44 protein-coding genes, 5 tRNA genes and 1 pseudogene are annotated in these 57,671 nt (G+C 39.9%); 37 read left to right on the top strand and 13 right to left on the bottom strand.

Translation table 11 applies throughout. From position 1 onward, the window contains the following. Nucleotides 1-132: 132 nt before the first annotated feature. From ltrA to U1E44_RS12030, 3 genes are all read left to right on the top strand, one after another. A complete protein-coding gene (ltrA, locus tag U1E44_RS12040; protein ID WP_322931338.1) occupies nt 133-1,383 on the top strand; it encodes a group II intron reverse transcriptase/maturase in 1,251 nt (416 codons plus the stop codon). A 173-nt stretch (nt 1,384-1,556) separates the two neighbouring features. Then, a complete protein-coding gene (locus tag U1E44_RS12035) occupies nt 1,557-1,775 on the top strand; it encodes a hypothetical protein (RefSeq protein ID WP_322931337.1) in 219 nt (72 codons plus the stop codon). Nucleotides 1,776-1,778: 3 nt separating this feature from the next. Further along, nucleotides 1,779-2,084: a type II toxin-antitoxin system RelE/ParE family toxin gene (locus tag U1E44_RS12030; RefSeq protein ID WP_322931336.1), complete on the top strand. Its 306-nt coding sequence runs from the start codon at nt 1,779-1,781 to the stop codon at nt 2,082-2,084. A 270-nt stretch (nt 2,085-2,354) separates the two neighbouring features. Here the strand turns inward: U1E44_RS12030 and U1E44_RS12025 are convergent, their stop codons facing one another. Next, complete coding sequence (locus tag U1E44_RS12025) at nt 2,355-4,982, bottom strand: DEAD/DEAH box helicase (protein ID WP_322931335.1); 2,628 nt, start codon at nt 4,980-4,982, stop codon at nt 2,355-2,357. A gap of 373 nt (nt 4,983-5,355) precedes the next feature. On the opposite strand from U1E44_RS12025, the gene U1E44_RS12020 reads away from it, so the two are divergent. The 3 genes from U1E44_RS12020 (at nt 5,356) to U1E44_RS12010 (ending at nt 7,711) form a co-directional block, all read left to right on the top strand. Next, a complete protein-coding gene (locus U1E44_RS12020) occupies nt 5,356-6,210 on the top strand; it encodes an alpha/beta hydrolase (protein ID WP_322931334.1) in 855 nt (284 codons plus the stop codon). 821 nt (nt 6,211-7,031) lie between these two features. Continuing rightward, on the top strand, nt 7,032-7,328 hold the full coding sequence (locus tag U1E44_RS12015) for a type II toxin-antitoxin system HigB family toxin (protein WP_322931333.1): 297 nt from the start codon (nt 7,032-7,034) through the stop codon (nt 7,326-7,328). 14 nt (nt 7,329-7,342) lie between these two features. Continuing rightward, nucleotides 7,343-7,711 carry a helix-turn-helix domain-containing protein gene (locus tag U1E44_RS12010; RefSeq protein WP_322931332.1) on the top strand — a complete coding sequence of 123 codons (369 nt, stop codon included), beginning with the start codon at nt 7,343-7,345 and terminating at the stop codon, nt 7,709-7,711. A gap of 251 nt (nt 7,712-7,962) precedes the next feature. On the opposite strand, the gene U1E44_RS12005 is transcribed toward U1E44_RS12010, so the two are convergent. The 11 genes from U1E44_RS12005 to U1E44_RS11955 form a co-directional block, all read right to left on the bottom strand. Continuing rightward, nucleotides 7,963-9,459, bottom strand: coding sequence for a M20/M25/M40 family metallo-hydrolase (locus tag U1E44_RS12005; RefSeq protein ID WP_322931331.1), 1,497 nt, complete (start codon nt 9,457-9,459; stop codon nt 7,963-7,965). Nucleotides 9,460-9,575: 116 nt separating this feature from the next. After that, entirely contained in the window at nt 9,576-10,337 is a 762-nt protein-coding gene (trpA, locus tag U1E44_RS12000) for a tryptophan synthase subunit alpha (RefSeq protein WP_323673895.1), read from the bottom strand. A gap of 114 nt (nt 10,338-10,451) precedes the next feature. After that, nucleotides 10,452-11,633: a tryptophan synthase subunit beta gene (gene trpB / locus U1E44_RS11995; protein ID WP_322931329.1), complete on the bottom strand. Its 1,182-nt coding sequence runs from the start codon at nt 11,631-11,633 to the stop codon at nt 10,452-10,454. 148 nt (nt 11,634-11,781) lie between these two features. Further along, nucleotides 11,782-12,396, bottom strand: coding sequence for a phosphoribosylanthranilate isomerase (locus U1E44_RS11990; RefSeq protein WP_322931328.1), 615 nt, complete (start codon nt 12,394-12,396; stop codon nt 11,782-11,784). Beyond that, the gene (trpC, locus tag U1E44_RS11985; protein ID WP_322931327.1) at nt 12,393-13,178 is read right to left on the bottom strand and encodes an indole-3-glycerol phosphate synthase TrpC; all 786 of its coding nucleotides are present in this window, start codon (nt 13,176-13,178) and stop codon (nt 12,393-12,395) included. Before trpC ends, U1E44_RS11990 begins: the two co-directional genes overlap by 4 nt. 83 nt (nt 13,179-13,261) lie before the next feature. After that, the gene (trpD, locus tag U1E44_RS11980) at nt 13,262-14,254 is read right to left on the bottom strand and encodes an anthranilate phosphoribosyltransferase (protein WP_322931326.1); all 993 of its coding nucleotides are present in this window, start codon (nt 14,252-14,254) and stop codon (nt 13,262-13,264) included. 102 nt (nt 14,255-14,356) lie between these two features. Then, nucleotides 14,357-15,013, bottom strand: a complete 657-nt coding sequence (locus tag U1E44_RS11975; RefSeq protein WP_322931325.1) for an anthranilate synthase component II — start codon at nt 15,011-15,013, stop codon at nt 14,357-14,359. A gap of 36 nt (nt 15,014-15,049) precedes the next feature. Beyond that, a complete protein-coding gene (locus U1E44_RS11970; protein ID WP_322931324.1) occupies nt 15,050-16,447 on the bottom strand; it encodes an anthranilate synthase component I family protein in 1,398 nt (465 codons plus the stop codon). Nucleotides 16,448-16,695: 248 nt separating this feature from the next. Then, nucleotides 16,696-17,274: a YceI family protein gene (locus tag U1E44_RS11965; protein WP_322931323.1), complete on the bottom strand. Its 579-nt coding sequence runs from the start codon at nt 17,272-17,274 to the stop codon at nt 16,696-16,698. A gap of 42 nt (nt 17,275-17,316) precedes the next feature. Continuing rightward, nucleotides 17,317-17,949 carry an NAD(P)H-dependent oxidoreductase gene (locus tag U1E44_RS11960; RefSeq protein WP_322931322.1) on the bottom strand — a complete coding sequence of 211 codons (633 nt, stop codon included), beginning with the start codon at nt 17,947-17,949 and terminating at the stop codon, nt 17,317-17,319. A 6-nt stretch (nt 17,950-17,955) separates the two neighbouring features. After that, nucleotides 17,956-18,402 (bottom strand): MarR family winged helix-turn-helix transcriptional regulator, encoded by a 447-nt coding sequence (locus U1E44_RS11955; protein WP_322931321.1) that lies wholly within the window; start codon nt 18,400-18,402, stop codon nt 17,956-17,958. A gap of 398 nt (nt 18,403-18,800) precedes the next feature. On the opposite strand from U1E44_RS11955, the gene U1E44_RS11950 reads away from it, so the two are divergent. The 25 genes from U1E44_RS11950 (at nt 18,801) to U1E44_RS11835 (ending at nt 41,734) form a co-directional block, all read left to right on the top strand. Further along, nucleotides 18,801-19,112, top strand: coding sequence for a rhodanese-like domain-containing protein (locus tag U1E44_RS11950; protein ID WP_322931320.1), 312 nt, complete (start codon nt 18,801-18,803; stop codon nt 19,110-19,112). A 45-nt stretch (nt 19,113-19,157) separates the two neighbouring features. Continuing rightward, complete coding sequence (locus tag U1E44_RS11945) at nt 19,158-20,447, top strand: DUF2851 family protein (RefSeq protein WP_322931319.1); 1,290 nt, start codon at nt 19,158-19,160, stop codon at nt 20,445-20,447. A 3-nt stretch (nt 20,448-20,450) separates the two neighbouring features. Next, a complete protein-coding gene (locus U1E44_RS16800; protein ID WP_323673892.1) occupies nt 20,451-20,678 on the top strand; it encodes a PspC domain-containing protein in 228 nt (75 codons plus the stop codon). A 3-nt stretch (nt 20,679-20,681) separates the two neighbouring features. Next, a complete protein-coding gene (locus U1E44_RS11940; protein WP_322931318.1) occupies nt 20,682-21,698 on the top strand; it encodes a potassium channel family protein in 1,017 nt (338 codons plus the stop codon). Between the two features lie 81 nt (nt 21,699-21,779). Beyond that, the gene (locus U1E44_RS11935) at nt 21,780-23,849 is read left to right on the top strand and encodes an amino acid carrier protein (protein WP_322931317.1); all 2,070 of its coding nucleotides are present in this window, start codon (nt 21,780-21,782) and stop codon (nt 23,847-23,849) included. Nucleotides 23,850-24,023: 174 nt separating this feature from the next. Then, nucleotides 24,024-24,914 (top strand): ComEA family DNA-binding protein, encoded by an 891-nt coding sequence (locus U1E44_RS11930; RefSeq protein ID WP_322931316.1) that lies wholly within the window; start codon nt 24,024-24,026, stop codon nt 24,912-24,914. 38 nt (nt 24,915-24,952) lie between these two features. Beyond that, nucleotides 24,953-26,092 carry an acyl-CoA dehydrogenase family protein gene (locus U1E44_RS11925; protein WP_323673894.1) on the top strand — a complete coding sequence of 380 codons (1,140 nt, stop codon included), beginning with the start codon at nt 24,953-24,955 and terminating at the stop codon, nt 26,090-26,092. A 68-nt stretch (nt 26,093-26,160) separates the two neighbouring features. Further along, nucleotides 26,161-26,355, top strand: a complete 195-nt coding sequence (gene rpsU, locus U1E44_RS11920; protein ID WP_322931314.1) for a 30S ribosomal protein S21 — start codon at nt 26,161-26,163, stop codon at nt 26,353-26,355. Nucleotides 26,356-26,451: 96 nt separating this feature from the next. After that, the gene (locus U1E44_RS11915) at nt 26,452-27,342 is read left to right on the top strand and encodes a tyrosine-type recombinase/integrase (RefSeq protein WP_323673891.1); all 891 of its coding nucleotides are present in this window, start codon (nt 26,452-26,454) and stop codon (nt 27,340-27,342) included. 42 nt (nt 27,343-27,384) lie between these two features. Then, nucleotides 27,385-27,687, top strand: coding sequence for a ribosome hibernation-promoting factor, HPF/YfiA family (hpf, locus tag U1E44_RS11910; RefSeq protein ID WP_322931312.1), 303 nt, complete (start codon nt 27,385-27,387; stop codon nt 27,685-27,687). Between the two features lie 98 nt (nt 27,688-27,785). After that, nucleotides 27,786-27,859: transfer RNA gene (locus tag U1E44_RS11905), tRNA-Thr, on the top strand. A gap of 259 nt (nt 27,860-28,118) precedes the next feature. After that, nucleotides 28,119-28,200 (top strand) — tRNA-Tyr (locus U1E44_RS11900). A 134-nt stretch (nt 28,201-28,334) separates the two neighbouring features. Beyond that, nucleotides 28,335-28,407, top strand: a tRNA-Gly gene (locus U1E44_RS11895). Nucleotides 28,408-28,581: 174 nt separating this feature from the next. Beyond that, nucleotides 28,582-28,653: transfer RNA gene (locus U1E44_RS11890), tRNA-Thr, on the top strand. Between the two features lie 55 nt (nt 28,654-28,708). Next, on the top strand, nt 28,709-29,896 hold the full coding sequence (gene tuf, locus U1E44_RS11885; protein ID WP_322931311.1) for an elongation factor Tu: 1,188 nt from the start codon (nt 28,709-28,711) through the stop codon (nt 29,894-29,896). 130 nt (nt 29,897-30,026) lie between these two features. Then, a tRNA-Trp gene (locus U1E44_RS11880) sits at nt 30,027-30,099 on the top strand. A gap of 65 nt (nt 30,100-30,164) precedes the next feature. Then, the gene (secE, locus tag U1E44_RS11875) at nt 30,165-30,353 is read left to right on the top strand and encodes a preprotein translocase subunit SecE (protein ID WP_322931310.1); all 189 of its coding nucleotides are present in this window, start codon (nt 30,165-30,167) and stop codon (nt 30,351-30,353) included. Nucleotides 30,354-30,363: 10 nt separating this feature from the next. Then, nucleotides 30,364-30,915, top strand: a complete 552-nt coding sequence (nusG, locus tag U1E44_RS11870; RefSeq protein WP_322931309.1) for a transcription termination/antitermination protein NusG — start codon at nt 30,364-30,366, stop codon at nt 30,913-30,915. A 68-nt stretch (nt 30,916-30,983) separates the two neighbouring features. Continuing rightward, nucleotides 30,984-31,421 carry a 50S ribosomal protein L11 gene (rplK, locus tag U1E44_RS11865; RefSeq protein WP_322931308.1) on the top strand — a complete coding sequence of 146 codons (438 nt, stop codon included), beginning with the start codon at nt 30,984-30,986 and terminating at the stop codon, nt 31,419-31,421. Nucleotides 31,422-31,440: 19 nt separating this feature from the next. Then, nucleotides 31,441-32,130: a 50S ribosomal protein L1 gene (gene rplA / locus U1E44_RS11860; RefSeq protein ID WP_322931307.1), complete on the top strand. Its 690-nt coding sequence runs from the start codon at nt 31,441-31,443 to the stop codon at nt 32,128-32,130. A 21-nt stretch (nt 32,131-32,151) separates the two neighbouring features. Beyond that, nucleotides 32,152-32,667 (top strand): 50S ribosomal protein L10, encoded by a 516-nt coding sequence (gene rplJ / locus U1E44_RS11855; protein WP_322931306.1) that lies wholly within the window; start codon nt 32,152-32,154, stop codon nt 32,665-32,667. A 60-nt stretch (nt 32,668-32,727) separates the two neighbouring features. Further along, nucleotides 32,728-33,108, top strand: coding sequence for a 50S ribosomal protein L7/L12 (gene rplL, locus U1E44_RS11850; RefSeq protein WP_322931305.1), 381 nt, complete (start codon nt 32,728-32,730; stop codon nt 33,106-33,108). A gap of 133 nt (nt 33,109-33,241) precedes the next feature. Beyond that, nucleotides 33,242-37,051 (top strand): DNA-directed RNA polymerase subunit beta, encoded by a 3,810-nt coding sequence (rpoB, locus tag U1E44_RS11845; protein WP_322931304.1) that lies wholly within the window; start codon nt 33,242-33,244, stop codon nt 37,049-37,051. A gap of 63 nt (nt 37,052-37,114) precedes the next feature. After that, nucleotides 37,115-41,413, top strand: coding sequence for a DNA-directed RNA polymerase subunit beta' (gene rpoC, locus U1E44_RS11840; protein ID WP_322931303.1), 4,299 nt, complete (start codon nt 37,115-37,117; stop codon nt 41,411-41,413). 9 nt (nt 41,414-41,422) lie between these two features. After that, nucleotides 41,423-41,734, top strand: coding sequence for a DUF3467 domain-containing protein (locus U1E44_RS11835; protein WP_322931302.1), 312 nt, complete (start codon nt 41,423-41,425; stop codon nt 41,732-41,734). A 60-nt stretch (nt 41,735-41,794) separates the two neighbouring features. On the opposite strand, the gene U1E44_RS11830 is transcribed toward U1E44_RS11835, so the two are convergent. Beyond that, on the bottom strand, nt 41,795-43,387 hold the full coding sequence (locus U1E44_RS11830) for a peptide chain release factor 3 (RefSeq protein WP_322931301.1): 1,593 nt from the start codon (nt 43,385-43,387) through the stop codon (nt 41,795-41,797). A gap of 582 nt (nt 43,388-43,969) precedes the next feature. Here U1E44_RS11830 and U1E44_RS11825 point away from each other — a divergent pair. The 6 genes and pseudogenes from U1E44_RS11825 to U1E44_RS11800 all read left to right on the top strand — a co-directional run. Then, nucleotides 43,970-46,576, top strand: a complete 2,607-nt coding sequence (locus U1E44_RS11825; RefSeq protein WP_322931300.1) for a T9SS type B sorting domain-containing protein — start codon at nt 43,970-43,972, stop codon at nt 46,574-46,576. Nucleotides 46,577-46,597: 21 nt separating this feature from the next. Beyond that, nucleotides 46,598-47,548 (top strand): PorP/SprF family type IX secretion system membrane protein, encoded by a 951-nt coding sequence (locus U1E44_RS11820; RefSeq protein ID WP_322931299.1) that lies wholly within the window; start codon nt 46,598-46,600, stop codon nt 47,546-47,548. A gap of 11 nt (nt 47,549-47,559) precedes the next feature. Continuing rightward, the gene (locus U1E44_RS11815) at nt 47,560-49,494 is read left to right on the top strand and encodes an OmpA family protein (protein WP_322931298.1); all 1,935 of its coding nucleotides are present in this window, start codon (nt 47,560-47,562) and stop codon (nt 49,492-49,494) included. Nucleotides 49,495-49,725: 231 nt separating this feature from the next. After that, on the top strand, nt 49,726-52,758 hold the full coding sequence (locus U1E44_RS11810) for a PA14 domain-containing protein (protein WP_322931297.1): 3,033 nt from the start codon (nt 49,726-49,728) through the stop codon (nt 52,756-52,758). Nucleotides 52,759-52,980: 222 nt separating this feature from the next. Next, nucleotides 52,981-56,730, top strand: coding sequence for a beta strand repeat-containing protein (locus U1E44_RS11805; protein ID WP_322931296.1), 3,750 nt, complete (start codon nt 52,981-52,983; stop codon nt 56,728-56,730). 402 nt (nt 56,731-57,132) lie between these two features. Continuing rightward, nucleotides 57,133-57,671, top strand: a pseudogene (locus U1E44_RS11800) (collagen-like protein); the annotation flags it as partial.

The following is a 57,671-nucleotide window of genomic DNA, read 5'->3' as shown; positions in this document are numbered from 1 at the left end:
AAACTAGAGGCAGAATAGCGATGCTTGGCTCAGGGACGGATCAGTCCGTAGTAGCGGTGAAGTTTCTGTAATGGAAATGGAGCGAAGGGACTGACTTATTCAGTTTTATCAATTTTTACAACTCGCAAGAGGATGATTGAACTTGAGAAAACAAAATCATTACCGATTACCAAAGAAATGGTATGGGAAGCTTACCTACAGGTAAGGCGTAAAGGAAAGAGTGCAGGAGTAGATGATCTTAGTATGTCACGGTACGACATACAAAGACATCGACACCTATACAAAGTCTGGAACCGCTTAGCCTCGGGCAGTTACTTCCCACCACCAGTCCTTCAAGTTGAAATCCCAAAGAAAAACGGTTCCATCCGTCAATTGGGGATTCCTACCATTAGCGACAGGGTAGCTCAGACGGTTATAAAGAATCAAATAGAAGAAAGGCTGGAAAAGATTTTTCACCCACAATCCTATGGTTATCGACCAAAACGTAGTGCGCATCAAGCACTCGAACAGGTGCGTATAAACTGTTGGAAATATGATTGGGTGATTGACTTGGACATCAAGAACTTCTTTGATGACATCAACCATGACAAGTTGCTTAAAGCGCTGGGCAAACACGTGGAAGAAGAGTGGATTTTGAGATACATAGAAAGATGGCTTAAAGCTCCACTGCAAACCCGAAAAGGTGAAATTATAGCAAGGACAAACGGCACACCGCAAGGTGGGGTGATCAGTCCACTATTGGCTAATTTGTTTCTGCATTACACCTTGGATGTTTGGCTTGGAAGATGTAGCCCTTCCATTGAATTTGTACGTTATGCGGATGATATTATCATTCATTGCAGGACACAAAGTCAAGCAGAGGAAAGCTTGCAGCAAATCAAAGAAAGGGTGGAGGATTGTGGATTGACATTACATCCCGATAAAACGAAGATTGTGTATTGTAAGGATTTTAGAAGGCAACAAAAGTATGGAAAAGTTCAATTTGACTTTTTGGGATATACTTTTCAGCCACGCACTTCAAAATCGAAGAAGACAGGGAGACTGTTTCTGGGATTTGATTGTGCAATCAGTATCCAGTCAAGATCACGAGTATTTGAACAGATCAGGAAAATGGAAATTCCAAGAATGCGCTGCGACAGTATTGTCGGCATTGCAAATCACTTGAACCCAAAACTCCGAGGGTGGATACGTTACTTTGGAAAATACCGAGGCTATAGTTTGTCCAAAGTGTTTTATATATTGCGTATAAAACTGGTGAGATGGGCAAGATATCGCTATAAACGGTATAGGAATAATCTGACGCAAGCCTATAAATGGTTAGACAGAGTTCGGGAACAATATCCGAGCCTATTTTGCCATTGGCACGTAGGATATTCGAATTAAAGGTATTAATTGAATAAGAAGAGCCGTATGATGGGAGACTATCATGTACGGTTCTGTGAGAGGCTCGGGGTGAAACTCCCCTTGTCTACTCGACACAAACACGTTGTGCTTCATACCCAAACTGACGGAAAAATGAAAGATTTTTTTCGTAAATTTGCTTAAAAGATTACAAAATGGACATTCAAACAACAAAACTGGAATTATTGAAAATCATATTGGAAAATGAAAACTCTGAATTTATCCAGCGTGTATCTGATTTTGTAAAAAAAGAGAAAAAGGACTTTTGGAACGAATTAAGTTTGTCTGAACAAAAGGAAATAAAAAAAGGGATTGACGACCTTAATAACGGTAAAAAAGTTTCCTACGAATCTTTTTTAAAGAAAATTTCATAGTGGATGAAAGTATTCTTATCCGAACTTGCCGAAACAAAACTTCTAAAACTTTCTGAATATCTGTTAGAAAACTGGAATTTAAAAACAAGAGATAAATTTATCTCAAAACTGACAGAAAAGATTGAGCAAATATCAATTCAGCCAGATAGTTGCCCAAAATCATCTGAATTTGAAAACCTTTATAAATGTGTTGTAACAAAACAGACCACATTTTTTTATCGAATAAAGGCGGAAAAGAAAGAAATAGAAATCATCACAATATTCGACACAAGACAACATCCTGATAAATTGAAAAATGATATAGATTAAAAAAGTACGAAAGCCCAACAATGGCTATAAGTAATTGCTTGTTCTCGCCTACTTTGGAAATTCCGCAGGAATTTCCAACTTGGTATGTACTTGTACAGTTAATCGCCAAACCCCGCTGTTACCGGAAAACAAATATGTGTTATTTTCGGCAATTAAGGATGTAGTAAAATGGAATTTAATAAACCAATATTTTTAAAATGATTGTACCATCAGGGCTTTTATTCTATTCGCATTACTAACGTTCTTTCGCCACATTTTCAGGTCAAGACATTATATGGGTAATTTAAACCGCATCACCACTTCACCGGTTTCCTTGTTCACCTCCATTTTATTTTCTGAGGTAAACAGCTCCTTTCCGGTACTCATTTTAAACATGCCCGAAAGAAATTCCAGCCCTTTGTTCATAATATTCTCCATATCCTCCAATCGTTGTAGCTGCTCTTTACGTTCACTGTTTTCAAAAACTAATTGTGTCTGATTTCCAGAGGGTGTAATGGCAATTTCTTCTACCTCACTACGGTTCTCAAAAGTGGAATCTAACGGCGTAAAATCGCTCATCATTTCTTCCAATTGCTGCAAAAATTGAGCTCGTCCTTTGTCTGAGAAATCTACGACATCTTCATTGTTTTCCGGGCTAAGGACACTTTCAAAAAGATTTTGCTTAATGATGAGGCCTGAGGCTATTTTCATTTCGATAGACTCACGGGTTATAAGATTGATCACGGTTAGGTTTTTGTTTTGTTGCCCTAGTCGATCTATTCTTCCTATGCGTTGATTTTTTTTAGCAGGATTCCATGGTAGCTCAAAATTAATGACTGTATCTGCCATTTGAAGGTTTAATCCCGCACCACCGGCTTCGGTAGAAAGAAAAACCCGGCAATTTATATCATTTTCGAAGGCTTCAATTATTTTTCTTCTATTTTTTACGGGTACATCGCCACTTAATTCTACATATCCTAAGCCGTTTTCGCCTAGCATTTTTCCTATAATGTGCAACATTCGTTTCCACTCCGAGAAAATAATGATTTTACGGCTATTGTTCTTTAGGTCGAATTTTTCGAGGAGTATTTCTTTTAATTCTAATACCTTAGGAGAATGATTGCTTTTTTTGTCCACCAAATAGGAAGAATCACAAGCCATACGCATGGTTTGTAAATGTTTGGTGATCATTTGAAAATCAAAAGGAGTTTTAAATTTTTTCCCCAATATTTGGGCAATTGCTTTCGCACTGCTGGCATGGTAATCTTGCTGTATGGGATGCATTTCAACCGGCACGTCTATTTGGGTTACCCTATTAATTTGCGTTAATACTTCTTGTTTTTCCCTACGGAGTAACAACGACTTTAGCCTGTTTTTGAGTTCTTGTAAATTATAGTAGCCCGTGATTTTATTTTTGAATTCATGATCAAAATAACAATGTTGATACGAAAACTCCCACAAGGGTGCCAACAGTCTTGGATTAATAAATTCGACGATAGAGTATAGATCAATAAGTTTATTTTCGATGGGCGTGCCGGTAATTACTAAGGCGTGTTTTTTATGGAGTGATTTGATGGCATTGGCGGTAATGGTTTCGAAATTTTTGATACGTTGGGCTTCGTCGAGTATAATAAAATCGAATTGGGTTGCATTAATGGCCCTACTGTCTCGCAATACCGTTTCATAGTTAATGATTTGAAAATAAGCATCATTGCTTGCATACATTTTTTCTCTTTCTTTCGGAGGCCCATCCACAACTACGGCTTTCTCCTCAGAAAATTTCTCGATTTCTTTCTTCCATTGCGCCTTTAAAGAGGCTGGGCAAACCACAAGTGTTTTTGTAAATCCGAACAATTGCTTTTTTAATAAAGCCGTACCTATGGCCTGAATGGTCTTTCCCAATCCCATTTCATCGGCAATAATAGCTCCTTTTTTATAGGAAGCAAAAGTGATTCCTTCTTTTTGATAGGGGTAAAGCGTTGCTTTTAGTACCGAAAAATCCGGACTGGTTTTCTCGGTTAGCGCCGCAATAAGTCTATCCGTATAATTTTCTTCTAGTTCATCTAGAACCTCGGGCCGAATAAAAATCTGTTTGTGTTTTTCAGCGTGTTGTACGAAGCTTAGAAATTGGTTGATTTTTTCTTTTCTAAGTGTCTTATTTTCATCAAAATAAGCGGCTATTAAAGAACCGATTTCCTCGGGTAGGGGATGCGGATAAAACCAAGAAACAGAATAGTTATTGAGCGGATTAAGGAAAATTTCTACAAAGGGATATTGGGTAGAGAGTGCTTTGGTGTTGGCCGACTTAAATTTTTCAAAAGCGAACATCAGGTGTTTGCAAGTGCCTAACTTGTTGGTTTGGTAATCGGGGCAGGAACAATACCCTTTTTGAGATGCGATATCTCGAAATGTAAGTTTATACTGTTTTGCCTTTTCGTTAGTTAATAAATGTTCTCCAAATACAGTATTGGAAAAAGTAATGCGATAATTTGATTTTCTGGCTTTTTCGGAACGTTCTTCCAAAACCCGTTCAATCATTCCCTCACGGGTGTAGATTTTGCCTTCCGGTTTACCATCCGCATCGTACCGACTAATTATCTCCGAAATCTGGAGCAGGCCTGCCACTTTATGGTGGCACCAGTTTTTGGATTTGCAATTGCAGTGCGCTTCAATCTCATCATCCACCGATATTTTTAGTTTAAAATCATTGAATTCATCATCAACGGCCAATTCAAATTTGTTTTTAGATTGGGTCAATACCTGAGCACATCCATTTAAATACAACAAATGCCCTTGCTTAAAAGCATAAGCGGTTGAGTCCTCTTGCTGTAAGGTTTTAAGAAAATTGCGGATCATTTCCTTACTGTCAGGTTTTTTTGTGGCGGTAAAAGCGTCCATAGCATCTGTGATAAGTACCAAAATTAATGAGTTGGGAAAAAATTATTTTCAAAAGGAGGGCTTAGTTATGCACATTTTGTAAACAAGTAACCGGGATCTAAATAAGGTTCACGTTGCTTATGGACTGTGGCATTTTACTAATTTTTCCCCGAAATCCCTTTGCTAAGACCATTGTTAACGTATAGTTTTAGTACAAAGTGTTCTTGCTTATACGCCAAAACGTAGGCAGGAAATAAAAGAGTCTCGGGGGAGTGTATGGGTTGCTTTGATCTATGGATGCTACCGATATGGAATTGCATGCCATTAATTAATTGAAATTTGTTAATTTAGTGATGCACATAATGGCTAGTTGATCAATAATCATACGCAAATAGTTGTAATCAATGCTAAAAAGATGAAAAATTTCGGTTTGATTTTAATCTTAAACTTGATTACTATTCCAATTTCATATTGCCAGCAATCTGGACAGGAGAATAATACAATATCAAAAATTCATACAGATTCGATTTTTAGTAAGTACTTAGAAGAACATCGGAGACATAATGTCTACCTACCTCCATATTTTGATTCTAAAAGAAACTACAGGGTAATTTACGGGACTGATGGAAATGAATCGAGTTGGAAAGATGTAATAATATCTGTTCTAGATTCTTTAATAGAAAATGAAATAATTGAACCTGTAATTTATATTGGGAGTCATTCCAACAACAAAAATATTGCCAGCACAAGTATGAAAACCGAAGATGGAATGACGATTAATATTCAGTATCGGAATTTTGAGTATGTCGAAAACTTCGGTGCTGGAGCACCTTTCAAGGCACTCACCGATAGATTTGAAAATCATTTACTCTATTTCAAAGACGAACTAATTCCCTTCATTGAAGAAAAATTTGGATTGAACCCAACAAAGAGGAACAGATTATTCTATGGGGTATCGAATGGAGCAGGTTTTGGTGCAAATTTTCTCAATAAGCATCCAGATGTTATTGGGACATATATATGTTTTTCGACATTAGGTTCCAATGTATCTCATAACGAATGGAAAGACAATATCGAATATCCAAATCTATATTTAGAATATGGTAATGAAGAGGACGAAATATTTAAAAATGAGGCAAATGAGCTAAAAAGGATGTATGAGCAATCGAATTCAAAATGTGAATTAATAAAATTCAATGGTGGACATGACTATGAAAAATGGAATGAAAGATTTGCACTAAAAATCGCTGAACTCCTTAAAGTCCCATAAGCACTGATTACAACAAAACCTATGCGTAATGCGGAGGATGGTGCTTTATTAAATGGTTTGCGTAACTTTATAAGATCGCAAAACCCGATAGCGCGGATTTGCAATCCGTGCCGGCAACCAGTCTAGTAAAGTAGAAAAAAAGATTAAAATTCGGTTTAAAAATAAACAACCCATACAATAATGAATAAGCGTAATAGCCTCTTAAACTACTACTCGACTCCCACCGTTACCATTGAAAAAAACCCGATAGCGCGGATTTGCAATCCGTGCTGGCAACCCGTTTGGTAAAGTAGAAAAAAAGCTTTAAAACCAATACGACCCATTGTTCTCTATACACGCATAGTTTCTTGATGATCTAAAATGAGTAGGAGCTTTACGATTATTTAAGAAGCGGAATTTTTAACGCACTATTTTATTCCCTACTCTATCGTAGTTTATTTCCGCTTATACTGACAAAGCCAAGTTCTCCAATAAAACTCAAACTGAAAAATATTCACTAAAATTCGCGCATCTATTTTACACAGTTGAAAAAATCTACACGAAATGTGCAACTATTTTGTCTACAATATCTTCCTAATTAAAATCTCGATTTTGGCCAACGTAACTCCCGATAGCGCGGATTTGCAATCCGTGCCGGCAACCCGTTTGGTAGAGTTTGAAAAAAGATTAAAATTCGGTTTAAAAATAAACAACCATACAATAATGAATAAGTGTAATAGCCTCTTAAACAACTACTCGACTCCCACCGTTACCATTAAAAAAATCCTATCCATAGTTCTAAATTAGAGAACTAATTGTATATTTGTAGCACAATTCGATAAATGAAACGAATCATTGCGAAAAGTACGCTACGGGAATATTGGGAAAAACACGCTGATTCTGAGCAGTATTTGAAAACTTGGTATGATACCGCAAAAAGTGCCAGATGGTTTTCGCCAAACGATGTTAAACAAACCTACATTTCGGCAAGTATTCTTAAAAATGGTCGGGTTGTTTTCAATATAAAAGGAAACTCATATCGCCTTGTTGTGAAATTTAATTTTGAGAAACAATGGGCGTTTATTCGATTTATCGGCACTCACACTGAATATGATACAATAAACGCTGATACCATTTAAAAAAATAACTGATTATGAATTTAAAACCCATTAAAACCGAAAACGACTACCGAAACGCTCTTGAACGTTTGGAACTGATTTTTGATGCTCCAATTGACACAAAAGAAGGCGATGAAGCTGAAATCCTTTCGTTGATGATAGAAAATTATGAAAACGAGCATTATCCCATCGAAGCTCCTGACCCAATCGAAGCGATTAAAATTAGAATGGAAGAATTGAATTTACGACAAAAAGATTTGGTTGGGGTTATTGGAGGTAAAAGTCGAGTATCTGAAATCTTAAATCGGAAAAAGAAATTAACTGTTGAAATGATAAGGGAATTAGAAAGAACACTTCAAATTTCCGCTTCGGTTTTAGTGAACAATTATCAACTCGTAAAATAATAACAAAGGGCAATAACCAAGTATTCGGCCCGCCGATAGGCCAGGACTGAATATGCTGTTGGCGGATCCGGTTGCTGCTATGGGGAAAGCATTCTATTGCCCTTATTGGTGATACGGCAATAGGGCCTGCAGAAAATAGGCCAAGGTTCCGATTTTACCGAACTGTACGAGAAAATAGACATGCGGTCGCTTTACGGAAATAGCAATGCCGGTCGAAATTCGGTTTAAAAGACATATAAAGTACAATAGTTCTACTCCATCGCACTGCTCAAAAGCCCATAAAAAGTTTGGATGCCATAAGCGATCATACCAATGCTTAGATTCTCGTTGGGGCTGTGTTGGTTGTTGTCCGGGTTTACCATGGGTACAATAAATGCCGGAATTTTTAACTCGTTGATAAACGGTGCAATCGGCACCGTACCGCCCATTATACGGATGTGTACAGGATCTTCTTTAAACACATCGTGAAGCACTTTTGCTAAAAATAAACCATAGGGGTCGTTTAGGTCTGTTCTGAACGCATGGGTATGTTCTCCTTCAAGCATGGTCACAATTCGGTCATGCGCCAATCGCTCTTCTTTGGATGGGGTTTTGTTCGTGACAAAAAATCCTTGTTTTTGGATGTGGTTTTTTACCAAGGTTTTTAATTTGGTTCCATCGCTTTCGGGTACCAACCGAATATCCAATTCGGCAGTGGCCGTTGCCGGGACAATGGTACGGGCATTTTCCCCGACCCAAGCCGACCCTAAACCGCGAATATTAAGAGACGGATATTGAAGTGATTCCTGATAGGAACTTCCCACTTTTTCAGCTGTTTTTATTTGAAGGTTTTCCTTTATGGCTGCTTCATCATCTGGAACACCCTTCAGAACTAGTTTTGTAGCGTCGTCCAATACAATCCCGTCATAAAAATTTGGGATCAGCACTTTCCCTTCCGTATCTTTAATACTGGCTAATAACTGCGCCAATTGCAGCCCCGGATTAGGGGCGTAATTGCCATAATGTCCGCTGTGTTGCGGTACTATGGGGCCATAGGTAGTTAACGAAAATGTGGTAATGCCCCGAGCGCCGTAAACGAGCGTTGGTTTTCCCGAGCTGTGTACCGGGCCGTCGTTAATTACAAGAAAATCGGCCTGCAACAATTCGCGGTATTCCTTTATAGCCTTAGGCAAGGGTTTGCTCCCCCGTTCTTCCTCGCTGTCCAAAATAACCTTAATATTAAAGGCTAAGGTTTTGCCATTCTTTTTCAGAAGGTCTATGGCATTCAAAAACATGACGATAGGCCCTTTGTCATCCGACGTAGAACGTCCAAATAACCGCCAATCATAATTAATATCATCTTTTAGTTCATCAAACGAAAGTGTTTTCCAACGACCACTATCGGCAGATTTTAATACTACCTCATAGGGGTTTGGTTGATCCCATTTGCTTTTGTCTACCGATTGCCCATCAAAATGCATATAAAACAAAATGGTTGGCTTGTTATCTTCTAAGGGTAAAGCGGCGAAGAACAAAGACTCGCCGTCTGTGGGCAATACAGAGGTGTTGAACCCTCTGTCGTTGAATTTTTTGGTGAGCCAGGTGATGTTTCTATTGATATCTGCATGTTCCAGGGCATCATTGGGTATGGAGACAAAATCGCGCAGCTCGTCAATGGTATGGCGCACTTGCGATTTTAACTGGGGTTCGTCTTGCGCCATGACTACGGTATGGGCAAGGATCAAAAAGGCAACTAAGTATTTCTTCATATATTGATATAGGTCAGTAGAACAGTGCTATCCCCCATCTTATGTGCACCTCGGGAACACTTGCCTTGGTATGCCAAGGACGTATCCGCACTATCGGGTATGTTCAGTGGCTAAAATTAGCGAATACTTTTCACAAAATCGGAAATTGCACCAACCCCTTTTTCACTGAGGTGTTTAATAAATGCCGAACCAATGATGGCTCCTTTGGCGGTCTTGGTCGCCTGTATGAAAGTTTGTGCGTTATTGATCCCAAAACCAACGATTTGTGGGTTTTTAAGGTTCATTTTGGCTATCCGCTCAAAATAATCGGTTTGGAGATTTCCAAAACCCGATTTAGAACCTGTAACGCTGGCAGAACTAACCATATAGATAAAGCCGTCCGATGCGGCATCGATTTGTTGGATGCGTTTATCGCTGGTTTGTGGGGTAATGAGAAAGATGTTGATTAGGCCATATTTCTGGTAGATGGCTGTATAATTCTCTTGATAAACATCTAGGGGCAGATCGGGCATAATGATACCGTCTATCCCTATATCATGGCATTTTTTGCAGAAAGCCTCCACGCCATATTGCAACATGGGGTTAAAATAGCCCATGAGGATGAGCGGAATGGAAACCGATTTGCGGATATCCTGTAGCTGCTGAAACAATAGTTCTGTGGTCATCCCATTTTTTAGGGCAGCGGTAGAACTTTCCTGAATGGTGGGGCCATCGGCCAAAGGATCGCTAAACGGCAGACCAATTTCGATCATATCTACCCCGTTTTTTTCCAATTCCTGTATAATGGTCACGGTGTCTTCCAATTTTGGATATCCTGCTGTGAAATAGATAGACAAGAGTTTTTTATCTTCTTTTAATTTTTGGTGTATTCTGTTCATACTTTTTAGTACTACGTTTGGACTGGCTCGTTTTGAGTGCATTTCTGCCAACAGTTTTATGGAATTTTCATACTCCATTTCTGAATACTCAATACAGCTTACTTGCTACTGTATTTATAGTTTAAAATAATCGATATACGTATTTAAATCTTTATCGCCTCTACCGGAAAGGTTTATCACTACAATATCTGTAGGTTTAAATTTTCGGTATTCCAGAATCGCAAAGGCATGGGCACTTTCAATGGCGGGAATAATACCTTCCATTTGGGAAAGGAGTAGTCCTGCGGTCATGGCATCGTCATCGGTAATGGAGATGAATTCTCCGCGTCCGGAAGTGAATAAATGCGCATGCATGGGTCCCACCCCGGGGTAATCCAATCCGGCGGAAATGGAATATGGCTCGGTTATTTGTCCGTCTGTGGTCTGCATCAAAAGTGTTTTACTCCCATGAATAATGCCTACTTTTCCTAGGGCAGAAGTGGCTGCACTTTCGCCGGAATTAATGCCTTTACCGGCGGCCTCTACGGCAATAATACCCACTTCATGGTTGTCCAGAAAATGATAATAAGCACCGGCAGCATTGCTGCCACCGCCCACACAGGCCACCACAAAATCGGGGGTTTCTCTACCTTCCTTTTCAAGGAGTTGTGTTTTTATTTCTTCGGAGATCACCGATTGAAACCGGGCTACCATATCGGGGTAGGGGTGCGGGCCTACTACGGAACCAATAATATAATGGGTATCTACCGGATTGTTGATCCAATCCCGGATGGCTTCATTGGTAGCATCCTTGAGGGTTCTACTTCCGGATAGTGCCGGACGCACTTCCGCACCTAACATTTTCATGCGGGCCACGTTGGGTGCTTGCCGGGCAATATCAATTTCGCCCATAAAAACCACACATTGTATACCCATTAATGCGCAAACTGTAGCTGTAGCAACGCCATGTTGCCCAGCGCCGGTTTCTGCAATAATGCGATTTTTGCCCAACTTTTTTGCCATTAAAATCTGACCAATTGTATTGTTAATTTTATGAGCTCCCGTATGGCATAGGTCTTCTCGTTTCAGGTAGATTTTAGTCTTATATTGTTTCGATAAGCGTTCGGCATAGTAGAGCGGTGTAGGCCTGCCTACATAATCTTTCAGCAATTGATAAAATTCCTGTTGAAAAGAGGGTTCGTTCATGATGCGGATGTAATTTTGACGAAGTTCCTCCGTATTGGGATACAACATTTCCGGGATAAAAGCTCCTCCAAACTCTCCATAATATCCTTTTTCGTTTGCGTGATAGGTCATATGCTGTTTTTCGTTTTTAGTTGATCGTTGACAGTTGTCGGTTGTTGGTTGTCGGTTGTTGGTTGTCGGTTGATGGTTTATTGTTTCTAATTGCATTTGAACTTGAACTTGAACTTGAACTTGAATTTTGAACTTGAACTTGAAATTTCTAACCCTTGCCCCTAAATTTCTTTAATTTTCCTACGTCCTTCAAACCGGGTTCTACCTCAAATCTACTATTTACATCAACCGCATAACAATATGTAGATTCCGTCCTATTTAAAAAATCCTTGAGCGTAGCTGCATCTTCCAAACCGATTCCTCCACTTAAAAAGTAAGGTTTGGTCGATGGATACTTTTTTAGCACCGTCCAATCAAAGGTATAACCGTTGCCACCGGGCAGCTTTCCTTTGGTGTCAAAGAGGTAATAATCGCATACGGTTTCATAAGGCTTCAATTGGCCAAAATCAAAATCAGATCCCACAGAAAACACTTTTATAATTTCTATAGGAAGTGCCTTTAATTGTTGGCAAAATTCAGGACTTTCCGAACCATGTAACTGAACCGAATGCAAACGATACTGTTGTGTTTTTTCAATAATAACATCCAAAAGGGCATCCACAAAAACACCCACTTTCTTAATGGTTTTGGGCAATTCCGGTATCGTTCCTTCAAAATACCTTTTGGAAGGTTCCCAAAAAATAAAGCCCAAATAATCAGGTTTAAGTGCAGCTACTTCCCGGATGTTTTCAGAATATTTCATGCCGCAAACTTTCAGCTTCATACTTTTAAATTTTTGATGAAGTCGCAGGCACTACTTCCAGGATCATCAGTTTTCATATAATTTTCGCCTATCAAAAATCCCTGATAACCAAACTGTTGCAATTCCCGGATAGCCGCTACCGTACTGATGCCGCTTTCCGAAACTTTTACAAAATCATTGGGAATGAAGCTGGATAGTGTCTTGCTGGTTTCCAAACGAACCTCAAACGTTTTTAAATTTCTGTTATTAACGCCAAGCATATCTAAACTGGGCATGATAGATTTATGGAGTTCTGCTTCATCGTGCACTTCCAGCAACACCTCCATATCCAGAGTTTTTGCCAATTCGGAAAACGTTTTAATTTCTTCCCGGGTTAAAATAGCCGCAATCAGCAAGATTACATCGGCGCCATAGGCTTTAGCTTCTACGATTTGATACGCATCTATTATAAATTCCTTTCGAAGTAAGGGGAAACGCGTAGCCGCCCTTGCCAATACCAAATCGTCCAGGGAACCTCCGAAATATTTTGTATCTGTCAATACCGACATGCCGCTGGCGCCGGCTTTTTCGTAGCCCGTGGCGACATCCTGTACCGAAAGGCCATGGTTGATTTCTGATTTGGAGGGCGAACGCCTTTTGTGTTCGGCAATTATGCCACAGCCACTTTTCCGCAATGCAGATGCCAACGAAGCGCTCTTTCTTGAAAACAGAACGGATTGCTCCAATTGCGACACCGGGATAAGCGACTTTTTTAAGGCTACTTCCTTGCGTTTATCCAGTACGATACGATCTAATATGTTCATTGTACAATGTCCTATTTAAAATTTTTTAGTTTGTCCCCGGTCTATTTCCCCCTCCTTTGGAGGCGTTAGGGGAGGCCTCCCACCTAACTACTCAATGCCTGCAATTTCTTTAATGCTGCCAACCCTTTACCGCTGAACAAGGATTCCCGAGCCAGTTCAAAACCTTCCAAGGGCGAAATTTCTTTTACCGTGGCAATGGCCATACCCGCATTGGCGCAGACCACATTGTTTTGCGCTTCGGTTCCTTTTCCTTGGAGAATGTTGATAAAAATCTGAGCCGAATCCTGGATAGCGTCCCCACCGACAATATCAGCTTGGGAAACAGGGGCCACGCCAAAATCGGACGGATTTAAAATGCGTTCTGCGCTATTGCTTATGGCTTTGGTGCTTCCCGTCAATGAAATTTCGTCATAGCCATCCAAGGCGTGGAGGATGGTAAATTTAATGTCTGTGTTCTGATAGAGGTACCCATACATCCGGGCCAGCTCCAGATTGAAGACCCCGACCATCTGGTTTTTAGGAAATGCCGGATTCACCATGGGCCCCAGCATATTGAAAAATGTTTTTACGCCCAATTCCCTGCGGATGGGAGCCACGTTTTTCATGGCAGGGTGAAATAATGGGGCGTGGAGCACACAGATTCCCGCATCGCTGATGCATTTTTCAAGGAAATTGGCATCGTTGCTGAACCGGATGCCCAAAAACTCCATTACGTTACTGCTGCCACATTTGGAAGACACCCCGTAATTGCCGTGTTTGGTAACCTTTATTCCCGCCCCGGCAGTTACGAAAGAAGCAAGGGTAGATATATTAAAGGTGTCTTTGCCGTCGCCACCCGTGCCGCAAAGGTCTATGGGGTCATAATCTGACAAGTCCACGGCCAAGCACAGCTCCAATAGCGCATTGCGAAACCCCTCCAGTTCCTCAATGGTGATGCTGCGCATCATATATACGGTTAAAAAAGCGGCAATCTGGCTTGGGTTGTAATCGCCTTTCGCAATATTGACTAGAATTTGCTTTGCGTCGTCCTTGGAGAGCAAATCATGGTTTATCAATCGGTTTAGTGTTTCTTTCATAGATCCTACCGAACCTCCACAAAGAGGGGGAATTGGCCTCCGTATTTTAATTATTTATATTTTATAAAATTTCTGTTTACAGTTCCATTTTTATTCTACACATTATTCTAAATGTCGTATTTGGGCATTTACCCAATTCCTCAAAATCTGTTTTCCATGCGGGGTAAGCACCGATTCCGGATGGAATTGCACCGCGCGCACATCAAATATGGTATGTCGTAAGGACATTACCTGTCCGTTTTCATCAAAGGAGGTGGCCTCCAGCACATCGGGCAAAGCGGGGTTTACCACCCACGAATGGTAGCGGCCCACGCTTATTTCCTTGGGCAATCCTTCAAAAATAATATCCGGTTTGGCAATGGCCACGGTGGTGGCAATGCCATGGTACACTTTGTCCAGATTGATCAACGAACCCCCAAAAACCTCTGCAATGGCCTGTTGCCCCAAACAGACCCCAAAAATACTTTTTGTGGGGGCATAGGTTTTTATGATTTCTTTTAGCAAACCTGCCTCATCGGGGATTCCGGGCCCCGGGGAGAGCACTATTTTATCAAAAACGTTTACTTCTTCCAGGGCCAGTTGGTCGTTTCGCTTTACAACAACCTCACAATCCAGATCCTCCAGATAATGTACCAGGTTATAGGTAAAGCTATCATAATTATCAATAACCAATACCTTGGTTTTTTCCGTCGGTGCGGATTGGGTCAGGCCAGTTCCTGTATTTTTTTGATCTGTATTCTTCATTTCTTTTTTCATCATCTTCGTAAATTCCCGTTTTGGGAGTCACGGAATACTTTATAAGGTCTCTGCCAGTTCCAAGGCTTTGGTGAGCGCCCCCAGTTTGTTATAAGTTTCCTGTAATTCCATTTCCGGATCTGATGCGGCTACCAAGCCGGCACCAGCCTGATAATGCAATTGGTGGTTTTTGCTTAGAAACGTACGGATCATGATGGCATGGTTAAAATTGCCCTTGAAATCCATAAACCCAATGGCACCCCCATAAAACCCCCTACTGGTTTTTTCATATTTTTCGATGAGCTGCATGGCCATGTGTTTTGGCGCACCGCTTAGTGTTCCTGCCGGGAACGTATCGGCGACCACCTTCATGGTGGGTATATTTTTTTTCTTTACCCCTGTGACTTTAGAAACTAAATGAATGACGTGCGAAAAAAATTGTACTTCCTTATAGGTGTCCACATGGACCAGATTGCCGTTTCTACTGAGGTCGTTTCGAGCCAAATCTACCAGCATCACATGTTCACTGTTTTCTTTGTCGTCTTCGGTAAGTTGTTTGGCCAATGAGGCATCTTGTTCATCGTTTCCCGTTCTTTTAAAAGTACCGGCTATGGGATGTATTTCGGCTTTGTCGTTCTTTACGATCAATTGCGCTTCCGGCGAGCTTCCAAAGATTTTAAAATCGCCATAATCGAAGTAAAAAAGGTAAGGGGATGGATTTACAGAGCGAAGCGCACGGTATACATTAAATTCATCACCTTTAAAATTTTGGGAGAATTTACGGGAGAGTACTAATTGGAATACATCCCCTCTTTGACAATGTTTTTTGGCGATGCGCACCTGCTCTTTAAATTCCGCATCCTCCAAATTAGAGACCGCATCCCCTTCTTTATTGAAATTATAGGAGGCAAAATTCCGTACATTGAGGATATGCTCTATTTCCGGAATATTGCTTTCGGTTTCGAAGCAATTGGCAAAAATATACGCCTCGTTCTTGAAATGGTTGATGGCAATAATATTTTGATAGACTGCATAATAGATATCGGGGATAGCCAAGGCCCCTGCTTTTTTGGCAATCCGTATATCTTCAAAATAGCGGACGGCATCGTAGGCGATATAGCCAAAAAGGCCGTTGTCTATAAATTTGAAGTCGGTGGGTTCCGAAGAAAAAAGTTGGCTGAAATCGTGGATGGCCTCAACTACATCCGTTTGGGGTAAAATAGGGGTAGCTACGGTACTGCCATCGGGAAATTGTTGTATGATCTTTTCATTTTCTATTTTCAGGGAGGCAATGGGATTGCAACAAATGTAGGAGAAGCTGTTGTCATTGGCATGGTAATCACTACTCTCTAATAGAATGCTGTTGGGAAAGCGATCCCTTATCTTTAGATAAACGCTTACCGGTGTAATTGTATCTGCAAGAATTTTTTTGTAATGCGATTGTAATGGATATTTCATCTTAAAATTGGATTCAAATGAAAAAGGCTTGTCGTGATGACAAGCCTTCGTATGATTTAACTACAATAGTGCTAGCTCACGATAACTGTCGTAAGTTGATCCACCACCAAAGATTTGATTTTGTCTGTTTCATTCCGAAACCAAAGATAGAAATCATTTTTAGAATTACAAACATGTGCACACAAAAAAACAAAAACCCTGCGTTCTGTGAAACCGGAAGCAGGGTTTTGTATGCTGTTTGGGGACTCTTAGAATTCTAGATCTACCACCAAATCAAATTCATCGTAAATAGCTTTGTCGCCTAAATTATCAAAAAAGCTACCTGAACCATATTTTACATCATAGTTGGCTCGGTCAATTTTGAGGGTAGCGGTAGCTTTGCTTCCATAAATAGAAACATCGAAAGTTACCGGTTTTGTAATCCCCTTAATGGTTAAATCTCCAGTAACCTCGTAGGAGTTTTTACCGGAAACTTTTACCTCAGAAAAAACTAATTTAGATGAACCGTGCTTGGCTACACCAAAAAAGTCATCAGATTTTAAGTGACCTTCCAGTTTTCCTTTGTATTCCCCTTCCAAATCGGTAGATACTAAGGAAGTCATGTCTACAATAAACTCACCGCCGATAAGTTTGTCGCCTTCAAATTCCAAAGCACCTTCTTTAAGGTCTACCGTTCCTACATGAGAGCCTGTCACTTTGTACGCTTTCCATGTTACTTTGCTCTCGCCGGTCTTTACAGGTTTCTTTTCACCGTCTTTAGGCGTCGTTGCTGTTGCTGTTGCGCCAAAAACGACGGCCAATACTAAACTTAATACACTTTTTTTCATTTTTTTAAATTTAATGGATTCTACTTGTTTGTAATTAATTGTTTATAAATGGGTAAATAATTGTTCTTTTGTTTTTCGCACCTTGGCATGACTTTGTGTTTGGTCGTCTTCTGATCGATAACCTATCGTAGCAACTACTGCTGCGTTGAGCCTTTTTTTCTTTAAGCCTAAAATTTCATTATATTTTTCAGGTTCAAAACCTTCCATTGGGCAAGTATCAATTTTTAGGGCGGCTGCGGCAGAAAGAAAATTGCCCAATGCAATGTACACTTGTTTGTTAGCCCAAATAGCCTTATCACTTTCGGAAAGTACCTCCATTTTAGATTTTACAAAATTGCTGTAATCCGATAAGGATGCTATAGGCAATCCTCTTGTGTTACTTACATTTAGGAAATAATCATCGACAATTTCCGATCCAAAGGTGGTCTTGTTGGCAAAAACAATGAGATGCGAGGCATCTACTACTTGCTGTTGCCCCCAAGTGGCAGACATTAATTTTTTGCGAAGCTCAGGGTCACTAATCACAAAAATCTCATAGGGTTGCAACCCAAATGATGATGGACTCAATTGAATGGCATCTAATAAAGTTGCTAAATCTGCCTCGGACACCTTTTTGGTCTTATCAAACTTTTTTACGGCGTAGCGCCACTTTAAATCGCTTATGTAGGGGATCATTATAGTTTAAAATTTATCTAATAAGTTGTTTAACTGTTGTAATTCTATGAAATTAAGGCCTGCCAAAGCCGTCTTTTCTGCTTGTCCTACGGCAACATCCATTTTTTGTAGTGCCTTTTTGCCTTTGTCGGTAATTGTAATTTCCACTTTGCGTCTATTGGTGGGGCAAACTACCCTATCTGCGTATCCTTTCAGCAATAATTTATCTACCAGTCGTGTGGTGTTACTCATTTTGGTAACCATACGTTCGTTTAGAGTAGATAAGTTTGCGGGCTGCTTGTGCTGCCCTCTCAAAATGCGTAATACATTAAATTGTTCTATAGATACTTCAAAAGGTTTAAGGGCATTCGAAATAAGTTCTTCAATTTTGTTGCTTACTAATTTAAAATGAATGATTGTCCTACTTTCAAGCGGAATAGGCTTATCCGTTTTTATAATTTGTTCAACATTCATCGCATTACAATAATTGTATATACAAATGTATGGTGATATTTGCGACTTTAATCAAACAGTACATTAAATTTTTGTTAAAAATGAAACTACCATCAATCTAAAGATTCCCCGACCCTTGGGTAGGGGTTTCCTATTTATCGCTCCTTTGGAGCGATCGGAACTGCCTTTTTGCAGTTCCGGGTGAGGTAAAATACAAAATTTCGGATTTTGGCCCAAAGGCCAAAATGAAACTGGCGAAATACCCCTATGGCTTGCCTCGGGGATAGTCAGTTTCAAGAAATTTTTTATTTGGAGGTAGCGCCACGCCGAGGTTGCTAATTCTATAACTTTGTAGCTGCTTTGAAGATGTATAATTTTAAATAAATAGTTTATTTTTGACTATCAAAAAAAAGAATCAAATGGCAAATTTAGCACAGGAAATATGGGAAACGCAATTAGAAAACGATAGCAATGCTGTTATTTTAGATGTTCGTGCGCCCGAAGAAGTAGACGAAGGATTTATTCCCAATGCCATAAATATTGACTTTTATTTGGGTCAGGAATTTGTGGAGGCGTTGGATCAATTAGACAAAACCAAGAACTATTATGTATATTGTAGGTCAGGAAATCGCAGTGGTCAGGCCTGTGCCATAATGACTAAAATGGGATTTGCAAACACCTTTAATCTGGAAGGTGGTTTTATGCAATGGCAGGGTGAAGTGGCCTATTAGTTTTTTTAGGCGTGGTTGCCCGCTTGGTATTCTTTAGTTGTGCCTATGAAGGAAGATTTGCTACACTATATTTGGAACTACAAAAAAATTCCGCTTCAAGGGTTGCAGACTACTTCTGGTGAGCCTATATCTATTCTAGATATGGGTATGGCTAATCATCTGGCTGGACCAGATTTTCTCAATGCTAAAATCCGAATAAATAATCAGTTGTGGGTAGGCAATGTGGAAATGCATATAAAATCGTCCGATTGGTACAGGCACAACCATGAGAAGGACGCTAACTATGACGCCGTTATATTGCATGTGGTTTGGGAAGACGATGTCCCCGTTTTTGGAGGCAAAGGATTTATAATCCCGACCTTAACGTTACAAGGGGTTATAGCGCCTCAGCTTCTACAATCTTACCAACACTTGGTAGAAAACAAGGATAAGAATTTCATTAATTGCGAAAATCAAATTAAGGAGACTTCTAGTTTTCTGTTAGATAACTGGTGGGAAAGACTATTTCTGGAACGGCTGGAACGGAAATCGTCTTACGTCTTGGAATTATTAGAAGCATCAAAAAACAATTGGGAACAGGTTATGTTTATCTTGTTACTCAAAAGTTTTGGTCTAAATAATAATGGAGGTGCTTTTGCAGCGGTGGGCGAAACACTTCCGTATACCGTGGTTCGGAAAGTACAAAACGATGTCTTTAAGGTAGAAAGCCTTTTGTTTGGTACGGCAGGCTTGTTGCAAGACACTGTTGTAGTTGACGATTATTTTAAAAGGCTATATGCAGAATATTTATTTTTAAAGAACAAATTTGGCTTGCAGGTGCAAACGGGAGAACCTCCACAATTTTTTCGATTAAGACCTGCCAATTTCCCTACCATTCGGCTATCGCAACTTGCTAATTTAGTAGTGCAACACCCCAACTTATTCCATGAAGTTATGCAAGGAAAGTCTCCGCGCGAGTTTTATACCTTGTTTGCTGTAGCGGCAAGTTCGTACTGGCGCACCCATTATACTTTTGGTCAAAAATCTAAAGAAACTCCAAAAGGGCTTACGCCTAGATTTGTGGACAGTATTATCCTCAATGCTGTACTTCCATTACAATTTTGTTACGCAAAATACCTGGGAAACGATGTTAATGAAAGCATTCTTGGGTTGGCTACCCAACTTAAAAAAGAAACAAACCACATTGTTCAAAATTTCGAAGCGCATGGTGTAGCCATAAAGAATGCTAAAGAAGGTCAAGCAGCATTAACCTTATACCATTCCTATTGTACTAAAAATAAATGTTTGCAATGTAGTATTGGGAGTTCAATGTTGTCTGCAAATAATTACCTTTGAAGTATGAACCTATTTTATCAAATACTGTATTATTTTCAGAAGAGAGGGTTTGAGGTATGCCGACGTATTGCCGAGCGATTAGGTATTAGGGCTAGGATCGTAAGAACTACCTTTATATACCTTACTTTTGTTACCCTAGGTTTTGGTTTTGCGTTGTATTTATTTTTAGCATTTTGGTTGCGAATAAAAGATTTACTTTATACGAAACGATCTTCGGTTTTCGATTTGTGATGTATGCTCAAATTATTTAGATCAAAAATTTATCTTTCCCTAATTTTGGTAATTTCCGTATTGCTCATTGGGGTATTGGGGTATAGGTTTTTGGAGGGATTCTCATGGATGGAAGCCCTTTACATGACCATTATTACTGTAGCAACGGTTGGATATGGCGAGGTACGACCCATGGATATGGCTGGTAAGGTGTTTACCATGAGTTTGATCGTTTCCAGTATCTTTATCTTTGCTTTTGCAATTACCGTGATAACGGAATATATCCTGAGCAAGAATTCTTTAGAACTCTTAAAAAAGAAAAAAGTGAAAAATAAGATTGATAGCTTGTACGACCACGTGGTTATTTGCGGTTTTGGCCGTAATGGAATGCAAGCTGCCAATAGGTTGAGTACCTATAAAACAGCATTTGTAGTTATAGATAGAAACAAGGAAATCATTGAAAAGTTGGATGACGATATCCTTTTTGTGGAAGGAGATGCTAATGATGATGACGTTTTGCGCGCGGCCGGTATTCTCAGGGCGAAATATCTGATAACCGCCATGCCCGATGATGCGGCAAATTTATTTGTTGTTCTCTCTGCGCGTCAATTAAACAAGGATTTATTTATCATCAGTAGGGCATCATTGGTCACCTCTCAGAAGAAGTTAGTATTAGCTGGGGCAAACAAGGTGATTATGCCCGATAAAATTGGTGGAGATCATATGGCGTCTTTGGTGGTTATGCCTGATTTGATTACGTTTATGGATAAATTATCGACAGAAGGAAAGCATACTACAAATTTGGAGGAAGTAGAAGTAGAAGATTTTATCAAAAATGCCAAAGGGAATTTGTCTTTAAGAGATTTAGACCTAAGAAAGAAAACTGGGTGTACCATCATTGGCTACGTGGCACCTGATGGCACATACATTATTAATCCGGAAGCCGATTTAAAATTACAACCCAAAAGTAAAGTAATTGTACTTGGAAGACCAGAGCAGATTAAGAAATTAAATATTATGTACCATATTGATCAAGGATAATTCTTGAAAATTATTTGAATTCGAAAATAATTTAGTGATATTGCCGTACCGTTTGCCATTACAAACCAATTTTGTAGACCTATGAACAGATTTATATTTCTTTTTGTCTTCTTTTTCAGTGGCTTAGCTATCGCTCAGGAACTTCGGGTGCAGGAGACCATTCTAAATACCTCTAATACCATAAATGATGGCGCTGTTGATTTGGAGGTGAGCGGCGGTACACCGCCCTATACCTATAAATGGAGTAACCAAAGCACTGCCCAAACCTCTAAAAGAGCTATAGGGCTAACCGAGGGAATACCGTATCGTGTTACGGTTACAGATAGTAAAGGAGCATCTGTTACCAAGATAGTTAAGGTAGAAACACAGTCCATTACCGAAGTTTTTAATGGGTTTATGACCCCGGCGGTGGGTGCGTTGGGTTCGGTTCTTTTTTGGGATCCTTTTGCAGCTACTGGATTATACGATCCTAAAGTATATGCCGATGTAAAATTGATTGGCATTCCGAACTGGTCGCCCGATGTGTCTAATAAATTTATCCTAAAAAAATGGTTGAAACAAGAAGGCGAAAAAGTAGTTAAAGGCGATGAGATTGCTATTATATCTCAAGAAAATGGCACAGATGAAACCATTACAGCCACGGGCAATGGTGTTATACGCCATCTTACGGCTGAAAGTAAGGTAATTTATAACTCGGAAAATCAAAAGCACGTCATAGAACAAGGTGCCCATTATTTTGCAGAGATTGTGTACGATACCCCTATAGTGCTTACGCATCCTAATGGAGATCCCATTAGCAAAGGAATTCCGTTTATAGTGATTTGGCTGGTGCTTGGTGCTACTTTTTTTACGCTTCGAATGGGTTTTATTAATATTCGCGGCTTTCGGCATGCCATTGATTTAGCTAAAGGAAGGTATGATGACCCCAATGCACCCGGACAAGTAACGCATTTTCAAGCTTTGGCAACCGCAGTCTCTGGAACCGTGGGTCTGGGAAATATTGCAGGGGTAGCGGTGGCGGTATCCCTAGGGGGCGCCGGAGCCACTTTTTGGATGATTGTTTGTGGATTTCTAGGCATGTCTTCCAAGTTTGTAGAGTGTACCTTAGGGGTTAAATACCGGGATATATTACCCGATGGTCGTGTTTTTGGCGGCCCAATGAATTATCTCCGGTATGGCCTAGAAAAACGGAACTTAAAAGGATTAGGTAGAATATTGGCCGGTTTGTTTGCAGTATTAGCTGTTGGTGCTTCATTTGGTGGCGGCAATATGTTTCAGGCCAATCAGTCTTTTGAGCAATTGGCGGGCCAGTTTCCGGCGTTAGAAGGTCAAGGATTTTGGTTTGGTGTTGTTACGGCGATACTTGTTGGTGTGGTTATTATTGGTGGTATTAGCAGTATTGCTAAGGTAACCGGAAAAATTGTTCCTATCATGGCCTCTATTTATATCGTGGCCGCATTGGCAGTAATTATAATGAATATTGAGAATATTGGCCCGGCATTTTCAGCCATTTTTTCAGGAGCCTTTAATCCGTCGGCTTTAAAAGGAGGGATTATTGGGGTATTGGTCATTGGATTTCAACGAGCCGCATTTTCCAATGAAGCGGGCGTGGGCTCTGCCGCCATTGCCCATAGTACGGCTAAAACAAATCATCCGCCTTCAGAAGGATTTGTGGCGTTATTAGAACCTTTTATAGATACTGTGGTAGTGTGTACACTAACCGCTTTAGTCCTTATTTTTACCGGAATGCATGAAGTAGAAGGCATGGCAGGAGCCCAGTTGACCTCAGATGCCTTTGCAAGTCAGATTTCTTGGTTTCCGTATGTGCTTGCATTGGCGGTGTTTTTATTTGCCTTTTCTACTATGATTTCGTGGTCTTACTATGGTATGCGGGCATGGACGTATCTTTTTGGTAAGAGTAAGAAAACCGAATTTATTTACAAAATGGTCTTCTTAGTATTTGTCGTCATAGGCGCGTCGGTAAGTTTAGGCGCAGTACTAGATTTTTCAGATATGATGATTCTAGCCATGTCCTTTCCCAATATTATAGGGTTATACCTTATGTCTGGCGAAGTACGAGCCGATCTCAATGAATATTTTAGAAAGCTTAAAGCCAACGAGTTGTTTAAAATTCAGAAAGCCGTAAAATAGTAGAATGTAATCTTGAATACAACGCCTTAGGCGGTAAATAGCTTCTAAAAGATGCGTATAGCGTTCTTACAGGTTTTATAAAAACTTTATGCTGGAGAGGTTATTCTTTCCTATACACGTGGTAGCTATTAAATTGATTCGTATTTTGTAGGCGATAACGCCTAATATTGACCTATGAGTTTTTTTAAATCCTATTTTAAGTTCGATGCGCAAGAACGTCGTGGGATTTTATTTTTATTCCTGATTATCGTAGTACTGCAGCTAGGATCTATGCTCACTCCCCTGATACCTTTTAAAAAAGGATCGGAAAGCGTACTGCTGAATATTGAGGAACAAGAATACATAAATGCCATAAAAGAAAAAATGGCTGTCCAAAACACGTTTACATTATATCCCTTCAATCCAAATTTTGTTACCGATTACAAAGGCTACACGCTGGGGATGTCTCCCGATGAAATAGATCGCTTACATGCTTTTAGAGCCGCTAATAAATTTGTAAAATCGGCAGAAGAGTTTCAAACTGTGACATTAGTGTCAGATTCTCTCTTGAACGAAATAGCACCTTATTTTAAATTTCCGGACTGGGCACTTTCCGAAAATGAAACTAAGGTGCACCAAAAAGTGCGATCCAATCATCAAAATAGCGTAATAAAAAATCTTTCTTTTGAAACAAAAGATTTGAATAGCGCCACCGCAGAAGATCTAATGGTGGTACATGGCATTGGCAAAACCTTATCACAGCGCATCGTTAAATTCAGAGATCGGCTGGGTGGCTTTTTTGTGAATAATCAGTTGTACGATGTATATGGGTTAGATGTTGATGTGGTAGATAGCGTTTTAGAGCGATTTAGCGTTTTAAGTACCCCGGAAATAACTCCAATTAATATCAATACCGCTTCTGCTGCGGAAATAGCAAAACTAATTTATATACCCAATGAATTGGCTCGTAACATTGTAGCATATAGAGCAACTTCGGGAAGGATACAATCCTTCAATGAACTACAACAGATTGAGGGATTCCCTTCAGAAAAGATTGATAGAATTAAATTATATTTGCAGTTATAAAAAAATTGCTACGAATGATTACGGATACGCTTTCAACAATGAGTTTTGATTACTCAGAAACCCAGCAAATGGTCGCTAGTTCGGCAAAGGAATTTGCGGAACAACATATAAGACCCTACATTATGGAATGGGACGAGACTCAATTTTTTCCTGTAGAAGTATTAAAAAAAGCCGGTAAAATGGGTTTTATGGGTGTTTTGGTTCCAATGGAATTAGGAGGTTCCGGATTTGGCTACCATGAATACGCTGCTATTATAGAGGAAATTTCAAAAGTAGACCCTTCTATTGGGCTGTCTATTGCCGCGCATAATTCATTATGCACCAATCACATACTATCTTTTGGTAATGATACCCAAAAGTTAAAATGGATACCGAAATTGGCAACAGGTGAGTGGATTGGTGCTTGGGGGCTCACGGAACACAATACGGGCTCCGATGCAGGAGGGATGAATACCACGGCAATAAAGGATGGAGATTGTTGGATTATTAATGGCTCAAAAAATTTTATTACCCACGGGAAAAGCGGGGATGTGGCTGTGGTTATAGCCCGAACCGGATCCAAGGGTGACAGTCATGGTATGACGGCTTTTGTACTAGAAAAGCGTACCCCCGGTTTTAGCAGTGGAAAAAAGGAAAATAAGTTAGGTATGCGTGCCAGCGAAACTGCCGAACTGGTATTTAACAACTGTAAAATACCGGATGCAAATCGATTAGGCGAGGTAGGGAATGGGTTTGTGCAATCAATGAAAATACTGGATGGCGGTCGCATTTCGATTGCGGCTCTTTCTTTGGGTATTGCTAAAGGCGCCTATGAAGCAGCACTACAATATTCTAAAGAACGAATTCAATTTGGAAAACCCATAAGTCAGTTTCAAGGCATTTCTTTTAAACTGGCCGATATGGCTACAGAAATTGAAGCCGCCGAACTGTTGCTGCATAAAGCTGCATTTCTTAAGAATGAAGGTAGAAACATGACCAAGTTAAGTGCTATGGCCAAAATGTTTGCCTCAGAAGTTTGTGTAAAGGCTGCCAATGAGGCGGTTCAGATTCATGGGGGATATGGATACACCAAAGATTTTCCGGTAGAGAAATTTTATAGAGATGCCAAATTGTGTACCATAGGGGAAGGCACTACAGAAATACAAAAAGTAGTAATCGCAAAGAATATTTTAAAATAAATAGCGGCTATTTCATTATTTGCTTTTATATTTGCATTCTTAATTTTAAAGAAAGGAGGTTGTAGCCAATGTTAATTATACCTATTAAAGAAGGAGAAAACATCGATCGAGCACTGAAACGTTTTAAGCGTAAGTTCGACAAAACAGGGACAATGCGTCAATTGAGAAAAAGACAGCAGTTTATAAAACCCTCAGTAGAACGCAGAGCACAGATTCAGAAAGCCCAATATATTCAGGGTTTAAGAGATAAAGAAGAGCAATAAAAGGCACTTTATTTTTTGTAGTATACAAAATCCCGTTTTTTACGGGATTTTGCTTTTATACCCATTTATCATGACAAATCTTTTGTAAATTTGAGAATGTCATTGACCTCTTTCATAAACTATTTGTCTCATGAAAAGAACTATTCCCTTCATACCATACGGGCTTATGAAAGGGATATTATTGATTTTTCCACATTTTGTTCCACCACATACAGGCTAGACACCATTGAAGAGGTGCCCTACACTTTGGTAAGGAATTGGATCGTAAGTCTAGTGGATAAAAAGATTTCGAATAGATCCATAAATAGGAAAGTAGCATCTTTAAAAGCCTATTATAAATTTCTTCATAGGATAGAGCGTATTCAGATAAATCCATTAGCTAAACACATCGCCTTAAAAACCTCAAAAAAAGTAGATGTTCCTTTTTCTGAAACAGAAATGAACGATGTACTACTTCAATTACCAACAGATGGCAGTTTTGAGTCTGTAAGGGATTTGTTGATCATAGAATTGTTCTACACCACAGGCATTCGTAGGGCAGAACTGATACATATTAAGCCACATGATGTCGATATTTTAAACCGCACACTAAAAGTGGTGGGAAAAAGAAATAAGGAACGCATTATCCCGTTATTACCTTCAACGGCGCACCTTTTTTCAAAGTACATAGAGGCCAGAAATAATCTGAACAGCATTGTAGACGTGGAGTATATTTTTTTGTTGAAGAGCGGTTACAAAATGTACGAGACGCTTGTTTATCGAATAATAAATAGTTATTTTAGTAAAGTCTCCTCTAAGTCAAAAAGGAGTCCGCATATTTTAAGACATACCTTTGCTACCCATTTACTGAATATGGGAGCAGATTTAAACTCGGTGAAAGAATTGTTGGGGCACTCTAGTTTAGCCTCCACACAGGTGTATACCCATAGTGGTATTGCGGAGTTAATGAAAGTGCACTCGGCGACCCATCCACGAAGTAAGAAGTAATACTTCCTGCTTTTTTTGTTTAATTTTTTAAATCTTCATTCTATGAAAGTAAACGCACAATCGGTGAATTTTACGGCAGACGGTAAGCTTATCGGATTTATTCAAAACAGACTGGATAAGTTAGAACTTTTTTACGATCGGGTTATTAGTTCCGACGTATATTTAAAGGTAGAAAATACCAGTTCAAAAGAAAATAAAGTCGTAGAGATTAAAGTACACGTGCCAAAGGATAAATTTATCGTAAAAAAACAATGCAAATCCTTTGAGGAAGCCGTAGATTCTGCTTGCAGTTCTTTAGAAAGAAAATTAGTGAAAAGGAAAGAAAAATTTAGGGTTCAGGCGTAATTAAAATTTTTGTAAAAATGTTTTGATTAAATAAAAATATATCTACATTTGCAGTCCGTTAGAAATAGCGGACTTTTTTGTGTAAAAAAGGGTTAAAAGCCGATGTAGCTCAGCTGGCTAGAGCAGCTGATTTGTAATCAGCAGGTCGTGGGTTCGAGTCCCTCTATCGGCTCATCAAAAAGAAGCGTTTGAAAGCTTCATGAGATATTGAAATTAGGTTAAAACAAGGGGACGAGAAGTTTATCCCGAGTTTGGTCGAGGGAAGTCCCTCTATCGGCTCATCAGAAAGAGGAGTTTGAAAGCTTCTTGAGGCGTTGAAATGAGCTATGAACGACAAAAGTAGGGTGATATAAATTTTTGTGTATTCACCATAAAGTTCGTTTTTTTCAAGGGTTGTAAATGTTCTTTTTAAAAAAATAGGCAAAAAGAGAGGGGAGATACTCAAGCGGCCAACGAGGGCAGACTGTAAATCTGCTGACTACGTCTTCGCAGGTTCGAATCCTGCTCTCCCCACAAGGTGAAATGTAAGTTTCCTTGCTCGTTAAGATTGCGCTTTTTGCAAGACAAGCGTACGATACTAGCGAAAGATAAAATGTTTTTCACAGTAGATGAAAGGCATCTGAAATTTGAAATTTTGAATAGTAAAAGCGGGAGTAGCTCAGTTGGTAGAGCGTCAGCCTTCCAAGCTGAATGTCGCCGGTTCGAACCCGGTCTCCCGCTCAATAATGGTCAGTTATGGCAACGAACTTCGTTTAATATTGCTGATTATTTAGGTTGATATGGCTGTATCGAAAAGGATTCTTTTGTTATAATAACAAAAAAAGTGTTTTTTCGGTAATTGGGAAAAATACAATCCTAAGAAAATAACTAAGGGATTTTCAAACAGCACTTTACGCCGGTGTAGCTCAGGGGTAGAGCGTTTCCTTGGTAAGGAAGAGGTCATGAGTTCAAATCTCATCATTGGCTCAATAAAAGCATAATTTGTACACTAATATAAACTAAAGATTAAAATTAATTTAACATGGCAAAGGAAACCTTTAATCGTTCCAAACCCCACTTGAATATTGGCACAATTGGACACGTGGATCACGGTAAAACTACATTAACTGCAGCTATTACTTCTGTATTAGCTAACGCAGGACTTTCGGAAAAAAGAAGTTTCGATTCTATCGATAATGCACCCGAAGAAAAAGAAAGAGGTATTACTATTAATACATCGCACGTGGAGTATTCTACGGCCAACCGTCACTATGCGCACGTAGATTGTCCAGGTCACGCAGATTATGTGAAGAACATGGTAACCGGTGCTGCCCAAATGGATGGTGCAATTCTTGTTGTGGCCGCTACGGATGGTCCTATGCCACAAACCCGTGAACACATCCTACTAGGTCGCCAAGTTGGGATTCCAAGAATGGTTGTTTTTATGAACAAAGTGGATATGGTAGATGATGATGAGCTTTTGGAGCTTGTAGAAATGGAAATCAGAGAACTCTTATCTTTCTATGAATACGATGGTGATAATGGTCCTGTTATTGCAGGTTCTGCATTGGGAGCTTTAAACGGAGAGCAAAAATGGGTGGATACTGTAATGCAATTAATGGATGCAGTTGACGAATGGATTGAACTTCCAAAAAGAGATGTAGATAAAACTTTTCTTATGCCTGTAGAAGATGTGTTCACCATTACAGGTAGAGGTACAGTGGCTACAGGTAGAATTGAAACAGGTATTGCCAATACAGGTGATCCGGTAGAAATTATTGGTATGGGTGCAGAGAAATTGACCTCTACCATTACAGGTGTTGAGATGTTCCGTAAGATTTTGGATCGTGGAGAAGCCGGAGACAACGTTGGTATTTTGTTGAGAGGTATTGATAAGACCCAGATCAAAAGAGGTATGGTAATTTGTAAGCCGGGCTCGGTAAAACCACATGCCAAATTTGAAGCTGAGGTATATATCCTTAAAAAAGAAGAAGGTGGTCGTCATACCCCATTTCACAATAATTATCGTCCGCAATTCTATGTTAGAACTACAGATGTTACAGGAACTATAAACCTTCCTAGTGGTGTAGAAATGGTAATGCCTGGTGATAACTTAACAATTACAGTAGATTTGCTTTCACCAATTGCATTAAGTGTTGGTTTGCGGTTTGCTATCCGTGAAGGAGGTAGAACTGTAGGTGCAGGTCAGGTAACTAAAATTTTAGATTAATACGTTGTACTTACGTTAAAGGCATCCACCAACAGGCGGATGCCTTTGAGCGTAATTAATTAAGGCACTACTTTTAGACTCTAGCCATTAGTTTAAGTAGGCAATGTTATAAGAAACCAAAATGGTATAAACGGGTGTAGCTCAGTTGGTAGAGCACTGGTCTCCAAAACCAGGTGTCGGGAGTTCGAGTCTCTCCTCCCGTGCATTAAATAGTACAAGGACACAACAGTGCATAGGATAAGGTTTTAATACAAAAGAAGGAAATATCATGTTTACTTACATAAAGGAATCCATAGAAGAACTTAGGAATAATATAACCTTACCCACTAGGGCGGAATCTTCGAACCTCATGGTTGTTGTTGCAGTATTTTCCATTTTATTTGCCTTGGCCACTTGGGGCGTAGATAGCCTATTCAGTAAAGTGATTCAATTTTATTTCAACAACTTAATTAATTAAGTACAGCCCTATGTCAGAAGTATTGGATAAAAAATGGTATGTGGTAAGGGCGGTAAGCGGTCAGGAGAATAAGATAAAAGGGTACATTGAAGCAGAAGTAGCTCGTTTAGGATTTTCTGATTATTTAGAAGAAGTTCTAGTGCCTACCGAAAAAGTCGTTCAATTACGAAATGGAAAGAAAATAAATAAAGAAAGAGTTTATTTTCCCGGTTATATTATGGTAAAGGCCAATTTGGCCGGTGAAATGGTACACATTATTAGATCTATAACCAATGTCATAGGTTTTTTGGGAGAGACTAAAGGAGGAGATCCAGTTCCCTTGAGGAAATCTGAGGTTAATAGAATGTTAGGGAAGGTAGATGAATTGGCTGTTAATACCGATAGTGTGGCTATACCTTTTGTAATAGGTCAGACGATTAAAGTCATAGATGGTCCATTTAATGGGTTTAATGGCACTGTAGAAAAAATAAATGAAGAAAAGCGTAAACTAGAAGTAATGGTAAAAATCTTTGGCAGAAAAACACCATTAGAGCTTAGTTATATGCAAGTAGAAAAAGTTTAATACGAACTGTTACATAGTAAAAGAGGTGTTGCTTCCAAATAAACACCCTTTAAATTTAATTAAAAACAATGGCAAAAGAAGTAAGTAAAGTAGTTAAACTACAAGTTAGGGGAGGTGCTGCGAATCCGTCGCCACCGGTTGGACCCGCTTTAGGTGCTGCCGGGGTCAATATTATGGAGTTCTGTAAGCAATTTAATGCGCGAACACAGGACAAGTCTGGCAAAGTATTGCCGGTTGCGATCACGGTTTATAAAGACAAGTCCTTCGACTTTGTTGTAAAGACACCGCCAGCGGCAGTTCAACTCATGGAAGCGGCTAAGATTAAAAAAGGATCCGGCGAACCAAACCGTAACAAAGTATCCAGTGTATCTTGGGATCAGATTAAATTAATTGCAGAAGACAAAATGGTAGATTTAAATGCTTTTACTGTGGAATCTGCAATGAGTATGGTCGCAGGTACGGCAAGGTCAATGGGATTAAAAGTTTCAGGAAACAGACCTTTTTAAAATCTTAAAAGCAATAAGAATGGCAAAATTAACGAAAAAGCAAAAAGAAGCACATTCAAAAATAGATAAGAACAAAATCTATTCCCTGAATGAAGCGACAGCTTTGATAAAGGAAATTACCAATGTAAAGTTTGATGCGTCTGTTGATATTGCGGTGCGTTTGGGTGTAGATCCTCGAAAAGCAAATCAAATGGTTCGTGGTGTAGTAACATTGCCTCACGGAACAGGAAAAGATGTAAAAGTATTGGCGTTGGTAACTCCTGATAAAGAAGCAGAAGCCAAAGAGGCTGGTGCAGATTATGTAGGACTAGATGAGTATTTGGATAAAATAAAAGCAGGATGGAGTGATGTAGATGTGATCATTACGATGCCTAGCGTTATGGGAAAATTAGGCCCTTTGGGTAAATTTTTAGGCCCAAGAGGTCTTATGCCTAATCCAAAAACAGGAACGGTGACCATGGATATCGCAAAAGCAGTAACTGAAGTGAAATCAGGAAAAATTGATTTTAAAGTAGACAAAACGGGTATCGTTCATGCCGCTATTGGTAAAGTTTCTTTTTCCGAAGACAAACTTGCAGGAAATGCAAAGGAGTTATTAGATGCTCTTGTAAAGCTGAAGCCTACAGCGTCGAAAGGCATTTATATGAAAAGTGTATACTTGTCGAGCACCATGAGTCCCAGTGTACAATTAGATCCAAAAACAGCTTAGGAGCAGGTTAAACTTTTTATTATGACAAGAGAAGAAAAATTAAGTGTTATACAAGATCTAACAGTGCAGTTAAAAGACAACAGCACCATTTATCTTACGGACATTTCGGGACTTAATGCGGTGAATACATCGGATTTAAGGAGAGCGTGTTTCAAGGCCAACATTAAATTGGCGGTAGTAAAGAATACCTTGCTGGCAAAAGCAATGGAAGCATCAGAGAAGGACTTTGGAGAACTTCCAGCAGTGCTTAAAGGAAATACCTCGCTTATGTTTTCAGAAACGGGTAATGCGCCGGCAAAGCTTATTCAGAGTTTTAGAAAAAAGACCAAAAAACCGCTATTAAAGGGGGCATTTATTTCTGAAGCGATTTATATAGGTGACGAGCAGTTGGACGCTTTGGTTAACCTTAAGTCCAAAGACGAGATGATTGGAGAAGTGATAGGATTGTTACAGTCTCCGGCCAAAAATGTAATCTCTGCGCTAAAATCGGGCGGAGGTAAATTGGCAGGGATTCTCAAAACCCTTTCAGAAAAATAATTTACACACGTACGCACTAAAAAACAATTATATTTTAAAATTTTATTAAACGATAGAAAAATGGCAGATTTAAAAGATTTCGCAGAACAATTGGTTAACTTAACCGTAAAGGAGGTAAATGAGTTGGCCGCAATATTAAAAGAAGAATACGGTATTGAGCCGGCTGCTGCTGCAGTGGCTGTTGCTGCCGGTGGCGGTGCTAGCGATGCAGGTGAAGCCGTAGAGGAAAAGACCGAATTTGATGTAATTCTAAAAGCAGCCGGAGCTTCAAAACTAGCTGTAGTAAAATTAGTTAAAGAATTAACAGGTTTAGGTTTAAAAGAGGCTAAAGATATTGTAGACAGCGCTCCAAAACCGATCAAAGAAGGTATCTCTAAAGATGAGGCCGAAGGTATTAAAAAATCATTAGAAGAAGCAGGAGCAGAAGTTGAGCTTAAATAATAGCACAAACCATACTATTTTTGGTTTAGGTCTTTTCACGATTTGTGGCTAGACCTAAACCTTTTTGTACACCGGGTATACATTAAGATATACAACACACATTTAGTATTCATATTCAAAATTTTGTCCATTGATGATCACAAATCAAACTGAAAGAATAAGTTTCGCATCCGCTAAGAATACACCCGATTATCCGGATTTCTTGGACATTCAGATTAAGTCATTTCAAGATTTTTTTCAGCTTGAAACCAAATCCGATGAGCGTGGTAATGAAGGTTTATACAATACCTTCATGGAGAATTTCCCCATCACGGATACACGAAATCAGTTTATTCTAGAATTTTTAGACTACTTCATAGATCCACCTAGATACTCTATTCAAGAATGTATAGAACGAGGGCTTACGTATAGTGTTCCTTTAAAGGCACGATTAAAATTGTATTGTACCGATCCGGAACACGAGGATTTTGAAACTATTGTTCAGGACGTTTATTTAGGTACTATTCCCTACATGACGCCAAGTGGTACTTTTGTGATTAATGGAGCAGAAAGAGTTGTGGTTTCGCAATTACATCGATCTCCAGGGGTGTTTTTTGGACAGTCATTTCATGCCAATGGTACTAAATTGTACTCGGCCAGAGTGATCCCTTTTAAAGGGTCGTGGATAGAATTTGCAACAGATATTAATGGTGTGATGTATGCGTACATCGACCGAAAGAAAAAATTACCGGTTACCACCCTTTTCAGAGCTATTGGTTTTGAACGCGATAAGGATATTTTAGAGATTTTTGATCTTTCGGAGGAAATAAAAGTTTCGGTGGCCGGACTTAAAAAGGTATTAGGGCGCAAATTAGCGGCAAGAGTACTTAATACTTGGCATGAAGATTTTGTAGATGAAGATACCGGTGAAGTGGTATCTATTGAACGTAATGAAATTATTTTAGATCGGGATACCATTCTGGAAAAGGATCACGTAAACCAAATTTTGGAGGCCGATGTAAAGACCATATTGTTACATAAAGAGAATAATGCGCAGAGCGATTACGGCATTATTCATAACACCCTACAAAAGGATCCAACGAATTCTGAAAAGGAAGCCGTAGAACATATTTATCGCCAATTACGTAATGCAGAACCGCCCGATGAGGAAACGGCACGCGGTATTATCGATAAATTGTTTTTTTCGGATCAGCGCTATAATTTAGGAGAAGTAGGGCGCTACAGAATGAACAAAAAATTAGGGTTAAATATCGGAATGGACAAGCAAGTTTTGACCAAAGAAGATATTATCACCATTATAAAATATTTGATAGAGTTGATTAACTCTAAGGCTGAAATCGATGATATCGACCACCTTTCAAACCGAAGGGTTAGGACCGTAGGAGAACAGTTGTCTCAACAGTTTGGAGTAGGTCTTGCACGTATGGCGCGCACCATAAGAGAACGAATGAATGTGCGAGATAACGAAGTATTTACTCCAATAGACTTAATTAACGCCAAGACGTTATCTTCGGTAATCAATTCGTTTTTTGGCACCAATCAGCTATCTCAGTTCATGGATCAGACCAATCCGTTGGCAGAGATTACGCACAAAAGAAGGTTGTCTGCACTTGGGCCAGGAGGACTTTCTAGAGAAAGAGCCGGATTTGAAGTGCGCGATGTACACTATACGCATTACGGAAGACTATGTCCCATAGAAACACCGGAGGGGCCTAATATTGGTTTAATATCTTCGCTATCTGTGTTTTCTAAGGTGAATGCTATGGGCTTTTTGGAAACACCTTACCGAAAAGTCGATGGCGGAAAAGTAGATACTAGCAAGATCATTTACCTTAGTGCGGAGGAAGAAGAAGGAATGAAAATTGCGCAAGCCAACATCCCTTTAAAAAATGATGGTAAAATAGACATCGACAAGGTTATTGTGCGCGAGGAAGGTGATTTCCCCGTAGTTGAGCCTAGCGATGTAAATTATACGGACGTAGCTCCAAATCAAATTGCCTCCATATCGGCGTCGTTGATCCCTTTCTTAGAGCATGATGATGCCAACCGAGCCTTGATGGGATCTAACATGATGCGCCAAGCCGTGCCCTTGTTAAAGCCGGAAGCTCCTATTGTGGGTACAGGTTTAGAAAGACAGGTGGCCTCAGATTCCAGAGTATTAATCAATGCGGAAGGAGATGGTGTGGTAGAATATGTGGATGCCGAAAAAATTAAAATAAAGTATAACAGATCGGAAGAAGAACGTTTGGTAAGTTTTGAAGAAGATTCAAAAACCTACAATTTAGTTAAATTTAGAAAAACCAACCAAGGTACCAGCATCAATCTTAAACCTATTGTAAAAAAAGGCAGTAAAGTAAAAAAAGGTCAGGTACTTTGTGAAGGATATGCAACCGAAAAGGGAGAATTGGCCTTGGGACGAAACCTTACAGTAGCCTTCATGCCTTGGAAAGGGTACAATTTTGAAGATGCTATTGTAATCTCTGAAAAAGTAGTTCGTGAGGATATTTTTACCTCGATTCACGTAGACGAGTATTCTTTAGAGGTTCGTGATACCAAATTAGGGGCAGAGGAACTAACAAATGATATTCCAAATGTTTCAGAAGAAGCTACTAAGGATTTAGATGAATATGGAATGATTCGCATTGGTGCGGAAGTAAAACCCGGCGATATTTTAATTGGTAAAATTACACCCAAAGGAGAGTCAGATCCAACACCGGAAGAAAAATTACTTAGGGCTATATTTGGTGATAAAGCAGGCGATGTAAAAGATGCATCTCTAAAAGCACCGCCGTCTTTAAATGGTGTCGTAATCGACAAGAAATTGTTTTCTCGCTCTGTGAAGGATAAACGAAGAAGATCAGAAGACAAAGAAGCGATATCAAAATTAGAATTAGAATACGAAGTTAAATTTGAACAGTTAAAGAATGTTTTAGTAGAAAAACTCTTTACACTGGTTAATGGAAAAACATCGCAAGGTGTTCTCAATGATTTGGGTGAGGAAGTGCTTCCTAAGGGCAAAAAGTATACTATGAAGATGCTTAATGCCGTAGACGATTTTGCGCATTTGGTGGCAGGAAGCTGGACCATAGACAAAGATTGTAATGCCTTAGTGGCCGATCTTTTACACAATTACAAGATAAAGTTAAATGACCTTCAAGGAAACCTAAGAAGGGATAAATTTACCATATCTGTCGGCGACGAATTGCCTGCCGGTATTATGAAGCTTGCCAAGGTATATATTGCCAAGAAACGCAAGTTAAAGGTGGGCGATAAAATGGCTGGTCGTCATGGAAACAAAGGTATCGTTTCACGTATTGTACGCCATGAAGATATGCCGTTTTTGGAAGATGGTACGCCCGTTGACATTGTACTTAATCCGCTTGGGGTACCTTCAAGGATGAACATAGGCCAGATTTATGAAACCGTTTTGGGATGGGCCGGACTTAAATTGGGTAAAAAGTATGCAACCCCAATTTTTGACGGAGCAACCTTAGACCAAATAAACACCTACACCGATGAAGCCAAAATTCCGCGCTTCGGACATACGTATCTTTTTGACGGAGGTACCGGTCAACGTTTTGATCAGCCAGCGACTGTCGGTGTTATTTATATGCTGAAACTGGGTCATATGGTTGATGATAAAATGCATGCACGCTCCATTGGGCCCTACTCTTTAATTACGCAGCAGCCTTTGGGCGGAAAAGCCCAATTTGGAGGTCAGCGTTTTGGGGAAATGGAAGTGTGGGCACTAGAGGCCTATGGTGCTTCGGCAACCTTAAGAGAAATTTTAACGGTAAAATCTGATGATGTTATTGGTAGGGCAAAAACCTACGAAGCCATTGTTAAGGGAGAGACCATGCCGGAACCCGGTTTGCCGGAATCTTTCAATGTGTTGATGCACGAACTTAAAGGTTTAGGTTTGGACATCCGATTGGAGGAATAGGAAAACAGTTCTGATTATAATTTTATAAATACAACATATTTAACGTACGATCACCATTTGGTTATGGCTAGAATAAAAGACAATAATACAGTTAATAGGTTCAATAAAATTTCAATTGGCTTGGCATCTCCGGAATCCATCCTGGCCGAATCGCGAGGCGAAGTTTTAAAACCGGAAACCATAAATTACAGAACCCATAAACCGGAACGCGACGGACTTTTCTGCGAGCGTATTTTTGGTCCGGTTAAGGATTACGAATGTGCCTGTGGGAAATATAAGCGTATTCGCTATCGCGGTATTGTCTGCGATCGCTGTGGCGTGGAGGTTACCGAGAAAAAAGTACGTCGTGATAGGGTAGGGCATATTAATTTGGTTGTTCCTGTGGCTCATATTTGGTATTTCCGTTCCCTACCCAACAAAATCGGATATCTTCTTGGATTACCTTCCAAGAAACTAGATATGATCATTTATTACGAACGCTACGTCGTCATTCAACCTGGTATTGCCAAGAATCCCGACGGTGAAGAACTCCAAAAACTCGATTTCTTAACCGAGGAGGAATACCTCACCATTTTGGAATCCATACCTCAGGAAAACCAATATTTAGAAGATTCTGACCCCAATAAGTTTATTGCAAAAATGGGGGCAGAATGTTTAATAGATCTTTTAGGACGTATCGATTTAAATGAGCTTTCGTACGAGTTACGGCATAAGGCTAATAGTGAAACCTCTAAACAAAGAAAAACGGAGGCCTTAAAACGGCTGCAAGTGGTAGAGAGTTTACGCGAGTCTCAGGCGAACAGAGAAAATAGACCCGATTGGATGATCATGAAGGTAATTCCTGTAATTCCACCGGAATTAAGACCATTGGTACCTCTAGATGGAGGCCGGTTTGCAACCTCGGATTTAAATGACCTTTACAGACGCGTCATTATCAGAAACAATCGTCTAAAACGCCTCGTAGAGATAAAAGCACCCGAGGTTATTCTTAGAAACGAGAAACGGATGCTTCAGGAAGCCGTAGATTCTTTGTTCGATAATACTAGAAAAGCTTCGGCGGTAAAAACGGAATCGAATAGACCTTTAAAGTCGCTATCAGATTCATTAAAGGGGAAGCAAGGTCGTTTCCGTCAGAACTTATTAGGAAAACGCGTTGATTATTCGGCACGTTCCGTAATTGTGGTAGGTCCGGAAATGAAACTTTTTGAGTGCGGTCTTCCAAAGGATATGGCTGCCGAACTTTACAAGCCTTTCGTGATTCGCAAGCTGATTGAAAGAGGAATTGTAAAAACCGTAAAATCGGCAAAGAAAATCATAGACAAGAAAGAACCGGTTGTTTGGGATATTTTAGAAAATGTACTAAAAGGTCATCCCGTGTTACTAAACCGTGCACCAACGTTGCACAGATTGGGAATTCAGGCATTTCAGCCAAAGCTTATAGAAGGTAAGGCCATCCGCTTGCATCCTTTGGTGTGTACCGCTTTTAATGCCGATTTTGATGGGGATCAAATGGCTGTACACCTTCCTTTAGGGCCAGAAGCTATATTGGAAGCGCAATTGTTAATGTTAGCGTCTCACAATATTCTCAACCCGGCAAATGGTTCTCCTATTACGGTACCGTCACAGGATATGGTTTTAGGTTTGTATTACATGACGAAAGAGAGAAAATCTACGCCGGAAGTTCCAATTAAAGGAGAAGGTATTACGTTCTATTCCGAAGAGGAGGTAGAAATTGCCTTTAATGAAGGAAAGGTGAATCTCAATGCCGGAATAAAAGTAAGAACAAAAGATTTTAACGATGAGGGTGTTCTTGTATCTCAAATTATAAGTACTACTGTAGGAAGAGTTTTGTTCAATTCCGTAGTACCGGAGCAGGCAGGCTATGTGAATGAGGTGCTTAACAAAAAATCCTTACGAGATATTATCGGTAAAATTTTAAGTGTAACAGATGTACCGACCACTGCCGATTTCTTAGATAATATCAAAACCATGGGCTATGAGTTCGCTTTTAAAGGGGGCTTGTCCTTTAGTTTAGGGGATATAATTATTCCACCCGAAAAACATGGTATGATTGCAGATGCAAACGTTCAGGTAGATGGGATTATGGCCAATTATAACATGGGTCTTATTACCAACAATGAGCGCTACAATCAGGTTATTGATGTGTGGACTTCTACCAATGCCATGCTTACGGAACTCGCTATGAAACGAATTCGTGAAGATCAACAAGGCTTTAACTCGGTATATATGATGTTAGATTCTGGTGCAAGGGGTTCTAAGGAACAGATTCGACAGTTGACCGGTATGCGAGGATTAATGGCGAAGCCTAAAAAATCTACTGCAGGCGGTGGTGAGATTATTGAGAACCCAATCCTTTCTAACTTTAAGGAAGGTCTATCCATTTTGGAGTACTTTATATCTACCCACGGTGCTCGTAAAGGACTTGCAGATACGGCATTAAAAACAGCAGATGCTGGTTATTTAACACGTCGTTTGGTTGATGTTTCTCAGGATGTTATCATAAACTCAGAGGATTGTGGTACGCTTAGAGGTGTGCTTGTAGAGGCCCTCAAGAAGAATGAGGAAATCGTAGAATCTTTAGGCGAGCGTATTCTAGGACGGGTTTCTTTGCACGATGTGTATAATCCGTTGACCGAAGAGTTACTTTTGAAGGCAGGAGCCGAAATTTTAGAATCAGATGTTAAGAAAATAGAGGCCTCGCCCATAGAGAAAGTAGAAGTCCGATCGGCACTTACATGCGAAGCGCAAAAAGGAATCTGTGCTAAATGTTATGGCAGAAATCTTTCAACTAATAAAATGGTGCAGCGAGGAGAAGCCGTTGGTGTAGTGGCCGCACAATCTATAGGGGAACCGGGCACGCAGCTTACCTTACGTACGTTCCACGTAGGTGGTATTGCAGGAAATATTTCTGAGGACAGTAAGTTAGAAGCCAGATTTAATGGTATTGCAGAAATTGAAGATCTAAGAACGGTTACCGGGGCAGACAGCGAGGGTAAACCTGTGGAAATTGTAATTTCAAGAACCTCAGAAATAAAAGTAGTTGATGTAAAAACAGGGATTACCTTAAGTACCAATAACATTCCTTACGGATCGCAATTGTTCGTTAAAAATGGTTCTAAAATAGAACGGGGTCAGGTTATTTGTCAGTGGGATCCATATAACGGAGTTATTGTTTCAGAATTCCCAGGACAGATTGCTTACGAAAATATTGAACAAGGGATCACCTATCAAGTAGAAATTGATGAACAAACAGGATTCCAGGAAAAAGTAATATCAGAGTCTAGAAATAAGAAACTGATACCTACATTATTAATTAAGGATAGCAAGGGCGAAGTGTTACGTTCTTATAACCTTCCTGTAGGTTCGCATATTATGATAGATGATGGTGCGAAAATTAAAGAAGGAAAAATTCTAGTAAAAATTCCACGTAAATCTGCCAAATCCGGAGATATTACAGGTGGTTTGCCAAGAGTTACGGAATTGTTTGAAGCGCGTAACCCGTCGAACCCCGCAGTTGTTTCTGAAATAGATGGGGTAGTTTCTTTTGGTAAAATAAAAAGAGGAAATCGCGAAATTGTTATTGAGTCGAAATTGGGTGAAGTAAAACGGTATTTGGTCAAACTTTCCAATCAAATTTTGGTTCAAGAAAATGATTATGTTCGTGCAGGAATGCCGTTGTCTGATGGATCCGTTACCCCGGATGACATTTTAACCATTAAAGGGCCATCGGCAGTTCAGCAATATTTGGTAAATGAAGTTCAAGAAGTGTATCGCTTACAAGGTGTAAAAATTAACGATAAGCATTTTGAAGTGGTCGTAAGACAGATGATGCGTAAGGTTAGTATTCAGGATCAAGGAGATACCATATTTTTAGAAAACCAATTGGTTCATAAAGATGATTTTATCGAAGAAAACGATGAAATATTCGGAAAAAAAGTAGTTGTAGATGCAGGTGATTCGGAGAACCTTAAGCCAGGACAAATTATTACCGCTCGTGAATTAAGAGATGAAAATTCCATTTTAAAAAGAAGTGATAAGGCCTTGGTTACGGCAAGAGAGGCTGTGGCCGCTACTGCAACACCGGTATTGCAAGGTATTACACGAGCATCGCTACAAACAAAATCGTTTATTTCGGCAGCCTCCTTTCAGGAAACAACCAAAGTATTAAACGAAGCAGCGGTAGCAGGTAAAATAGATACCCTAGAAGGTCTTAAGGAAAATGTCATTGTAGGACACAAGATTCCGGCGGGTACGGGAATGAGGGAATATGAACATATCATTGTAGGTTCTAAAGAAGAATACGATGAAATCATGGCTCGTAAAGAAGAGTTGAAATTTTAGGAGTACGCTATGTCGGACAAGGATGCAAATCAAAAGCAGATCAATATAGAGTTGGATGAAAAAACAGCAGAGGGAGTTTACTCTAACCTAGCTATTATTAATCATTCTGTATCGGAGTTTGTGGTCGATTTTATAAGTATGATGCCGGGTGCTCCGAAGGCAAAAGTTAAGAGTAGAATTGTGCTGACACCGCAACACGCTAAAAAGTTTTTAAAAGCCTTGCACGACAATGTGAGTCGTTTTGAAAAGGCGCACGGAACCATTAAGGATTATGAGCAACAGTCCATTCCATTAAATTTTGGACCCACCGGAGAAGCGTAAAAAAATCCCCAAAAACACCTTGTTTTTGGGGATTTTTGCTTTTAACGCTAAGCATGAATGCTATGCGTCAAATTCTGAGGTAAAATGAAGTTTCACAGACGGATATTTTTGCTGGGTCATTTGTAATGAAAATGGAGAATCGGCTAAGAATACAAGCTGTCCACGCTTGTCTTTGGCTAGAAATTTCTGTTTCACTCTTATAAATTCCTTAAATTCATCACTGTTTTTATTTTTAGAACTTATCCAACATGCCTTGTACACATTAAAGTTTTCATAGGTGCATTTTGCACCGTATTCATGCTCTAGGCGGTATTGTATAACCTCGAATTGCAATGCACCTACGGTGCCAATTACTTTTCTATTATTGATTTCTAAGGTAAATAACTGCGCTACACCTTCATCCATAAGCTGATCAACGCCTTTATGCAGTTGTTTTGCTTTTAAAGGATCTGCATTGTTGATATATCTAAAATGTTCCGGCGAGAAGTTCGGTATGCCTTTGTAATGGAGAATCTCCCCTTCGGTTAAGGTATCTCCAATTTTAAAATTACCGGTATCATGCAGCCCAACAATATCACCGGGATAGGAGATGTCTACAATTTCCTTCTTTTCGGCAAAAAAAGCATTCGGACTAGAAAATTTTAGGTTTTTATTCAGGCGTACATGGAGATACGGCTTATTCCGCTCAAATGTGCCCGATACTATTTTAATAAAAGCCAAACGATCCCTGTGCTTAGGATCCATATTGGCATGAATTTTAAAAACAAAACCACTTAAGTTTTTTTCATTCGCTTTCACTAGTCGCTCCTCAGCCATTTTTGATCGTGGCGATGGAGCAATGTCCACAAAGCAATCCAGCAATTCTCTAACTCCGAAATTATTGAGGGCAGAACCAAAAAAGACAGGATGTTGTTGGGCATTTAAATAATTTACTTTATCAAATTCGGGATAAACGCCTGCGACTAATTCTAAATTTTCACGTAATTCATTGGCGGCTTTAACACCAATTATGTTTTCCAAATCGGAATTATGGATATCGTTAAAAGCGATGGTATCTTCAATATTTTTCTTACTGTCGCCACTAAATAGGTTAATGTTTTTCTCGTAAATATTATAAATACCTTTAAAATCGTATCCAATGCCAATAGGAAAACTTAATGGAGTTACTTTAAGGCCTAATTTTTGTTCTACTTCATCAAGTAAATCAAATGCGTCCTTGCCTTCCCTATCCATTTTATTGATAAAGACAATAATTGGAATTTGTCGCATGCGACAAACCTCGACCAATTTTTCAGTTTGTTCTTCAACTCCTTTAGCAACATCAATTACCACAATCACACTGTCTACTGCGGTTAACGTTCTAAAGGTATCTTCGGCAAAATCTTTATGCCCGGGAGTATCTAAAATGTTTATTTTTTTGTCGGAATACACGAAAGCCAAAACCGAGGTGGCAACAGAAATTCCGCGTTGCCGCTCAATTTCCATGAAATCGCTGGTTGCTGTTTTTTTTATCTTATTATTTTTAACAGCACCTGCTTCTTGAATGGCGCCTCCAAATAATAATAGCTTTTCGGTTAGCGTGGTTTTTCCGGCATCCGGATGTGATATAATTCCGAAAGTTCTCCTTCTAAGAATTTCTTTTTCAAAACTCATGTATTCTAATTTTGCGCAAAAATAGGGAAATATGCGTGTTTCTATTCCAAGTAGGGCAAGAAAAGGTGCTGCTCTAAATTATAAGGGTAGATCATAAAATTCACTTGAATATCAATGAATGATACTATCGTAGTGCTATAGTCGATGAAACGGGAACATCAACGGATTTTTCTTGATGTTACGTTTTTTTTAGTAACATTTGTATGTTGCAAGAAGGTAAGTTCGTTAAACGGTTGTAGCATCAAAAAAATTACTTTTAACAACACCAAGTAATACGCTTCATATATCCGTTTGTTGTTTGATGTTTTCGAACTATCTTGCGTTGATTTTTGAAAGTAATCCCATTTCTTACAAAATTTAAGTGACCTAATAGTGCCATGGTGATTTGTTTAAATTAAAAAACAATCATTTATGGGTGAAATTACACTTTCTAAAATAAGTATTTTACGGCGTACATTGGTGAGATCTGTTCTCTTACTACTGCTATTTTGCATGAATACTTCTTTTATAGATGAATCTTTTTTGGTAAATTCAACTCCCATTATATTCCAACATTCGACTTTGTCTGGGGCAGATATAAACATGAAAGATTCACTTTTTGAGGTTTTCATAACCAAAGAAAGGGAATGTCAATCTCTTGGTTTCCAAGAAATACTTGGATCAGATTTTGGATTTCCTAATGGTGTAGTCGATGGAAGTTTAAACGCTTCAAATATAGATATAAGTTCAAAGTGGAGTCTCCCTAAGGGAAGTATTATTATTAGTGTATCCCAAGCATCAACAAAAAGTTCTGGGTTTTTTTTTGAAATTGCAAATAATTTTTCAACAACGTTTGAAATAACCGGCACTGTTCCTGTTAGGATTATTGCAGAACATTCCCCAAGATTAGGAGCTCGAAGTCGAGATGGTATAATAGCATTGGATGATGTATGGTATGAAATGATGACAGAATTACCTATGGGTATAATATCCGAGAGATTAGCAAATGATTATTATGTGAAAAATACTACATCGGGTGATATTCAAAAATCCGATAGTTTCGTTTGGAAATCAGTAACTTCCGCTACCGGAGTCCAATTTTATACTACTTCAAAAAATTTTATCAATGGAATTAGAATCCGTTTAAATCCTATACTTTGTAAGGATACTGATGGTGATGGTGTTCCTAATTATTTAGATTTAGATTCTGACAACGATGGGATACTAGACAGTGTAGAAGATGCCAATTTAGATGGCGACAATGATCCATCAACCAATCCTACAGATACCGACGCAGATGGTATTCCGGATTATTTAGATATCGATAGCGATAACGACGGCATTTTGGACAATGTAGAAGCCCAAGGCAATAACTACATACCCCCAAGTGGCATCGACAGCGATGGCAATGGTTTGGACGATGCTTATGAATCTAGTCCCGGCAGTGGCGAAGGTATCATTCCGGTGAATTCAGATACGGATACCAATCCCGATCATTTAGACATTGACAGTGATAACGACGGTATACCGGATAATATAGAAGGACAGCCAACGATAGGGTATATACCTCCCAGTGGTATCGATACGGATGGCAATGGTTTGGATGATGTGTACGAATCATCACCCGGAAGTGGCGAGGGCATCACCCCACAAGACACAGATAGTGATGGCACCCCGGATTATCTGGATTTAGATAGCGATAATGATTTGGTGCCGGACAATAATGAAGGTCACGATTTTAACTTTGATGGCATTCCGGATCGTGTGTTTACAGGTACAGACACGGATGGCGACGGACTAGATGATGGCTACGAAGGCGAAGACCTTACCGATGGGTATAACGTAAACGAGGGCATCACCGATCCGTTTACGGAATTGCCCAACCTCACGGGGGAGAACGATGCCAACTACCGAGATTTGGATGATGACGGCGACGGCATACCCACCCCGGATGAGGATGCAGACAATGATGGCGACCCTACCAATGACGATACCGATGGTGACGGCACCCCGGACTTTTTAGATCCAACCGATGATAGGCCTAAAGATGATTTAGATGCAGACAACGATGGGATACTAGACAGTGTAGAAGATGCCAATCTAGATGGCGACAATGATCCATCAACCAACCCCACAGATACTGATGGTGATGGTATTCCGGATTATTTGGATATCGATAGCGACAATGACGGCATTTTGGACAATGTAGAAGCACAGGGTACTAACTACATACCCCCAAGTGGTATCGACAGCGATGGCAATGGTTTGGACGATGCTTATGAATCTAGTCCCGGCAGTGGCGAAGGTATCATTCCTGTAAATTCAGATACGGACACCAATCCCGATCATCTAGATATCGACAGTGACAACGACGGTATTCCGGATAATATAGAAGGACAGCCTACAACAGGGTATATTCCACCCAGTGGTATCGATACGGATGGCAATGGTTTGGATGATGTGTACGAATCATCACCCGGAAGTGGCGAGGGCATCACCCCACAAGACACAGATAGTGATGGCACCCCGGATTATCTGGATTTAGATAGCGATAATGATTTGGTGCCGGACAATAATGAAGGTCACGATTTTAACTTTGATGGCATTCCGGATCGTGTGTTTACAGGTACAGACACGGATGGCGACGGACTAGATGATGGCTACGAAGGCGAAGACCTTACCGATGGGTATAACGTAAACGAGGGCATCACCGATCCGTTTACGGAATTGCCCAACCTCACGGGGGAGAACGATGCCAACTACCGAGATTTGGATGATGACGGCGACGGCATACCCACCCCGGATGAGGATGCAGACAATGATGGCGACCCTACCAATGACGATACCGATGGTGACGGCACCCCGGACTTTTTAGATCCAACCGATGATAGGCCCGATCCCGAGGATATTGTGATAGAAGTGAACCAAATGGTAACACCAAATGGCGATGGTCGAAACGATTTTCTTTTTATTCGCGGCGTGGAGACCGTACCAAACAATTTATTGAAAATATTTAATCGCTGGGGAGTGGCCGTGTATGAAGGTAAAGGGTACAACAATCAAAATAATGTTTTCGACGGACGATCAAGAGGAAGATCAACGCTTACGGTGGGCGATTTTTTACCATCGGGCGTCTATTTCTACATTTTTGAATATCAAAAAGATCAGCAAAACAATACAGATAGTGGTTATATTTACGTCAGTAAATAATAATATTTATAACAGTTCAGAATGATACAAAAGCATTGTTTTATCTTAGTGTTTATCTTGCTTTCATCAGGTCAATTTCTTAGGGCGCAACAAGACCCCCAGTTTACGCAATATATGTTCAATACAATGAGTGTTAATCCTGCGTATGCCGGTTCACGGGGTCAGCTTAGTATTGCCGCATTATACCGCTCGCAATGGGCAGGCTTAGATGGGGCGCCAAAAACACAAACCCTAAATGTGCACTCGCCCATAAGAGACAGCCGGGTGGGCTATGGGCTATCGGTTATTAATGACAATATTGGCGATGGTGTAGTGCAACAGACGTATTTTGATGCGGTAGTATCGTATACCATCGATTTATCGTATGATGCCAAGTTGTCATTTGGACTCAAAGCTGGTGGAAGCCTCCTAAACCTAGATTTTAATGGCTTGCGTAATTTTGATCTAGAACCCACTGCGACAGACAATATCGAAAATCGGTTTTCACCCAATTTTGGTACGGGTATTTATTATCATACAGATCGATTTTATGCCGGACTTTCGGCTCCTAATTTAATAGAAACCAAGCATTTCGACAGTTCTACCGGGGATGCTAACTCCGTGGATTTCTTGGCGAGAGAAAGAATTAATTTTTACTTTATTACAGGTTATGTTTATGACCTTAACCCCAATTTTAAATTTAAACCTGCCTTACTAACTAAGGCCGTTGGTGGGGCACCACTTCAAGTAGATGTATCAGCAAATTTTCTTTATAATGACACCTTTAGTTTTGGAGCAGCTTACCGTTGGGACGCTGCAGTAAGTGCCTTGGTAGGCTTTCAAATCACAGAACAGATTATGCTAGGTTTGGCTTATGATAGAGAAACAACAGATCTAGGGGGCACACAGTTTAATGATGGTTCCTTTGAGTTTTTTTTACGATTTGAACTTCAAAAGTCGTTTAGAAGGTTGGTATCTCCGCGATTTTTTTAAAATTGATATACATGCTAAAGAAATTACATAGTTTATTTTTTTTACTTTTTTTAGGTGTCTTTCTAGCATTTGGGCAAGAACAACTATTGAAAAAGGCAGATACCCAATATCAAGAATATTCTTTTAGTCCCGCCATAGACATTTATAAAAAAGTGTTAGACAAGGGATTTGTTTCTGCCGACCTCTTGAAGCGATTGGGAAATTCCTACTACTTTAAAGCGAATTATCAGGAATCGGAGAAAATATACAAACGCTTAATTGATGAATTTCCGGACGAAGCCGGTCCCGAATATTATTTTAAATACGCACAAAGCTTAAAAAGTTTAGGGTTATACGACGAAGCTGACACGCAATTGGCTACTTTTTTTGAATTGACTTCGGCTGCGGAGTCTACTTCTATTTCAGGAAAAAGAGACTATTTAAAAGAGATAGAAAGAAATTCAGGCAGGTTTCAATTGTTACCATTTGAATATAATACTCAGTATTCAGACTTTGCGCCATCTTTTTATAAAGAGGGTTTGGTGTTTTCGTCTGACCGGGATACAGGAAATTTGGCTAGATATCGCCACAGCTGGACCGCTACTGATTTTTTGGATCTATATAAGGTAAATGCAGACAGTCTTTCTCGAAATAAGGTGGCGAAATTGGAAAACACTTTAAATACAAGACTTCACGAATCTACCTCCGTATTTACAAAAGACGGAAATACGGTCTATTTTACAAGAAATAATTTTATAGAAGGAAAATATAAAAAGGATGAAGAGGGTTTTATACGGTTAAAGATATTTAAAGCCACTTACGAGAATGGTAATTGGACTACCATCGAGGAATTACCGTTTAACAGTGATGCGTATTCTGTAGCGCATCCTGCACTAAGTCCGGACGAGAAAACCCTTTATTTTGCGTCAGATATGCCCGGTACATTTGGGGCATCAGATATTTTTAAAGTGGCCATTAAGAATGATGGTACCTATGGCACTCCCGAGAATTTGGGGTCGATTATTAACACAGAATTTAGAGAAACTTTTCCATATGTATCTGCCGATGAAGTATTGTATTTTTCCTCAGATGGCCATCCGGGGTTAGGGGGATTAGATATTTATGCGACCAAAATTGCCTTCGGAAAATACACAAATACAGTACTAAATGTGGGTGCTGACGCAAATAGTAAAATGGACGATTTTACGTTTATTTTTAAAGCAGAAACGAGAAAAGGATACTTTGCGTCTAATAGAGATGGGGGTTTAGGTGGGGATGATATTTATGCCTTCCTAGAAACAAAACCATTGGCCATGGACTGTAATCAGCAGGTTACGGGTACGGTACGGGATAAAATATCCAATGCGGTTTTGGTAGGAGCTTCCGTTAAGGTTATTAACGAACAGAATGAGGAAATTTTCGCAACCATAACCGATAATTCGGGTAATTACAGCCTGACGGTAGATTGTCATCAAGGTAATTTTGTGCGTGCCCTAATGGAGGGATATGTGCCCTCAGAAGAATATTTGGTACAATCTGAAGGTAAGGACCAAATCATTGATTTTTACCTGGAAAGAGACGTGGTTACTGCCGGATTTGGGGACGATTTGGCCAAATTATTGCAGTTAAGTACCATTTATTTCGATTTAAATAAATTCAATATACGAAATGATGCGGCTGTCGAAATACAGAAAGTTATCGCCGCAATGGAGAAATATCCAAGTTTAAAAATTAAGGTGAATTCCCATACGGACAGCCGTGGACCAGACGCTTATAACTTGTGGTTGTCTCAAAAAAGAGCGGAAGCTACTGTGTCCTATATGGTATCAAAAGGAATTGCCCAAGAGCGTCTTATTGGGGAAGGATTCGGTGAAACTCGCCTCATAAATAATTGTAGTAATGGGGCACGCTGTACAGAAGCAGAACATCAACTAAACCGGAGATCTGAGTTTATCATTCTAGAGTAAAAACAGAGTCACTATTTTTAGCTATTTGAATCATTTCTGAGGCGCATTTTTTTCCTGATGTAGTAATTCCTACCTAGATTTTCTCAAAATAGCAGGAAAAATATTACGTTGCCAAATGGAGCTATCCATCATTCACCTATAGTTATTGCAGTTTCACAACATTTATTTCAGTTTGGGTTCAACGTCATGTAGTTTTAGGGTTGCTTAATAAAAGAGAAACTCCCGTAACGCATGTACACCATGATCCATTTAGGAAAGTATCAATATCCTTTTCTTAAAACTTTATTTTTACTATGCCTACTACTTAGCTCGGTTGCTTTATATTCCCAAACGACTATTTGGAGCGATGACTTTAGCTACTCTAATAACACTACCTCCGGTATGGGAACGGGTGTGGCTCCAGCAACTTGGTCTTCCGGCAATGGCGCAATGATACGCAGCAATAGCATTGAAACAAGATCGAGAAATGTTAATGGTTTTTGGCGCAGTAATGAGATTAATATTACCGGATTTAGCGATATTAATCTAAGTTTTACAACAGGCACGGGGAGTATAGAAACCACAGATCGCTTCTCTTTCCGATATCGATTAGACGGTGGCACATGGACCACTTTAGTGGCACCTGTTTTAATTCCGAATTCCACGTATTCTTTTCCTATCCCGGGAGGGACTAACCTAGAGCTAGAAGCGTTGTTTTCAACCAATGAAAACAACGATCGGTATCGTTTAGATAGTATGCTACTCACAGGAATACCTCCAGGCTGTAGTAACGTTTTAGATTACGAATTTTATGATTTAGTTCCACCGGGAAATACAGTAGATAACATACCTATCTCAGGTGCCCTAAATATAGGACAGGTTGTTGATTTTAATGTCGTAACATTGCAAAATGCAGTAGATCCCGGTGATGGTAACACTTTTGCTATTCGATATACCGGGTATATACAGATTGCGACGGCGGGCTCGTATACCTTTTTTACAACCTCAGACGATGGGTCAAAATTGTTTATTGATGATGTGCAGATCGTAAATAATGATGGTGATCATGGGGCTCAAGAAAGATCGGGAACCGTTATCCTTACCACAGGTCTCCATAGAATACGAGTCTTGTTTTATGAAAATGGCGGTGGACAAGTGTTAGAGGCGCGCTATCAAGGCCCTTCCGTTGCCAAGCAATTAATACCCTTTAGCCTGCTTTCTAGCGATTGTGCGGAACCTGAAGAAGAAGCTACCAATGAACCACCTACACTGACGGCTACAGGAAATCAACTGTATTGTGGGGAAGGTGCATCCATTCCAATTGCACAAACTGTATCCATTACGGATGCGGACGATACCGGTACATCGGCGGTGTATATTCAGGTGTCTTCAGGATATGTTAATGGAGAAGACTTGTTAAGTCTTACCGGTTCACATCCCGGAATAACAGCCAGTTGGGATGCGGTTCAAGGAAAAATTACCTTACAGGGTCCCGCTTCCTATAGTGCTTTCGAAAACGCTATTTTATCGGTCGTGTATAGTAGCAGTAATCCAAGTCCGACCGGAAACCGACAATTTTCTATTACGGTGGGCGAACCTAATTTTTTACCGACTACAGGGCATTATTACGAATTTGTCTCAGATATAGGTATTACATGGGCCAACGCCAATACAGCAGCGTCTGCCCGCACCTATTTTGGATTGCAAGGTTATTTAGCTACCCTAACAAGTCAAGAAGAATCCGATTTTGCCGGATCTCAAATATCCGGAGCAGGATGGATTGGAGCAAGTGACGCAACTACTGAAGGTGTTTGGCGCTGGGTAACTGGTCCGGAAGCAGGCACCCAGTTTTGGAACGGGGGTGTTGGTGGTACTGCAACACCACCTTTTAATTATGCGTTCTGGAATAGTGGAGAGCCAAATAACTCCGGAGACGAAGATTATGCACATATTACCGAAAATGGTACGGGAATGAATGGTTCTTGGAATGATTTAAGCAATACCGGAGCCACGAGCGGTGCCTATCAACCCAAAGGATATGTGGTAGAATATGGTGGAATGTCCGGAGACCCTATTTTAAATGTAAGCGCTACTACTACACTAACCATGGACAATATAGCACCCACATGGGTTACCGTAGCTGGTACGCTGAATGAGAATTATCAATGCGCAGCAGATGTACCCACGTTGGCTATATGCACAAGTTTAAGTACTACTTTTTTTAATCAACAGCAATTTGCTTGGGGTTTTGGACTTCAAAATACTACCGCCAATAGTGTGCCTCATTGGGAGGTACGAATTACAAATGCCAACTACCAGCTAAATCCGGTACTTTTGAGTAATCCATCCGCCTTTGTTTACTCCGAAGAAGACAATGGCGATGGTACCTACAATTTAATTATTACAGGCACTACGGCCATACCGGCATGGGGTAGTATTCCGGGTGGTAATATTGAATGGTCTGGCGTTAATTTCGGCTTTACACCAACCTCTGATGGGATTAGCCTTTTTTGTGGTGACTTACCCTTTACACCTCCAGTGGCTACAGATTCATGTGGCACGCCCTTAGTGCATATAATTGGGGACACGATCACATATTTCGGATCGGAAAATGATTTTGTGAGGGTGCTTACCTACGAAGCGGTAGATACGAACGGAAATACGAGTATCCCTTTTACAAAAACAATTACAGTAAAGGATACCACCTTGCCTACAGCGACAAGCCCAGATCCCATAACCGTTTTTTGCAGTTCGGATATCCCGGCTCCGGATGTTTCGGTTATTACTGACGAAGCTGATAACTGCACCGCAAATCCAATGGTTGTTTTTCTAAGTGATGTGTCCGATGGGGGTACTAATCCCGAAATAATAACTAGAACATATGAGGTTACGGATGATGCCGGGAATAGAATAGCGCTGCAACAACTGATCAAGATACAGTCTATTGACATAACCGTTCAACCTATGATTACTACTTCCTTTGTGGGTCATAATGCTGCGTTTAGTGTGTTGGTATCTAATGGTGATACGTTTCAATGGCAAGTAAGTACCGACAATGGGCTAACGTTTAGCGCCATCACAGATGGCGTGGCATATTCCGGAACTCAAACGTCCAATCTGCAAATAAATAACGTAAATCTGGCTTCTAACGGCTCGCAATTTAGGGTAGTTATTTCGCAATCGGGCTCCGGTTGTGCTCCTGTACTTAGTCTGCCTGCATTGTTATCGGTTAAAGTTGCCACTGTAATTTCGAATAGAAGAATTACGCATAGGGTTAATCCATAAAGGGTAAGAAGCCAAAAGACCGAACCTAGAACATCCTTTTTCATTTTGTTTCCGCGTATTAAAGATGTCATACATCGATAATCCTTCTATTTACATGCTATTTTAATGGGTATACAACAAAAATTGGGCGCAGATTTAACCTGCCCTTACTTTTATATTCCAATTTGGAAATACCCGCCTTATCTATACCTGTCTAAAGCCGGTAGCCTAATTAGGAATTTTATGAAAAGTTTGTCCTCTAGTTGTATTCTTGTTTTTGTTTTCTGTTGTATCTGCGGTTTTAGTTATAGCCAACAGACGTTTAGTGATAATTTTAGTAGTGTTTCTTATGCAAATAACAACGGCAACACCAACTTTGCTTCCAATTGGATAGAGTCGGGTGAAACAACCAGTCCCAACAACGGTAGGATTACCATAAACTCGAATCAATTGCGTTTCGATGATCTAGACAACGTAAACATTCAACGATCTTTGAATCTTTCGGGTGCCATTTCGGCGATGCTGTCGTTTAACTATAATGCAACATCAAGAGGAAATGAATCTTTGAATGTGCAATTATGGAATGCAGTTACCAACTCCTGGGAGATCATCGCAACTTTAAATAACTCCAATACCGGAACTATTACCCATAATCTTACTGCAAACCAAATCTCGGCAAATTCCGCTATTCGATTTATATCAGCAAGCGGCAATTGGAGTTCCGGAGAAATTATTTTTATTGATAATGTAGTATTTACCGCAAACATACCGCCTTTTATGACTGTGAATGATGTTGTGGTAAACGAAGCTGGAGGAACGGCTGTTTTTACTGTAACTCATACGGGGTTTAGTTCGGCACCTTTCACCGTAAATTATCAGACCGTAAATGGCTCTGCCATAGCTGGATCTGATTTTACATTTACAAGTGGTGCGTTAAGTTTTAACGGCACTTCTGGAGCTACGCAAAATGTCATTGTCCCCATCGTCTCAGATGATATTCCAGAATTAGAAGAAACATTCATTGTAGTACTTACCGGCAGTTCAAATCCTGACACAAATATAAGTGATACAGGCACAGGAACTATAGCATCTGAAGTTGTTTTTAACCAATCGCTTATCTTAGTAGAACAATTTGCAGGAAATTACGACTTCACTTCTACCGGAGGGTCATTTAGAACGCAGCCCAACGCTGTAAACGCTTGCGCTATAACAACCACATCGTCTAATAGTCTTATAGCCCCAATCCCCGCTGGAGCTAGCATTCAAAAGGCACTATTGTACTGGGCACATTCAAGTCTGGTATTAGATAACACGGTAACTTTTGAAGGGCAGGCCGTAACAGCCGATGTGGCGTACCAATCCGGCATTACAGATAGGGTGTTCTTTGGCTACGTGAGTGATGTAACAACTATTGTAAACAATATTCCAAATCCTTCTACAAATGTATTTGATGTAACGGATTTAACCATTGATAACGGGTCAAGGTATTGCCCCAGTCAAACAGTTTTAGGTGGATGGGCATTAATGGTTTTTTATACCGAACCAACCTTACCTGCGGTGTCTATTAATTTGTACAGGGGATTTGATGGTTTCAGTAATAACGGGACATCCTTTACCTTGGATGCCTTTTTTGCCATTGGTGGAGCAGGATCCAAGGCGTCTTTTCTTTCTTGGGAAGGAGACGAAACCCTTAGTGGTGCAAGTGCCGGCTCTACCAATCCTGAGGAATTATCTATTACAAATCAGACAGGGACAACTTTTGTACTTAGTGGGGATGGTGGGCAACCCGGTAATAACGCCTATAATTCTACTATCTATGATAATACGGTGACACCTGTAGTAAACATTTCAACCACCTATGGTATGGATTGGGATACTTTCGATATTTCGGCCTTTATAAATACTACAGACAATCAGGTAACCGCAAATGTAGATGTAGGTCAGGATTTTGTCATATCTAATGCGGTAGTCCTTAAAGTACCTTCTAATATAATAACGGGTCGAGTTTTTGAGGACATCAATTATCCCGGAGGTCCGGGCAGGGCATACTTGGCCTCAGGTGGTATGGTGGTGCCTGGGGCAAGAGTAGAATTGTATAATACCTCTGGAGTTTTAGTACAAAGCACAACCACAAGACCGGATGGGGTCTATGTTCTGGCAGGGATGCCTAATGGAAATTATGCTGTTAGGGTTGTCAATAGTAGTATAAGATCTAATCGCGGTGGAGGTTTAGGGTGTGCTACTTGTTGGCCGGTACAAACTTTTAAATACAATCACAACGGAGCAGGCTTGGTGGCCGTGACCGGTGCCGTAGGAGGAACCAATCCAAGTGGTCAGGATAGTCCTAATGGGGTGTTGGCCGGTGCTCAAACAATTTCACAAGTAGTTATTAATTCTAATGGAATTTCCGATTTAGACTTTGGTTTCAACTTTAATACTATCGTGAACACCAATGCTACGGGACAAGGTTCGCTGGAGCAGTTTATTATTAATTCCAATCTTTTGGATGAAGTAGGACTAAATATTGAAGCCAATAGTTTGTTCGATCCTGCTTCTGGTGACGACACCTCTATTTTTATGATTCCACCTGCGGGAGATGCATTAGGGCGTCCTGCTGACCCTAACTTTAGTAATGGCTATTTTGATATTTTTATTCCAAACAGTACTTCTCTTAGTACAATAACAGGAACTAATACAAAGATAGACGGCAGGACGCAAACAGTATATTTGGGTAATACCAATGCTGGAACTATCGGTGCGGGTGGTTCGACTGTGGGTATTTCAGGAACCTTACTTCCCAATTATGAACGCCCTGAAATTCAGATACATCGAAATAATGGCAATGTAGTAACCACGGTAGGAAACAATGTTGAGATACGGAATGTATCGGTTTTTGCCAATAGTAATCTTGGCATTGCTGTAAACAATGGCTCTGCCAGAATTTCCGAAAATTTTATAGGAACCAATGCTTTAGGGAGTAATGCAGGTGCTATCAATACGGGGGTACAAGTTAACGGTGGCACTGCTATTATTGAGGGCAATTATATTGCCACTTCATCCAACTCCGGTATTTTAATCAATGGGGGTGCTTCTACTTTGGTGCAACACAATCACATAAATGCCAATGGAATTGGTTCCTGTAATGATAATATAGTATTGCAGAATGGATCGGGAATAGTTATTAGAGAAAATTTAATAGAAAATACAGGAGGTATAGGTGTTGAGGGGTGGAATTTTGCGGGTGGTGTTACTATTAATGAGAATACTATTCGTAATTCCGGTTTAAATGGAGGAAACTGTTCCGGTGCTATCGAAAATAGTGGCATACGTTTATTTGGTAACAATTCTGTAATAACGTCTAATATTATTACCCAGAATGGGGGTGCTGGAATTGTGATCACAGGGGGTAACACTGCAGCCAATCGTATCTCGCAAAATTCGATTTATAACAATGGAGGTTTAGGTATTGATATTGATCAACGCACCACGGGAAATCCAACAGGCGACGGCATAACTTTAAACGATTCCGGAGATGTGGATAACGGTCCAAATACGTCATTAAATTTCCCATTGCTTGCAGAGGCTTATTTATCCGGGAGTAATCTTATAGTAAAAGGATGGTCTCGACCCGGAGCTATATTAGAATTCTTTTTTACAGATATCAGTAAAGGTACCGCCATGTCTGGGGTCAATCAATTTGGACTTTCTGTAGATTATGGGGAGGGACAAGAATTTATAGGATCTTTTACCGAAAACAGTACATCTGATTTAGATGCATCTGCATCGGCCTATTCAGATCCTGATGGGAATACCGATAGTACAAATAGGTTTCAATTTTCTATTCCGGTTCCTGCGAATACGGGAATAGGAGAACTTATAACGGCCACTGCAACTTTAGGTAATTCAACTTCAGAATTTTCGCCCTCCTTGGCTATTAAAGTAAAAACAGTGATTACCAATAGACGAATTACGTATAGAGTAAACGGCAATTGATAAAGCGATTAATTACATTTTATACGTCAAAAGAAGTAGGATGTATAAAAATGAGCAACCTAAAACCCCTATGATTCCTACTATAATCCATAATCGACATTACAAAAAATTAATAAATAGAAAAGGCCTACCCCATAATAATCTGTATTTACACTACTTATTAAGGGTTACACAACAAATATTTTTCGCTGGGATAGTGGCAACTTAGTTTTGTTAAATCTATGATAATATTTTGTAATGAAAACTGTGTCCATGTGCTATAAGTGCATCGCCTTAAAAAATCAAATAGAATTCACTTCAGGTGAATCTACCAAACAAAGTGGTTTAAAGCGACAATTTGGAAGTTTCCAAGGGCTATAAAAAATAATGAATAATTAAAAGCATTCAAGTAAATATAATACCATGAATAAAAGGATTTTACTCGTACTTTTTCTAATATCCGGAATGGCTTTTGCTCAGACCACCATAACCCTAGAGGATCAGTGTAATTGCGAAGTACTCAGTGGCACTGCTGTAACTGTACCAGGTGTAAATACGCCTGCTGGGGCAGATTTGGGGGATCTCTATGTAAATACAACCACAGGAACGATTTTCTTTTGGGATGGAAATTCATGGGAATTTTCATCTACTGGAGGTACTTCTATAATTTCTACCATTGATAATGGCAATGGTACTTTCACTTTTAATTATGCGGATGGAAGTAGTTTTACCACATCAAATCTCACAGGACCTCAAGGACTACCAGGAGCAGATGGAGCCAATGGTGCTGATGGCGCAGACGGTAACGGTATTGCATCCACCTCTGATAATGGAGACGGTACATTTACACTAACTTTTGATGACGGATCCACTTTCACCACATCCGATTTAACCGGTCCACAGGGTGCTCAGGGCATTCAAGGACTACCCGGAGCCGATGGTGCTGATGGTGCCAATGGTGC

The organism is Aurantibrevibacter litoralis, assembly GCF_034651555.1.
In the GTDB taxonomy this organism is placed as follows: Bacteria; Bacteroidota; Bacteroidia; order Flavobacteriales; family Flavobacteriaceae; genus Aurantibrevibacter; species Aurantibrevibacter litoralis.
Note: the sequence above shows the minus strand (reverse complement) of the source record. Positions and strands in the feature narration are given on the sequence as shown.

Coding starts and splice junctions, on each gene's coding strand:
- ltrA (WP_322931338.1), top strand. CDS start 133: ATGATTGAACTTGAGAAAACAAAATCATTACCGATTACCAAAGAAATG.
- U1E44_RS12035 (WP_322931337.1), top strand. CDS start 1,557: ATGGACATTCAAACAACAAAACTGGAATTATTGAAAATCATATTGGAA.
- U1E44_RS12030 (WP_322931336.1), top strand. CDS start 1,779: ATGAAAGTATTCTTATCCGAACTTGCCGAAACAAAACTTCTAAAACTT.
- U1E44_RS12020 (WP_322931334.1), top strand. CDS start 5,356: ATGAAAAATTTCGGTTTGATTTTAATCTTAAACTTGATTACTATTCCA.
- U1E44_RS12015 (WP_322931333.1), top strand. CDS start 7,032: ATGAAACGAATCATTGCGAAAAGTACGCTACGGGAATATTGGGAAAAA.
- U1E44_RS12010 (WP_322931332.1), top strand. CDS start 7,343: ATGAATTTAAAACCCATTAAAACCGAAAACGACTACCGAAACGCTCTT.
- U1E44_RS12005 (WP_322931331.1), bottom strand. CDS start 9,459: ATGAAGAAATACTTAGTTGCCTTTTTGATCCTTGCCCATACCGTAGTC.
- trpA (WP_323673895.1), bottom strand. CDS start 10,337: ATGAACAGAATACACCAAAAATTAAAAGAAGATAAAAAACTCTTGTCT.
- trpB (WP_322931329.1), bottom strand. CDS start 11,633: ATGACCTATCACGCAAACGAAAAAGGATATTATGGAGAGTTTGGAGGA.
- U1E44_RS11990 (WP_322931328.1), bottom strand. CDS start 12,396: ATGAAGCTGAAAGTTTGCGGCATGAAATATTCTGAAAACATCCGGGAA.
- trpC (WP_322931327.1), bottom strand. CDS start 13,178: ATGAACATATTAGATCGTATCGTACTGGATAAACGCAAGGAAGTAGCC.
- trpD (WP_322931326.1), bottom strand. CDS start 14,254: ATGAAAGAAACACTAAACCGATTGATAAACCATGATTTGCTCTCCAAG.
- U1E44_RS11975 (WP_322931325.1), bottom strand. CDS start 15,013: ATGATGAAAAAAGAAATGAAGAATACAGATCAAAAAAATACAGGAACT.
- U1E44_RS11970 (WP_322931324.1), bottom strand. CDS start 16,447: ATGAAATATCCATTACAATCGCATTACAAAAAAATTCTTGCAGATACA.
- U1E44_RS11965 (WP_322931323.1), bottom strand. CDS start 17,274: ATGAAAAAAAGTGTATTAAGTTTAGTATTGGCCGTCGTTTTTGGCGCA.
- U1E44_RS11960 (WP_322931322.1), bottom strand. CDS start 17,949: ATGATCCCCTACATAAGCGATTTAAAGTGGCGCTACGCCGTAAAAAAG.
- U1E44_RS11955 (WP_322931321.1), bottom strand. CDS start 18,402: ATGAATGTTGAACAAATTATAAAAACGGATAAGCCTATTCCGCTTGAA.
- U1E44_RS11950 (WP_322931320.1), top strand. CDS start 18,801: ATGGCAAATTTAGCACAGGAAATATGGGAAACGCAATTAGAAAACGAT.
- U1E44_RS11945 (WP_322931319.1), top strand. CDS start 19,158: ATGAAGGAAGATTTGCTACACTATATTTGGAACTACAAAAAAATTCCG.
- U1E44_RS16800 (WP_323673892.1), top strand. CDS start 20,451: ATGAACCTATTTTATCAAATACTGTATTATTTTCAGAAGAGAGGGTTT.
- U1E44_RS11940 (WP_322931318.1), top strand. CDS start 20,682: ATGCTCAAATTATTTAGATCAAAAATTTATCTTTCCCTAATTTTGGTA.
- U1E44_RS11935 (WP_322931317.1), top strand. CDS start 21,780: ATGAACAGATTTATATTTCTTTTTGTCTTCTTTTTCAGTGGCTTAGCT.
- U1E44_RS11930 (WP_322931316.1), top strand. CDS start 24,024: ATGAGTTTTTTTAAATCCTATTTTAAGTTCGATGCGCAAGAACGTCGT.
- U1E44_RS11925 (WP_323673894.1), top strand. CDS start 24,953: ATGAGTTTTGATTACTCAGAAACCCAGCAAATGGTCGCTAGTTCGGCA.
- rpsU (WP_322931314.1), top strand. CDS start 26,161: ATGTTAATTATACCTATTAAAGAAGGAGAAAACATCGATCGAGCACTG.
- U1E44_RS11915 (WP_323673891.1), top strand. CDS start 26,452: ATGTCATTGACCTCTTTCATAAACTATTTGTCTCATGAAAAGAACTAT.
- hpf (WP_322931312.1), top strand. CDS start 27,385: ATGAAAGTAAACGCACAATCGGTGAATTTTACGGCAGACGGTAAGCTT.
- tuf (WP_322931311.1), top strand. CDS start 28,709: ATGGCAAAGGAAACCTTTAATCGTTCCAAACCCCACTTGAATATTGGC.
- secE (WP_322931310.1), top strand. CDS start 30,165: ATGTTTACTTACATAAAGGAATCCATAGAAGAACTTAGGAATAATATA.
- nusG (WP_322931309.1), top strand. CDS start 30,364: ATGTCAGAAGTATTGGATAAAAAATGGTATGTGGTAAGGGCGGTAAGC.
- rplK (WP_322931308.1), top strand. CDS start 30,984: ATGGCAAAAGAAGTAAGTAAAGTAGTTAAACTACAAGTTAGGGGAGGT.
- rplA (WP_322931307.1), top strand. CDS start 31,441: ATGGCAAAATTAACGAAAAAGCAAAAAGAAGCACATTCAAAAATAGAT.
- rplJ (WP_322931306.1), top strand. CDS start 32,152: ATGACAAGAGAAGAAAAATTAAGTGTTATACAAGATCTAACAGTGCAG.
- rplL (WP_322931305.1), top strand. CDS start 32,728: ATGGCAGATTTAAAAGATTTCGCAGAACAATTGGTTAACTTAACCGTA.
- rpoB (WP_322931304.1), top strand. CDS start 33,242: ATGATCACAAATCAAACTGAAAGAATAAGTTTCGCATCCGCTAAGAAT.
- rpoC (WP_322931303.1), top strand. CDS start 37,115: ATGGCTAGAATAAAAGACAATAATACAGTTAATAGGTTCAATAAAATT.
- U1E44_RS11835 (WP_322931302.1), top strand. CDS start 41,423: ATGTCGGACAAGGATGCAAATCAAAAGCAGATCAATATAGAGTTGGAT.
- U1E44_RS11830 (WP_322931301.1), bottom strand. CDS start 43,387: ATGAGTTTTGAAAAAGAAATTCTTAGAAGGAGAACTTTCGGAATTATA.
- U1E44_RS11825 (WP_322931300.1), top strand. CDS start 43,970: ATGAAAGATTCACTTTTTGAGGTTTTCATAACCAAAGAAAGGGAATGT.
- U1E44_RS11820 (WP_322931299.1), top strand. CDS start 46,598: ATGATACAAAAGCATTGTTTTATCTTAGTGTTTATCTTGCTTTCATCA.
- U1E44_RS11815 (WP_322931298.1), top strand. CDS start 47,560: ATGCTAAAGAAATTACATAGTTTATTTTTTTTACTTTTTTTAGGTGTC.
- U1E44_RS11810 (WP_322931297.1), top strand. CDS start 49,726: ATGTACACCATGATCCATTTAGGAAAGTATCAATATCCTTTTCTTAAA.
- U1E44_RS11805 (WP_322931296.1), top strand. CDS start 52,981: ATGAAAAGTTTGTCCTCTAGTTGTATTCTTGTTTTTGTTTTCTGTTGT.